General features: G+C 66.0%; 58 protein-coding genes and 1 tRNA gene (1 of these 59 running past the window's edge). 26 read left to right on the forward strand and 33 right to left on the reverse strand.

The window, feature by feature from the left end:
- Positions 1–823 precede the first annotated feature (823 nt).
- From GUI70_RS24370 to GUI70_RS14005, 3 genes are all read left to right on the forward strand, one after another.
- Entirely contained in the window at positions 824–1,459 is a 636-nt protein-coding gene (locus tag GUI70_RS24370; protein WP_272952880.1) for an FRG domain-containing protein, read from the forward strand.
- Between the two features lie 33 nt (positions 1,460–1,492).
- A complete protein-coding gene (locus GUI70_RS24375; RefSeq protein ID WP_237724921.1) occupies positions 1,493–1,684 on the forward strand; it encodes a hypothetical protein in 192 nt (63 codons plus the stop codon).
- A gap of 100 nt (positions 1,685–1,784) precedes the next feature.
- Entirely contained in the window at positions 1,785–2,966 is a 1,182-nt protein-coding gene (locus tag GUI70_RS14005) for an alpha/beta fold hydrolase (protein ID WP_161882944.1), read from the forward strand.
- A 500-nt stretch (positions 2,967–3,466) separates the two neighbouring features.
- On the opposite strand, the gene GUI70_RS14010 is transcribed toward GUI70_RS14005, so the two are convergent.
- The 3 genes from GUI70_RS14010 to truA are packed head-to-tail and all read right to left on the reverse strand — an operon-like array spanning position 3,467 to position 4,735.
- Complete coding sequence (locus tag GUI70_RS14010) at positions 3,467–3,694, reverse strand: hypothetical protein (protein ID WP_161882945.1); 228 nt, start codon at positions 3,692–3,694, stop codon at positions 3,467–3,469.
- Positions 3,695–3,747: 53 nt separating this feature from the next.
- Complete coding sequence (locus GUI70_RS25025) at positions 3,748–3,879, reverse strand: hypothetical protein (RefSeq protein ID WP_272952881.1); 132 nt, start codon at positions 3,877–3,879, stop codon at positions 3,748–3,750.
- A 19-nt stretch (positions 3,880–3,898) separates the two neighbouring features.
- On the reverse strand, positions 3,899–4,735 hold the full coding sequence (truA, locus tag GUI70_RS14015; protein ID WP_237724922.1) for a tRNA pseudouridine(38-40) synthase TruA: 837 nt from the start codon (positions 4,733–4,735) through the stop codon (positions 3,899–3,901).
- A gap of 54 nt (positions 4,736–4,789) precedes the next feature.
- Here truA and GUI70_RS14020 point away from each other — a divergent pair, with 54 nt between their 5' ends.
- The 3 genes from GUI70_RS14020 (at position 4,790) to lipA (ending at position 7,515) form a co-directional block, all read left to right on the forward strand.
- Complete coding sequence (locus GUI70_RS14020; protein WP_237724923.1) at positions 4,790–5,647, forward strand: LysM peptidoglycan-binding domain-containing M23 family metallopeptidase; 858 nt, start codon at positions 4,790–4,792, stop codon at positions 5,645–5,647.
- Positions 5,648–5,773: 126 nt separating this feature from the next.
- Positions 5,774–6,529 carry a lipoyl(octanoyl) transferase LipB gene (lipB, locus tag GUI70_RS14025; RefSeq protein WP_161882946.1) on the forward strand — a complete coding sequence of 252 codons (756 nt, stop codon included), beginning with the start codon at positions 5,774–5,776 and terminating at the stop codon, positions 6,527–6,529.
- Positions 6,526–7,515, forward strand: coding sequence for a lipoyl synthase (gene lipA / locus GUI70_RS14030; RefSeq protein ID WP_161882947.1), 990 nt, complete (start codon positions 6,526–6,528; stop codon positions 7,513–7,515). Before lipB ends, lipA begins: the two co-directional genes overlap by 4 nt.
- A gap of 64 nt (positions 7,516–7,579) precedes the next feature.
- On the opposite strand, the gene GUI70_RS14035 is transcribed toward lipA, so the two are convergent.
- Positions 7,580–7,903, reverse strand: a complete 324-nt coding sequence (locus GUI70_RS14035; RefSeq protein ID WP_161882948.1) for a hypothetical protein — start codon at positions 7,901–7,903, stop codon at positions 7,580–7,582.
- Between the two features lie 142 nt (positions 7,904–8,045).
- Positions 8,046–8,603 carry a chloramphenicol phosphotransferase CPT family protein gene (locus GUI70_RS14040; RefSeq protein ID WP_161882949.1) on the reverse strand — a complete coding sequence of 186 codons (558 nt, stop codon included), beginning with the start codon at positions 8,601–8,603 and terminating at the stop codon, positions 8,046–8,048.
- Positions 8,604–8,767: 164 nt separating this feature from the next.
- Between GUI70_RS14040 and GUI70_RS14045 the strand changes: the two genes are divergently transcribed.
- The 6 genes from GUI70_RS14045 (at position 8,768) to GUI70_RS14070 (ending at position 15,455) form a co-directional block, all read left to right on the forward strand.
- Positions 8,768–9,601, forward strand: a complete 834-nt coding sequence (locus GUI70_RS14045; RefSeq protein WP_161882950.1) for a M8 family metallopeptidase — start codon at positions 8,768–8,770, stop codon at positions 9,599–9,601.
- Between the two features lie 214 nt (positions 9,602–9,815).
- On the forward strand, positions 9,816–10,679 hold the full coding sequence (locus tag GUI70_RS14050) for a MurR/RpiR family transcriptional regulator (RefSeq protein WP_161882951.1): 864 nt from the start codon (positions 9,816–9,818) through the stop codon (positions 10,677–10,679).
- Between the two features lie 69 nt (positions 10,680–10,748).
- Positions 10,749–12,014, forward strand: a complete 1,266-nt coding sequence (locus tag GUI70_RS14055; protein ID WP_161882952.1) for an extracellular solute-binding protein — start codon at positions 10,749–10,751, stop codon at positions 12,012–12,014.
- 134 nt (positions 12,015–12,148) lie between these two features.
- Positions 12,149–13,105, forward strand: coding sequence for a carbohydrate ABC transporter permease (locus tag GUI70_RS14060; RefSeq protein WP_161882953.1), 957 nt, complete (start codon positions 12,149–12,151; stop codon positions 13,103–13,105).
- Positions 13,102–13,983: a carbohydrate ABC transporter permease gene (locus GUI70_RS14065; protein WP_161882954.1), complete on the forward strand. Its 882-nt coding sequence runs from the start codon at positions 13,102–13,104 to the stop codon at positions 13,981–13,983. The genes GUI70_RS14060 and GUI70_RS14065 overlap by 4 nt, the downstream gene beginning before the upstream one ends.
- Positions 13,980–15,455 carry a glycoside hydrolase family 3 N-terminal domain-containing protein gene (locus tag GUI70_RS14070; protein WP_161882955.1) on the forward strand — a complete coding sequence of 492 codons (1,476 nt, stop codon included), beginning with the start codon at positions 13,980–13,982 and terminating at the stop codon, positions 15,453–15,455. The genes GUI70_RS14065 and GUI70_RS14070 overlap by 4 nt, the downstream gene beginning before the upstream one ends.
- Before the next feature lie 17 nt (positions 15,456–15,472).
- Here GUI70_RS14070 and GUI70_RS14075 read toward each other — a convergent pair whose 3' ends face one another.
- The 3 genes from GUI70_RS14075 to ispF form a co-directional block, all read right to left on the reverse strand.
- Positions 15,473–17,212 carry a S8 family peptidase gene (locus tag GUI70_RS14075; RefSeq protein WP_161882956.1) on the reverse strand — a complete coding sequence of 580 codons (1,740 nt, stop codon included), beginning with the start codon at positions 17,210–17,212 and terminating at the stop codon, positions 15,473–15,475.
- A 114-nt stretch (positions 17,213–17,326) separates the two neighbouring features.
- Positions 17,327–17,818 (reverse strand): TrmH family RNA methyltransferase, encoded by a 492-nt coding sequence (locus GUI70_RS14080; protein WP_237724924.1) that lies wholly within the window; start codon positions 17,816–17,818, stop codon positions 17,327–17,329.
- Entirely contained in the window at positions 17,815–18,288 is a 474-nt protein-coding gene (gene ispF, locus GUI70_RS14085) for a 2-C-methyl-D-erythritol 2,4-cyclodiphosphate synthase (RefSeq protein WP_161882957.1), read from the reverse strand. Before ispF ends, GUI70_RS14080 begins: the two co-directional genes overlap by 4 nt.
- A gap of 238 nt (positions 18,289–18,526) precedes the next feature.
- Between ispF and GUI70_RS14090 the strand changes: the two genes are divergently transcribed.
- On the forward strand, positions 18,527–21,457 hold the full coding sequence (locus GUI70_RS14090; protein WP_161882958.1) for an EAL domain-containing protein: 2,931 nt from the start codon (positions 18,527–18,529) through the stop codon (positions 21,455–21,457).
- A 45-nt stretch (positions 21,458–21,502) separates the two neighbouring features.
- Here the strand turns inward: GUI70_RS14090 and GUI70_RS14095 are convergent, their stop codons facing one another.
- The 8 genes from GUI70_RS14095 to GUI70_RS14130 form a co-directional block, all read right to left on the reverse strand.
- Complete coding sequence (locus tag GUI70_RS14095) at positions 21,503–21,934, reverse strand: penicillin-binding protein (RefSeq protein WP_161882959.1); 432 nt, start codon at positions 21,932–21,934, stop codon at positions 21,503–21,505.
- A gap of 90 nt (positions 21,935–22,024) precedes the next feature.
- Positions 22,025–24,448, reverse strand: coding sequence for a transglycosylase domain-containing protein (locus tag GUI70_RS14100; RefSeq protein ID WP_237724925.1), 2,424 nt, complete (start codon positions 24,446–24,448; stop codon positions 22,025–22,027).
- Between the two features lie 58 nt (positions 24,449–24,506).
- Entirely contained in the window at positions 24,507–24,884 is a 378-nt protein-coding gene (locus tag GUI70_RS14105) for a response regulator (protein ID WP_161882960.1), read from the reverse strand.
- Positions 24,885–24,947: 63 nt separating this feature from the next.
- Positions 24,948–26,717 carry a long-chain-fatty-acid--CoA ligase gene (locus GUI70_RS14110; protein ID WP_161882961.1) on the reverse strand — a complete coding sequence of 590 codons (1,770 nt, stop codon included), beginning with the start codon at positions 26,715–26,717 and terminating at the stop codon, positions 24,948–24,950.
- Positions 26,718–26,928: 211 nt separating this feature from the next.
- On the reverse strand, positions 26,929–27,585 hold the full coding sequence (gene phoU / locus GUI70_RS14115) for a phosphate signaling complex protein PhoU (protein WP_161882962.1): 657 nt from the start codon (positions 27,583–27,585) through the stop codon (positions 26,929–26,931).
- 115 nt (positions 27,586–27,700) lie between these two features.
- Positions 27,701–28,660 carry a sensor histidine kinase gene (locus GUI70_RS14120; protein WP_161882963.1) on the reverse strand — a complete coding sequence of 320 codons (960 nt, stop codon included), beginning with the start codon at positions 28,658–28,660 and terminating at the stop codon, positions 27,701–27,703.
- Positions 28,648–29,331 carry a response regulator transcription factor gene (locus GUI70_RS14125; RefSeq protein WP_161882964.1) on the reverse strand — a complete coding sequence of 228 codons (684 nt, stop codon included), beginning with the start codon at positions 29,329–29,331 and terminating at the stop codon, positions 28,648–28,650. The genes GUI70_RS14120 and GUI70_RS14125 overlap by 13 nt, the downstream gene beginning before the upstream one ends.
- 58 nt (positions 29,332–29,389) lie before the next feature.
- Positions 29,390–30,055, reverse strand: a complete 666-nt coding sequence (locus GUI70_RS14130) for an MBL fold metallo-hydrolase (protein ID WP_161882965.1) — start codon at positions 30,053–30,055, stop codon at positions 29,390–29,392.
- Positions 30,056–30,267: 212 nt separating this feature from the next.
- On the opposite strand from GUI70_RS14130, the gene GUI70_RS14135 reads away from it, so the two are divergent.
- Together GUI70_RS14135 and GUI70_RS14140 are read left to right on the forward strand one after the other, a co-directional pair.
- Complete coding sequence (locus tag GUI70_RS14135; RefSeq protein WP_161882966.1) at positions 30,268–30,540, forward strand: hypothetical protein; 273 nt, start codon at positions 30,268–30,270, stop codon at positions 30,538–30,540.
- Positions 30,541–30,593: 53 nt separating this feature from the next.
- Entirely contained in the window at positions 30,594–31,799 is a 1,206-nt protein-coding gene (locus GUI70_RS14140) for an MFS transporter (protein ID WP_237724926.1), read from the forward strand.
- Between the two features lie 80 nt (positions 31,800–31,879).
- On the opposite strand, the gene GUI70_RS14145 is transcribed toward GUI70_RS14140, so the two are convergent.
- Positions 31,880–31,955 (reverse strand) — tRNA-Trp (locus GUI70_RS14145).
- A gap of 414 nt (positions 31,956–32,369) precedes the next feature.
- Here GUI70_RS14145 and GUI70_RS14150 point away from each other — a divergent pair.
- Entirely contained in the window at positions 32,370–33,812 is a 1,443-nt protein-coding gene (locus tag GUI70_RS14150; RefSeq protein ID WP_237724927.1) for a DEAD/DEAH box helicase, read from the forward strand.
- A 92-nt stretch (positions 33,813–33,904) separates the two neighbouring features.
- On the opposite strand, the gene GUI70_RS14155 is transcribed toward GUI70_RS14150, so the two are convergent.
- From GUI70_RS14155 to GUI70_RS14165, 3 genes are all read right to left on the reverse strand, one after another.
- Positions 33,905–34,156 (reverse strand): antibiotic biosynthesis monooxygenase family protein, encoded by a 252-nt coding sequence (locus tag GUI70_RS14155; RefSeq protein WP_237724928.1) that lies wholly within the window; start codon positions 34,154–34,156, stop codon positions 33,905–33,907.
- Positions 34,157–34,179: 23 nt separating this feature from the next.
- A complete protein-coding gene (locus tag GUI70_RS14160) occupies positions 34,180–34,875 on the reverse strand; it encodes a Crp/Fnr family transcriptional regulator (protein ID WP_161882967.1) in 696 nt (231 codons plus the stop codon).
- Positions 34,876–34,941: 66 nt separating this feature from the next.
- The gene (locus tag GUI70_RS14165) at positions 34,942–35,553 is read right to left on the reverse strand and encodes a DNA-3-methyladenine glycosylase family protein (RefSeq protein ID WP_161882968.1); all 612 of its coding nucleotides are present in this window, start codon (positions 35,551–35,553) and stop codon (positions 34,942–34,944) included.
- Between the two features lie 133 nt (positions 35,554–35,686).
- On the opposite strand from GUI70_RS14165, the gene GUI70_RS14170 reads away from it, so the two are divergent.
- Positions 35,687–36,187 (forward strand): YbaY family lipoprotein, encoded by a 501-nt coding sequence (locus GUI70_RS14170; protein ID WP_161882969.1) that lies wholly within the window; start codon positions 35,687–35,689, stop codon positions 36,185–36,187.
- A gap of 18 nt (positions 36,188–36,205) precedes the next feature.
- Here the strand turns inward: GUI70_RS14170 and tmpR are convergent, their stop codons facing one another.
- A complete protein-coding gene (gene tmpR, locus GUI70_RS14175; protein ID WP_161882970.1) occupies positions 36,206–36,934 on the reverse strand; it encodes a bifunctional dihydropteridine reductase/dihydrofolate reductase TmpR in 729 nt (242 codons plus the stop codon).
- The gene (locus tag GUI70_RS14180) at positions 36,931–37,359 is read right to left on the reverse strand and encodes an NUDIX domain-containing protein (RefSeq protein ID WP_161882971.1); all 429 of its coding nucleotides are present in this window, start codon (positions 37,357–37,359) and stop codon (positions 36,931–36,933) included. The genes tmpR and GUI70_RS14180 overlap by 4 nt, the downstream gene beginning before the upstream one ends.
- A gap of 139 nt (positions 37,360–37,498) precedes the next feature.
- Here GUI70_RS14180 and GUI70_RS14185 point away from each other — a divergent pair, with 139 nt between their 5' ends.
- Entirely contained in the window at positions 37,499–38,176 is a 678-nt protein-coding gene (locus GUI70_RS14185; RefSeq protein ID WP_161882972.1) for an SDR family oxidoreductase, read from the forward strand.
- Here the strand turns inward: GUI70_RS14185 and GUI70_RS14190 are convergent.
- Positions 38,145–38,996: a CDP-alcohol phosphatidyltransferase family protein gene (locus tag GUI70_RS14190; RefSeq protein ID WP_161882973.1), complete on the reverse strand. Its 852-nt coding sequence runs from the start codon at positions 38,994–38,996 to the stop codon at positions 38,145–38,147. The genes GUI70_RS14185 and GUI70_RS14190 overlap by 32 nt on opposite strands.
- A complete protein-coding gene (locus GUI70_RS14195; RefSeq protein ID WP_237724929.1) occupies positions 38,993–39,307 on the reverse strand; it encodes a hypothetical protein in 315 nt (104 codons plus the stop codon). Before GUI70_RS14195 ends, GUI70_RS14190 begins: the two co-directional genes overlap by 4 nt.
- A 105-nt stretch (positions 39,308–39,412) precedes the next feature.
- Between GUI70_RS14195 and GUI70_RS14200 the strand changes: the two genes are divergently transcribed.
- The 4 genes from GUI70_RS14200 to GUI70_RS14215 are packed head-to-tail and all read left to right on the forward strand — an operon-like array spanning position 39,413 to position 41,788.
- Complete coding sequence (locus tag GUI70_RS14200; protein ID WP_161882974.1) at positions 39,413–39,766, forward strand: hypothetical protein; 354 nt, start codon at positions 39,413–39,415, stop codon at positions 39,764–39,766.
- Positions 39,763–41,181: an MFS transporter gene (locus GUI70_RS14205; RefSeq protein ID WP_161882975.1), complete on the forward strand. Its 1,419-nt coding sequence runs from the start codon at positions 39,763–39,765 to the stop codon at positions 41,179–41,181. Before GUI70_RS14200 ends, GUI70_RS14205 begins: the two co-directional genes overlap by 4 nt.
- Complete coding sequence (locus GUI70_RS14210) at positions 41,174–41,530, forward strand: HAD family hydrolase (protein ID WP_161882976.1); 357 nt, start codon at positions 41,174–41,176, stop codon at positions 41,528–41,530. Before GUI70_RS14205 ends, GUI70_RS14210 begins: the two co-directional genes overlap by 8 nt.
- 33 nt (positions 41,531–41,563) lie before the next feature.
- On the forward strand, positions 41,564–41,788 hold the full coding sequence (locus GUI70_RS14215; RefSeq protein ID WP_161882977.1) for an HAD family hydrolase: 225 nt from the start codon (positions 41,564–41,566) through the stop codon (positions 41,786–41,788).
- 1 nt (position 41,789) lies between these two features.
- Here the strand turns inward: GUI70_RS14215 and GUI70_RS14220 are convergent, their stop codons facing one another.
- Positions 41,790–42,128 carry a hypothetical protein gene (locus GUI70_RS14220; protein ID WP_161882978.1) on the reverse strand — a complete coding sequence of 113 codons (339 nt, stop codon included), beginning with the start codon at positions 42,126–42,128 and terminating at the stop codon, positions 41,790–41,792.
- A 227-nt stretch (positions 42,129–42,355) separates the two neighbouring features.
- Between GUI70_RS14220 and GUI70_RS14225 the strand changes: the two genes are divergently transcribed.
- The 4 genes from GUI70_RS14225 to GUI70_RS14240 all read left to right on the forward strand — a co-directional run bounded on the left by GUI70_RS14225 (position 42,356) and on the right by GUI70_RS14240 (position 46,176).
- Positions 42,356–43,273 (forward strand): hypothetical protein, encoded by a 918-nt coding sequence (locus GUI70_RS14225; RefSeq protein ID WP_237724930.1) that lies wholly within the window; start codon positions 42,356–42,358, stop codon positions 43,271–43,273.
- Between the two features lie 131 nt (positions 43,274–43,404).
- The gene (locus tag GUI70_RS14230; RefSeq protein WP_161882979.1) at positions 43,405–43,656 is read left to right on the forward strand and encodes a hypothetical protein; all 252 of its coding nucleotides are present in this window, start codon (positions 43,405–43,407) and stop codon (positions 43,654–43,656) included.
- Positions 43,657–43,711: 55 nt separating this feature from the next.
- On the forward strand, positions 43,712–45,370 hold the full coding sequence (locus tag GUI70_RS14235; protein WP_161882980.1) for an FAD-binding dehydrogenase: 1,659 nt from the start codon (positions 43,712–43,714) through the stop codon (positions 45,368–45,370).
- Positions 45,371–45,744: 374 nt separating this feature from the next.
- Entirely contained in the window at positions 45,745–46,176 is a 432-nt protein-coding gene (locus GUI70_RS14240; RefSeq protein WP_161882981.1) for a hypothetical protein, read from the forward strand.
- A gap of 10 nt (positions 46,177–46,186) precedes the next feature.
- On the opposite strand, the gene GUI70_RS14245 is transcribed toward GUI70_RS14240, so the two are convergent.
- The 8 genes from GUI70_RS14245 to pulA all read right to left on the reverse strand — a co-directional run.
- Positions 46,187–46,375: a hypothetical protein gene (locus GUI70_RS14245; protein ID WP_161882982.1), complete on the reverse strand. Its 189-nt coding sequence runs from the start codon at positions 46,373–46,375 to the stop codon at positions 46,187–46,189.
- 27 nt (positions 46,376–46,402) lie between these two features.
- The gene (locus tag GUI70_RS14250) at positions 46,403–47,152 is read right to left on the reverse strand and encodes a response regulator (protein WP_161882983.1); all 750 of its coding nucleotides are present in this window, start codon (positions 47,150–47,152) and stop codon (positions 46,403–46,405) included.
- Positions 47,153–47,369: 217 nt separating this feature from the next.
- The gene (locus GUI70_RS14255; protein ID WP_237724931.1) at positions 47,370–48,506 is read right to left on the reverse strand and encodes a Gfo/Idh/MocA family protein; all 1,137 of its coding nucleotides are present in this window, start codon (positions 48,504–48,506) and stop codon (positions 47,370–47,372) included.
- A complete protein-coding gene (locus GUI70_RS14260; protein WP_161882984.1) occupies positions 48,503–49,510 on the reverse strand; it encodes a sugar phosphate isomerase/epimerase family protein in 1,008 nt (335 codons plus the stop codon). Before GUI70_RS14260 ends, GUI70_RS14255 begins: the two co-directional genes overlap by 4 nt.
- Positions 49,511–49,649: 139 nt before the next feature.
- Positions 49,650–50,600 (reverse strand): ABC transporter substrate-binding protein, encoded by a 951-nt coding sequence (locus tag GUI70_RS14265; protein ID WP_161882985.1) that lies wholly within the window; start codon positions 50,598–50,600, stop codon positions 49,650–49,652.
- A gap of 103 nt (positions 50,601–50,703) precedes the next feature.
- Complete coding sequence (locus GUI70_RS14270; RefSeq protein WP_202630485.1) at positions 50,704–51,705, reverse strand: ABC transporter permease; 1,002 nt, start codon at positions 51,703–51,705, stop codon at positions 50,704–50,706.
- Complete coding sequence (locus GUI70_RS14275; protein WP_237724932.1) at positions 51,702–53,228, reverse strand: sugar ABC transporter ATP-binding protein; 1,527 nt, start codon at positions 53,226–53,228, stop codon at positions 51,702–51,704. Before GUI70_RS14275 ends, GUI70_RS14270 begins: the two co-directional genes overlap by 4 nt.
- Before the next feature lie 235 nt (positions 53,229–53,463).
- Positions 53,464–55,283 carry the 3' portion of a pullulanase-type alpha-1,6-glucosidase gene (gene pulA, locus GUI70_RS14280; RefSeq protein WP_161882987.1) on the reverse strand. The gene runs 1,537 nt beyond the window's last position, so the window shows 1,820 of its 3,357 coding nt (coding positions 1,538–3,357); the start codon falls outside the window, past its right edge; its stop codon occupies positions 53,464–53,466.

The raw sequence follows: 55,283 nt of genomic DNA on the forward strand, positions 1-55,283 counted from the left end.
CAACACACCGCTTTTGGCTGTGCCTGTCGAGGGACAACAGGGAGATCGACGGTTTTCCCCGTCTACAACAGCCCTAAACCAAAGTTGTCCGGTACTGAGCTCTGGCAGCAGTTTTTCTACCACCTCAAAGTCAAGCGCAGCTCAGTACTTGAGATCTTGCAGTTTCGGGTCAGAGCAATTGCTTCAACTCACCGCTTTTTGCCGTCCTTGTCGAGGGACAAGAGGGAATTGGCAGTTCTCTCCGTCTAGGACAGCCTCAAACTAAAGTTGTCAGGTGCTGAGGCCTACAATCACCTATAAACGCATTTCGATGCAGAGATGTATAAAAAGCTTCGTGACCTCTATTGACTCAAGCAAATATTGCAAGAGAGAAAGCATCGGATGAATCTGGGATCAAGTTTTTTGTGGAGACTTCGGCTACAAAATACGGGGGGTGGCAAAGGCGCATTCATCTTGATACTTATCTTGGAAAGATAGCAGCCTCAACAGTGGAGACGTTTGAGTCGGTGACCAGACAGAGAAGGGCTGCTCGTTTGAGCGATCCTTAAAATGAGAATCAATTACAGCTTTCTGATGACATACCTCATCCTCTTTTCGCGGTTTAAGCGCATCCTCTAAGCTCCATGTTCCCTTTTTATACGAACCAGTGCTGGACTTACAACGCCTTCTCAACCGTCTTCTTCACTTCCTTCCCCATTCTCTGGAGAATTCAACGTTTAATCGGCAGATCTCTTCTGGAGAGGTCGTGCCTGATCGGCGCTCGGGTTGATTGCTCAGCACTTGTTGGTAGGTCATGATGCGTCACTTGAGGCCCACCACTTGGATGGCTCTTCTCGATACTTTGCAGCAAGACAGCTGGAATCCTGAACTGAGGCGCTATCGCTCGCCTTACGTCTTTCGGGGACAGGGCAGACTGGCACCCTTGACTACCTCTCTCCAGCGGCTCTCGTCGCAGCCGCGTGAGATTGAGCGCCACCTCGTACGGGCCTTTCGAAAGTACGCCATGGTCAACGTGATGCCGCAAGATCAGCACTGGTCGTGGCTCACGCTCGGCCAGCACCATGGGTTGCCGACCCGGCTGTTGGACTGGTCGTATTCCCCACTCGTCGCGTTGCATTTCGCCACCAGTAATGAGCACCAGTACGACGAGGACGGCGTCATTTGGATGCTCGATACGGCGAAGACCAACGCACGGCTTCCCGAGCAGCTCCAGATCATGCTGCGTCAGGAGGGCAGCAGCGTGTTCACGACCGACATGCTGACGACGCTTAGCCACGCACGCCCACAAGACGGTAGCCTGCCTTTCGATGCCGAGACTGGCTGGCTCGAGCAATTGGAGCAGGCACAGGGCGCACCTTTTCTTGTTTTGCTGGAACCCCCATCCATTGATCAACGGATTGTGCAGCAGTCGGCCCTGTTTGCCTTCCTGTCCAATCCTGAAACGCTGCTCGAGGAGTAGCTGCATGCTCCTCCAGCAGCAGCCCAGCGGATTGTGATCGCTCGGGAACTGAAGTGGGAGATTCGGGACCGTCTGGATCAAATCAGTATTAACGAGCGCACGCTCTTTCCCGATCTGAGCGGCCTGAGTCAATGGCTGCGGCGCTATTATCAGCAGCGCCCCGAGAACAGCGCTGAAAGTGCTGAACGGCTCACACCGGAAGAGGAGCGCAATCAGCAGCGTTAGCCGAACTGTTGTTCCTGAAGCCCAGTGGAGAGCTGTCTGCCTTCTTGGCTTACGCCTCACACGAACGGGTGCGGCTTCCCTTCGCTTCTACAATTAGTGCATGCTTCTGGTGCCCTCGACCCTGCCGCTGCTCTGGCTCACCGGCCTTTTCTCTCTTCTCCTCCTGGGCAGCGGCGCGTGGCTGGTGTGGGAGTGGTACGACAACTGGGCTATTCACCTACCCACCAATCCCCGGTACCTGATCTGGGGCATTGTGCTGCTCGTCACGGCTTTCCTAGGGAGGCCACTCATAACCCTTCTAGTCGGACGTAGATCTCGGCCCGGCGAGGCGCACATGAAACCGCTGACAGGCGGCACGGTTCACCGGGTCGTGCGACCAGACGGAACGCAACTGCACGTCGAATCGTTCGGTCCAGTGCAGGCCCCGGTTCTGCTCTTCACGCACGGCTGGGGGTTGAGCAGCGCCGAGTGGTGCTATGCATGTCAGCACTTGAGTGAGCGTTACCGACTGCTCGTCTGGGATTTGCGGGGTCTTGGCCAGTCGGCAGGGCCGCACGATCACCAGTATGGTCTTGACCGGATGGCGGGCGATCTGAACGCTGTGCTGGCGCTAGCCGATGGGCAGCCGGTTCTGTTGTGCGGACACAGCATCGGTGGAATGACCACGCTGACGTTCTGCGGCCTGTACCCGGAGGTCCTGGCTGCCCAGGTGGCGGGTTTGATCCTGACACAGACCACGTTCACCAATCCAGTTCAGACCGCGTTGGGCGCGCCTCTGAACCGTGTTTTGCAAGAACCACTGCTTCGTCCCCTGTGCCACTTGACCATCTGGCTCTCACCCCTGGTCCGGGTGATGAGCGCCCTGAGCCTTCTGAACGGAAGTCTGACCTTGGCCAACCACCTTCTCCAATTCAAAGGTCAGGAAACCCGGCAGCAGCTCGGGTTCACCACCGCCCTTCTCTTGTGGGCCAACCCGGCGGTGGTGGCCCGTGGCATGCTTGGGATGCTGGAATATGAGGCCAGAGCCGTCTTGCCGGTGATCCCTGTTCCGACCCTGGTAATCGCTGCCTCGTCTGACCGGGCAACCCTCCCAGCGGCGTCAGCGTACCTTAAAGCGCACATCCCAGGCGCTGAACAGGTCATGCTCAGCCCGGCAGGCCACATGGGGCTGATTGAACACCATGAAGTCTGGGCGAGCGCTGTTGACGATTTTGCCATGCGGTGCTTTGGGTCGGTAGCCTCCCAAAACGCTGCTGGAGGTCAACGCTTCTCGAAACGCTGACCTGTCAGATCAGCTGAAGAAACAGAGTCGTGGGCTGGTCCGAAAAATACGTCTGCATCTTGTTGTCCTCGGAAAAGCTCAGATGTGCGGCTTCTGGAACGCGTCCAAGTTTCATCTCAGAGCGCATCCCGGACGGGTGGTGGCCCGGTGGGGAGAGGAACGAGGCGTCTCATACGCTTTGCGTCCGATCCGTTCTACACATGGAACCCCAACATGTTTAGAACTCATGCTCCAGAAACCGTTTTCTCCTTCTCCCGTTTCTTGCGCACAGGGGCACCCTCGGCGTGAACGCCTGCCCGGATGGATGCCACTCCTACTGTATGGGACCTGCCCGCTAATCGGGTCAACAGGTTATTGCAACGCTGATTGACCGAAATCCATATCACACCCTGGCCGACACGCCGGAAAGCAGCCCAAGCCATCTGCGGAACGCGCTGCGGCCCGGTCACGGCTTGGCCTGAGAGACCTATGGGATCATGTCCATCACCTGGACTTACCCCTTACCCGGCTAAAGACGGCCTCCAACTGACCTGGACGGCGTTCAGGTAGGTGGTCTCCACCCAGCTCACGCGTCCGCGAGGCGTTTGAAGAGTGCCCCGCAGCGCTGCCTCGAAGGCCGCATCGGAAAGTGGATAGGCAGCCTCGACAGCCTGCATGTCCAGCAGCTCGCAGGCATTCTCCGGCCACACGATCTGGCCCTGTTCGTTGATGCAGATCGGCAGTTTCATAGCTTCATCCTCCCGTACGCAGTAGCGGCAGGAACACGTACACACCGTGTAGTTCACGCCCTGGCCCCTGGCGGCTCCGCGCACCCGCTCGTGGATGTGGCGCGTTCCCTGGCCCGGTCCATCAGCACGGTGTCCATCCCCACCAGGCCCACCAGCGTGCGCTTCAGGCGCTTTTCCTTCTGCACCATGTTGAGGTTGCCTTTTCTATCCCCCGCTTCTGTGCTGGCGGCGCTCGCCATACTCAGCCCCGGCAAAATACAATCCGTGCGGCGGCACGTTGGCCCCGGCCTGCGCCCGCTGACGGGATGCCAGGATCGCGGCGACCTGCGCGGGATCGAGGCGGCCCTCGCCCACTTTCAGCAAGGTGCCCACCAGCCCGCGGACCATGTGGCGCAGAAAACTCTCGCCCGCGACGTGAAACTCGGTCAGCTCGCCCATCCGGCGCACGTCAAGCCGCCGCAGATCGCGCACCGTCTGACGCTCCTCCTGGGTGGCGAAGGCGGCGAAATCGTGGAGGCCAGTCAGCAGCGCAGCGGCCCGGCGCATGGCGTTCAGATCCAGCGGCCCGCTGCGGTGTAGCGCCCGGCCTGCCCACAGCGGGCGGCGCTGCGGTTCGTTGAGCACCCGGTACACGTATGCCCGCTCTGTGCAGGAAAAGCGGGCGTGAAAACCCGGTGCGGCGGGTTCGATGGCGCTGACGGCCAGATCAGGCGGCAGCGAAGCGTTGATGGCGCGGGCGAGCTGCGCCGGGCCGGGCTTGAAACTGCCCAGGCGCACGTCGAGATGCGCGGTCATCGCCTCGGCGTGAACCCCCGCGTCGGTGCGCCCCGCCGCCACCGGGCGGGCCACTTCGGCTTCACTCCCGACCAGTGGCAAGACAGCGTCCCGCAAGGTGTCCTGAACGCTGCGCGCGCCGGGTTGCGATTGCCAGCCGACAAACGCCGCGCCGTCCCAGCTCAGGATCAGCCGCCACCTCACGTAGCCTTGCGGCGGACGATAGAAGCGCGTGGCACCTTCCGCAGCCACCCGTTCATCAAACACGCCCTGATTTTAGCCACAATAGCCAATTGTGAAAGCCCCAGCTGTGGAGATACCGTGAAGATTCAGATTCGCTTGCTCTGGCTGTGCCTGCTGCTAGCCTGCCCCGGCGCAGGCGCGGCGGGCAGCTACCGGGTGCAGCCGGGCGACAACCTGACCCTGATCGCCCGGCGCAGCGGCCTGACGATCGTCCAGCTACGCGCGGCCAATCCGCAGCTACCGGGCCGCGACACCGTGCAAGCGGGCCAACTGCTGCGCCTGCCCGACGCCCACAAGGCCGCCACCAACCACCGGGTCCGGGCCGGGGAAACGCTCAGCGGCGTCGCGGCCCGCTACCGCCTGAGCCTGGTTCAGTTGCTGCGGGCCAATGCGGGCCTGAGCGCCCTGAGACCGCTGCGGGCCGGAAAAGTCCTGTACATTCCGGGCCGCCAAATCGCCGCCTCGGTGGGCAGCGCGGCGGGCCAGCAGCGGGCCGGCACGCCGGTCATCCGGACAGCCCGGCTGCGCCCGATGGCCCGCGCGGCGGATTCGGGCAGCTGGACCTGGCCGGTGCGCGGCTGGATCAGCAGCAGCTACGGCGAGCGCAGCCTCGACGGCGACAGCGAGATGCACTATGGCCTCGACATCGTGGTGCCGCCTGGCACGGCGGTACGCGCCACCCGCGCGGGCCGGGTCGTCGAATCACGCGCCGACTTTGCGCGCGGCTGGGGCTGGACCATCATCGTGGACCACGGCGACGGCTGGCAGACCCGCTACGCCCACCTCAGCCGCAATCTGGCCCGCGTGGGCGACACGGTGGTGCGCGGCCAGAGAATCGGCCTCAGCGGCAGCAGCGGGCGCTCCACCGGGCCGCACCTGCATTTCGGCACCTACCTGAGTGGCGTGCCCAAAAATCCGCTGTCGCTACTGGACTGAATGTATGACGGCCTGTGCGGCTGCGCCGCACCGACTCCCGGCACTGACACATTCGAGTGGTCAATCCGGGGGGAAACCGTGTGCTTTCAACCTTCGGCTAGAGGCCGCCCAGCGTACACTGCGGGCATGACGGGCGCACAGCACTTCCAGGTGATCGACCTCGGGCTGATCGCCTACCAGGCCGCCTGGGATGCCCAGAAGGCGCACCATGCCCGGGTCGCAGCGGGCGGGCTGCCCACCCTGCTGCTGGCCGAACACCCCGCCGTGCTAACGCTGGGGCGCAAGGCGGTTTCGGGCGACAATATCGTCGTGACCCGCGACTACCTGGCCGCTCAGCAGATCGGGGTCTACGAGATCGAGCGCGGCGGCGACGTAACCTACCACGGCCCCGGCCAGCTGGTGATGTACGCCATTTTCCCGGTGGGGCGCAAGGTCCGCGACTTCCTGAGACTCCTCGAAACCGCCACCCTCGGGGCACTGGCGGCGCTAGAGCTGCGCGACGCCCGCCCCAATCCCGGTTACGCGGGCATTTACGTGCCGGACCGGGATGTGAACGGCCTGGCACGCCACCAGAAAATCGCCAGCATCGGCGTGGCGATCAAGCGGCACGTGGCGCTGCACGGCGTCGGGCTGAATGTCAGCACCAACCTCGACCACTTCGACCTGATCGTGCCATGCGGTTTGACCGACACCCAGATGACCAGCGTCGAGCGCGAGTACGACCTGCGAGGCCTGGGCGAAGTGCCCAGCATGGACACGGTGAAAGATGTAGTGGCTGAGGCGTTTGCCGCCACCTTCCGAGACTACGACTGGACCCTGCCCGCCCTACCCTTTTCACCCCTTCCCCCCCAACCCACGCCGAGCACCGGAGGCCCCGCATGACCCACAACACCACGCCCGAACCCAAGTTCATCAAAAACGGCATCTACCGCAAGGACAGCACCCCGGTGCGCGACCAGAAACCTGCCTGGCTCAAGGTCAGCATCCCGACGGGGGAGACCTTCAAGGAAGTGCGCTCCATCGTCAAGGAGCACCGCCTGCACACGGTGTGCGAGGAAGCCATGTGCCCCAACATCGGCGAGTGCTGGAGCCGGGGCACAGCCACCTTCATGCTGATGGGCCACATCTGCACGCGCGGCTGCCGATTCTGCGCCGTCGACACCGGCAATCCGATGGGCAAACTCGATCTCGATGAACCGGCGGGCGTGGCCGACAGCGTGCGCCTGATGGGCCTGAAGTACGTGGTGCTGACCTCGGTGGACCGCGACGATCTGCCGGACGGCGGCGCGTACCACTTCGCCAAGACGGTGACGGCCATCAAGAAAGTCAACCCCGAAACCCGCGTGGAATCGCTGACGCCCGACTTCAGCGGCAACACGGCCTGCGTGGACCTGGTGCTGGAAAGCGGCGTGGACGTCTACGCCCAGAACATCGAGACGGTGCGCCGCCTGACCCACCCGGTGCGCGACATCCGCGCCAGTTACGACCAGACCTTGAAGGTACTCAAGCACGCCAAGGCCAGTCGCCCCGACGTGATCACCAAGACCAGCGTGATGCTGGGCCTGGGCGAGACGCGTGAGGAAATCATCGAGACCATGCAGGATTTGCGGGCCGCCAACGTGGACGTGGTGACCTTTGGGCAGTACCTGCGCCCCACCATGCACCACCTGCCAGTCGAGCGCTACGTGACGCCCGCCGAGTTCGACGAGTTCCGCAAGATCGGCCTGTCGCTGGGCTTTCTGGAAGTAGTCTCGGGGCCCCTGGTACGCAGCAGCTACAAGGCCGAGCAGATCGTGATGGACCACCCACGCGGCCTGCCCGCCCACCTGACCCACCTCAGTGCCGAGGATGGCCTGAGCCTGCTCTGAGTGCCAGAAACCAAAAAATGCCCCCGCGATGTGCGGGGGTTTTCTGCTGAACTGCTCAAGCTGTTTACAGGCTGTTGCCCGCCTGCTGGAGAGCCTCGGCCAGTTCTTCGAGCTGCTTCTGAGTGTTGCCTTCCACGTGGGCAGCGGCCCGTCCGGTTTCCTCGCCCAGTTTGGTCAGCAGGTCCTTGATCTTGGCCGCGTCGGGAGCGCCGCCTTCGAGCTGGTGCTGGAGGGAGACCAGGTTGGCGTGAATGGTCTTGGCTCCGCGCCAGTCGGCACTCTCCAGGTCGCCAATCCAGCGCCCGATGAGTTCCGCGCCGCGCTGGGGAGCCAGGTCCGTGAGGTTGCCCTGAAGGGCAGTGATGGTCGGCTGAATTCGGGTGGGCATAATCGTTTCCTCCTGATCGGGTCTGAGCTACTTTTCGCTTCAGGCGTCATCTTCCGGGAGGGCGACCCGCTGCACTGCACGCGCCGACGCTTTTTTAAGCGGGCTTCAAGCCTCTCCCAAGTCCCGTTTACCTGACGGCCGGTCACTCCTGCTGCCGCCGTCCGAAGACGCCGCTTTCCGGTCTCGCTCGCCAGGCTGCCAGAATCTTCGCCGCGTTCTCTTCCGGTACGCCCAGCGACTCCACCTCGAAGTCGTAGCTGCTGAACGTATGCACCCGCTCAAAGTCGGCACGGGCGTCGCCGATGCGCCGATCTCCCCGCTCCCGCTCGCGCCGCTCCAGTTCTGGCAAGGGGCAATGCACGCCCACGAAAAACACGTCGAAGGGGGCCAGGAGCCGCATCAGCTCCCCGAGGGTTTCCGTCTCTTCCAGCACATAATCGACCACCAAATTGTTGCCCGCGGCAGCGAAGGCAGCCAGCGCGCGGTGGTAGCCATCGAACAATCTGGGGCGCTGCCGCGACCACCCGAAGGCTTCCAGGCCGGGGCGCCTGGGCACGACTTCCTTATTGAACAGCAGCAGATCGAGCGCGAAGTACAAAAAAGGCTCGGGCAATTGGGCTTGCAGGCAGCGGCAGAGGGTGGACTTTCCGGCACTCGACGCGCCATTGAGCAGAATGATCCGGCTAATCGGCGCGGGCATGACCGCAGGATAACCGTGCCGCGTGGCGGCCTCGGCCAGCTGGCTCAGCTTCCGCCGGAAACAGGCGCTAAGCTGCTGACACTTCAAGCAGTGGGACCGGAGCGGACATGGCGCACAGACAGCAGGGAAAGCGGTTTCGTTCGGTTCTCGTTCGAGCAGCGTGGGTGCTGGGCCTGGCCCTCGGCCTGTCGTCGCCGGGTTCATGTGGGCCGGGAGCCGCCTTCGCCGCGCCGAGTCCAGCGGCCAGTACCATCTTCAGTCGCCAGGGTGCGCCGTTCGTCGTCGAGTTGCGGCTGCGCGGCAAGACCCTGAACGCCGGGCAGCGGGCCACCTTGCAGGCTGCCGCCAACCGGGTCGCCGGGCTGATCGGCTCCGGGTTTCAGCCGGTGCGGCTCGATCTGCCGGCCAACGCCTGCGACAAGGGCCTGCCCGCCCTGCACGAGCGCTTTACCCACTTCGTCGCCTTCGTGGCGGTCAAGGATCTGGGCGACGACGTGTACGGCGATTCCTCGCCCTGCGATCTGCACGACAAGACCTACCTGCCGATCTACGGCTCGGTGGACCTCAACTCGCGCGGCCTGAACGATCTGTCTCAGCCGGAACTGCTCGACACCATCATTCATGAACTGCTGCACGCGCTGGGTATCGGCACCCTCTGGACAGCCGACGAGCGGGTGTCTCTGGACGGCGGCGGCGACGAGAAGAATCTGGCGCAAAAGGAGCGCGGGCAGTGGTACTACACCGGACCGCGCGCGCTGGCGGCTTACCGGGCGCTGGGCGGCCAGGGCACGGGCATTCTCCTCGACCCCGACGCAGGCCACTGGGCCGGTGAGGTGGTCTGCTCGGAAATTCTGTCCGGCAGCGCCGGGGATGTGACCGACCGGGTCAATCCCGTCAGCTCCATCACCCTGGGTGCGCTCGAAGACCTCGGCTACCGTGTGAACACCAAGCTGGGCGACCGTTACGCCCTGCCCAAAGGCGACTGCCCGACCGACTGAGACGCGAACAGCCGGGCATTCTGGAAGAAATTTTCAGAATCTGACTCCAACTTGACAAAAATAATTTTTAGCATCACAATACCTTCACAGTTTCCAGTGACGTTCAGCTTGCTCTTTCCGGGTTGGTGAATCCTCTCAGGCAAAGTCCAGCGCACGGCTCCCACCGGGCCGCGCCTTGCCTTCCACCGTTCTGCGCTCAGGAGGTATCCCCCGCATGACCCCGCTGCTCGCTTCCCGACCCGCCGTGCCCGGCGGCGCACTGGGCCGCATTCGGCTCCAGATGGACAACTTCTCGCCGAGCCTGCGCCGGGTGGCCGATCACGTGCTTCAGGACGCCGACAGCGTGGTGCATCAGACCATCACCGAACTTGCGGGCAACGTGGGCGTGGGTGAGGCCACCATCACCCGGCTGTGCCGCAAGCTGGATTTCGCCGGATTCCACGCCTTCAAGATCGCGCTGGCCGCCGACGTGCTGGGCCGGGAAAGTCAGCTCCCTCCCCAGGACGGTGGCCTCAAGGCACAGGCCAGCCACCTCGCCCGGCAAACCGCCCAGACGCTCGAGGACACCGCCCAGCTGCTCGACGCGGGCGTGCTCGATCAGGTGGCCGACCGCCTGGCCCGTGCGCCCCGCGTGGACCTGACCGGCCAGGGCAACAGCGGTCTGCTGGCCCTCTACTTCGCCCACCGGCTGATGCGCCTCGGCATCACGGCGCTGGTTCACCCCGACCCCCACATGGCGGCGGTGGCGATCAGCGGCGTACCCAGGGGCGGCGTGGTGATCGGGCTGAGCAGTTCCGGCAGCACCATCGATACCGTACAGCACCTCAAACTGGCCCAGTCGCAGGGGCACTACACCGTGGCCCTGACCCACCGCGCCCGAAGTCCGGTGACGCGCTACGCCAGCGCCGTGCTGTTTACCTCCACCCAGGAAGACCCGCTCAGTGACAGTGTGCTGGGCACCCTCACCTCGCAGGCGATGGTCCTGGAAATGCTCTACCGAGCCGTCCTGACCCGCCGTCCCGAGGCCCACACCATGCTGCGCGTCACCGCCGAGTCGGTGGTTGAAAAAAAGTACTGAACTGACGTGCCAGATCCCGGTTCGCTTCCCCTGCCCCGGCGGGTCTGACCCCGCCACAAGGAGTCCATCATGTCCAAGAAGATTGCTGCCCGCCTGCTGACCCTCGGCCTCTCGCTCGCTCTCGGCACTGCCGCCGCCCAGAGTCCGGTGGAAGTGCAGTTCTGGACTTGGTACCTCAGCCCCAAGTTCGACAACTACATCAAGTCCACCATCAGCGACTTCGAGAAAGCCAACCCCGGCATCAGCGTCAAATGGTTTGACAAGCAAGACAGCATGGTGCAGGACTTCATTTCGAGCGTGAACCTGGGCAGCGCCCCGGACGTGGTGAACCTCAACATTGACGAGACCGCCAAGGCCGCCCAGAACGGCTTTCTCAGGAACGTGGACAGCCTGACGCCGATGGCCAGCCTCAAGTCCACCTTCTACGCCCAGCCGCTCGCCAACTTTACGCTCGGCGGCAAGGTCTACGCCTACCCCTGGTACGGCTGGCTCAACGAGGGCGTACTGCTCTACAACCCCGACCTGATGAAAAAAGCCGGCCTCACCCGCGCGCCGCGCAGCATGACCGAGTTGCTCGGCATGGCCAAGACCATCAAGGACAAGACCGGCGCTTACGCCTGGGTTCCGGCACTCAAGGACCCCAACACCGCGTCGTTCCTGGGCTACTTCTACTCCGACGGCCTGCCGATCTACGACGCCGGCGGCAAGGCGGCCTTCAACACCGCCGCCCATGCGGCGCTGCTCCAGCAGTACGTGACCTTGTTCAAGGGCGGCTATATTCCCGAGGACGCCGTGCGCAAGGAAGCTTTCCAGGTGGCTACCGAACTCTACCCTCAGAACAAGGTGGCGATGATCGTGGGCGGGCCGCAGGCGCTGACCCGCATCAAGGATTCCAACCCCACCCTGTATGCCAAGACGGTGGTGACGGAAGCGCCGCTCGGCAAAGCGCGGGTGCAGACCGGCGGAAGCATGGGACTGGTGGTGCCCACCGCCAGCAAGCACCCGGTGGAAGCCGCCAAGCTGGCCGCTTTCTTTACCAGCAACGCCAGCCAGATCGCCTTTGCCAAGGTGGTGCCGGTGGTGCCGACCACCAGCGCCGCGCAGCGCGACCCCCTGTTCAAGCGCGCCAGCGGTGGCGACCCGATTGCCAACGCCACCAGCCTGGTCGGTGCGTCGGGCCGCTACATCAACCCCGGCTTCAAGGCCCCTGGCAACAGCGATGATCTCTACAAGAACCTCAACGACAACATCGAGGCCGCGCTCCTCGGCAAGAAAACGGCCCAGGCTGCCCTCGACGACACCGTGACCTACTGGAACGCCAACATGAAGAAGTGAGTCGGCGCGGGGGGCAGGCCGCCTGAGTCGCTGCCCGCCTCCCGCTCGCCCCCTGGTGGCCCGCCCCTGCATTTGGTCTGGGCGGGCCTTCTCGCTTTTCCCACGCTCCGCCGCTGCCCCAAAGGAGGTGCAAGATGATCCGCTCCCAGCGCCCCACGCCCGGCAAACCTCCTCTTTCTGGTAAGCCGAAGTATTCTCTGCGCGACACGCTGCTGTCCTACGGCTTTCTGGCCCCGGCCTTGATTCTGCTGGCGGTCTTCACCTTTTACCCGCTGGCCTACGGCTCGTACCTGGGCTTTACCGAGTACGGCGGCGCACGCTTCGGTCAGGGATTGCCGCCCAAGTGGACCGGGCTGGACAACTTCCGCACCCTGATGGCCGACCCGCTGTTTCTCAAATCGCTGCTCAACAGCGTCAAGTACTTGATCATCGTGCCCATCTTGCAGCTCGCCTCGCTGGCGGTGGCGGTGCTGGTCAACAAAAATCTGCCGGGCATGGCTTTTTTCCGGGCCGCCTATTACGTGCCGGTGGTCACCAGCATCTCGCTGGCCGCCGTGATGTGGGACTGGGTCTACAACAAGGACGGCACCCTCAACTGGGCGCTGGGCGCCGTGCACTTGGTGTCCAAGAATCAGATGTTCGGCTGGCTCAACAACGAGTACACCGCGTTCTGGGCCGTGATGCTGGTGACTTTCTGGCGGGGCTTCGGCTACTACATGGTGCTGTATCTGGCCGGACTCCAGGGCATTCCCGCCGAGCTGGAGGAGGCCGCCGTGCTCGACGGGGCCAGCAGCTGGAAGCGCTTCTGGAGCATCACCGTGCCGATGATGAAGCCCACCATCTTGCTGTGCAGCTTGCTCTCCACGATTGCGGCGCTGCGCGTGCTGGAAGAAGTGCTGGTACTGACCAACGGCGGCCCGCTCAACAGCACCTACACCGCGCTGATGTACGTCTATTCTAAGGCGTTTCAGGGCTTCGACTTCAATTACGGGCTGGCGAGTGCCGCTGGACTGGTGGTGGCGGCCGTGGCCCTGCTGCTGTCTGCCGTCAACTTCCGGCTGTTTCGTGACAGCTCCGGAGACGGCGCGTGAGTCTGGTCTCGCGGGCCGCCCCTGTCCAGCGCAGCTACGCCCCGCGCCGCCACCGCAAGCTGGGCCGGGTGGTGCTGCGCTACGTCATTCTCATCGCCGTGCTGATCTTCGCGGTGTTTCCCTTTCTGTGGACGCTGGCGATTGCCCTGACCGACAAGCACGGCGGCGGCAGCATCTACGATTTTCCGGCCAGCCTCTTTCCGCGCGCTGTGACGCTGCGCAACTTCGTGGAGGTCTACACCACCTTCAGCCTCGGCAAATACGTCTGGAACAGCATTTCGATTACCGGCATGACCATCCTCGGCACGCTAGTGGTCTCGGCACTGGCCGCCTACCCGCTGGCCCGCTTCCGCTTTCCGGGGCGCGATCTGATTTTCGGCGTCATCGTGGCGACGCTGGTGCTGCCCAGCGAGACCACCTTCATCGTCAACACCCTGACCCTCAAGGAACTCGGCCTGCTCGGCACCCATGTCGGCGTGGTGCTGCCCACCATCGCGGGAGCCTTCGGCATCTTCCTGATGCGCCAGGCGTTTCTGGGCATTCCGCAGGCGCTGATCGAGGCCGCGCGCATCGACGGCGCGAGTGAATTCACCATCCTGACCCGCATCATGCTGCCGCTGACCAAGCCCTCGCTGGCCGCCCTGGGTATCTTCACGCTGGTGGCGAGCTGGAACGCCTACTTCTGGCCGATGCTGGCCCTCTCGGGAGCGCCGGACAGCGTGCCGCTGAGCGTGGCGGTGCTCAAGCTCAAGGGGCAATTCAACTACGACCCCTTCAACATCGCCGCCGGAGCACTGATCATGATGATACCGGTGCTGCTGGTCTTTCTGTCGGCGCAGAAGCTGTTCATGCGCGGGATGGAGGGAGCGGTCAAGTGAGTCTGCCCGCCGCCCGCACCCTCATTATCGATTTGCCCGGCCCTGACCTGAGCGCCGAGCAGGGCCGCTTTCTGGCCCAGTACGGCTTCGGCGGGGTGTGTCTGTTCGCCCGCAATTTCTCGGCACCGGATCGCACTGCCCGTCTCGTGCGCGACATCCGCGACGCGCTGGGGCACGACGCCCTGATCGCCACTGACCAGGAGGGCGGCGCGGTGCTGCGGCGGCTGGACGTGCCAATGGCGCCGACGCCACAGGCCCTGGGCGTGATCGGCAGCGCGGACGCGGCGCGCCAGGCCGGGGCCGTCGCCGCGCGCGGGCTGATCGAGCTGGGCCTCAACTGGAATTTCGCGCCGACCCTCGACGTGAACATCAACCCGCTCAACCCGGTGATCGGCGAGCGGGCCTTCGGCACGGACCCCGGCGAGGTGGCCCGGCTGGGGGTGGCCTGGGCGCTGGGCAGCGAGGCCGCCGGGGTGATGAGTTCGGTCAAGCACTTTCCCGGTCACGGCGACACCGCCCTCGACAGCCACTTGGCGCTGCCGACGGTGGACAAGCCGCTTGCCGAGCTGGAACGAACCGAGTGGCTACCATTCCGGGCGGCGGTGCAAGCGGGCGTGGGCAGCATCATGACCGCCCACATCGTCTACCCGGCGCTCGACCCACATGAACCGGCCACGCTCTCGCACCGGGTGCTGACCGGCCTGCTGCGGGACGACTGGGGTTACGGGGGCATCATCGTCACCGACGCCACCGACATGCAGGCGATCGCGGCGGCCCACCCGCACGGCGAGGCGGCTCCGCTGGCCCTGGCCGCCGGTGCCGACGCCGTGCTGAGCTGCGGCCACGGCGACCTGACCACCCACGCCGAGCACGCGCAGGCGATTGAGCGTGCCCTCGCCTCGGGCCGCCTGGCTCCCGAGCGCCTGCACGAAGCCCAGGCCCGGCTGAGCGCGGCGGCGCTGAAGTTTCCCGGCCAGCCCCTACCCTACACCGGGCTGCAGCGCGAGGCCGACGAGGCCAGTGTGGCGACCTGGGCGCAGCAGTCGCTGGAGTGGGTGGGCACGCCGCCTCACTTTGATTCCGCCCGGCCCGTCTTGCTGTTCGCGCCGCGCACAGCAGAGGTGGGTGGCCCCTACGGCGACTTTGTCAGCGGTGAGACGGTGGCCCAGGCGCTACGGCAGGTGTTCCCGCAGCTCTGGGTCGCTCTCCACAGCGGCGGCGACGAGCCTGCGCCCGCCTTCGAATTGATGGCGCGCTTTCCGGACGCGCCGGTACTGCTGGCGACCACCGGGCGCTGGAACCTGCCGGACGTGACGCGCCGCCTGGCCGACGCCCTGCGCGGACGGGCCGCCCTGCACCTGGCGCTCTGGAACCCGGAACACGTGGCCGCGCTGGGCCTGCCCGCTGTCATTACCCACGGCTTCCGGCCCGCCAATCTGCGGGCGCTGGCAACGGCGCTGGAGCAGACTTAGCACGGGCCTGACTGGCGCTACTGGGTGGGAATGTCCCGCTGGGTGTCGCTGCCCACCGTCACCGTCACCTGGCCCTGGCTGAGCGCGCCATTGACGTTCAGGCTGGCGCTGAGGGTGTACTGGCCCGCCGGAAGAGTGTCGAGGCGGTAGGGCAGGCGCTGGGGTGCGGCCTGGAGCTTGCCGGCGCTGCTGAACTTGGCGACCACCACCGTGCCCTGAAGAGCGCTCACCGTGAGGCTGTAGGGCGTCAGGGGAGCGGGGCCGGGCGGCGGCACGATCACTGTGCCGCCCCCGAAGGCCGAGGCCGCCGTGATGGCCGCGCCCACGTCCAGCAGCTTGCCGCCCGCGACGCTCCTGGCGCTGCCGGTCAGGATGCCCTTGACCTGGGTAGCGGTCAAATCGGGCCGCAAAGCACGGATCAGCGACGCCGCACCGCTCACCTGGGGAGCCGCGAAGCTGGTACCAGCATCGAGGCGGTAGAGCGAATTGCCACTGCCCGCTGTGCCGGACCCCAGCGCGCTGGTCAGCACCAGCAGGTCCTCGGGGCTGGACTGGTAGCAGTTGGCCGTGCCGCTGCCCGCGTTGCCGCCGGGGGCCACCAGGTCGAGCGGCTTTTGCCCGCTGAGGGGCCGGGCGCTGTAGCAGGCCAGCGTGTCGCTGCGGCCCAGCGCGCCCACCGCCAGCACGTTGGGGTCACTGGCCGGATAGTACAGTCCTTCATTGGGGGTGTTCCCTGCCGCCGCAATCACCAGCACGTTGGCCGCCGCCGCGCTGGCCAGGGCTGCCGAGAGGGCCGGGTCGCCGTCTGGCCCGGTGTTGCTGCCCGTGAAACCCAGACTCAGATTGATGATGCGTGCACTCTGGGCGACGGCGTACTTCACGCCCGCCGTGAGGCTGACGGTGGTGGCCCCCGACACCGCGCCGCTGGCCCCGAAGACCTTCACCGGCAGAATATTCGGGCCACTCCAGGTGAGGCCTGCCAGCCCCTTGCCATTGTTGGTGGCCGCCCCGATCAGGCCCGCACTGGAGGTCCCATGCCCGGCCTCGCTGCCGGTGGTCAGGTCGCTGGGATCGTTGTCCTCGCCGACGCAGTTGGTGTCGCCCTGGTCGTCTGTGACGAGCGCCGCGCAGAAGTCGCGCCCCGGCAGCACCCGCCCGGCGAGGTCCTCGTGGCCCGCGTTCACGCCGGTATCCAGGACCGCCACCCGCGCGCCCAGCGGCGTTCTGCCAAGTGCCGCCAGCTTGTCCCAGGCGGCCTGGGCGTTGATGCGGGTCAGGTAGTCCTGATCGTAGGCCACCCCGCCGATCTGGACGCCTCCGTTGCCGGGAAAGCCGGGGTCGTTGGGCACGGCCAGGGCCGAGTAGCGGTAATTGGGCTGCGCCGTCAGGCCGCTGGCCGCCAGCCGCGCGGCGAAGGCGGTGTCACTCTGGCCTGCCGGGGTATACGCCAGCGTCAGGCCCGCCGAGGTAAGGCGCTGGGTACGCACACCCGAGAGCACCGTGAGCGCCTGGGCACTGAGTGGCGAGTCATTCAGGCCTGCGAGCAGCACCTGACCGCGCACGTGCGGCGCGCTCCAGTCGGCGGGTGGCGGGACGGTAAGCACCGTCAGGTCGCGTGCCTGGGTTGCTGTCGCCCCCGCCCCCGGCGCGAGGACGCTGCCACTGACGGTGTAGACTCCGCCGGGCGTGGGCGTGATCGAGCAGGCGCTCAGCAGCAGACCAGCACTCAGCAGGGCGGACCGGGGCAGTCGCTTCATAGACCCAGTGTGAGCCGTTTCGACGTCGAACGAGGCGCGCTACCGGTTCAGGAAATCTGAAAGGCCCGCTCATGTCACGTCAGGTTCGGTTGACCTACTTTGCGCCTGCCCCTATCAACCCAGTTGCCGCTGCACCTCGAAGGCCGCCGCGCCCGCCGCCACCGCCAGATTCAGGCTGCGGCCCCCGCCAGGCTGCGGCAGCTTGAGACTGGGCAGCGCCGTGCGCAACCACACCGGCAGCCCGCGCGATTCCGGCCCGAACAGCAGGTAATCGCCCCGCTGATAGTCGGCATCGGTGTAGAGCTGGTTCGCGTGGGTGGAAAAGGCCCACACCCGCGCGCCCGGTTCCAGGCTGGCTTGCAGGGCCGTCCAGGAATCGTGTTCGATCAGGGTCACGCCTTGCAGGTAATCCATGGCGGCGCGGGCGAACTCGCGGTCCTGCAAACGGAAGCCGTAGGGGCGAATCAGGTGCAGCTCGGCCCCCAGCACGGCGCAGGTGCGCGCCACGTTGCCGACATTCCCGGCCTTCTCCGGCGAGTAGAGCACCACCCGGCACAGCGCCGGAGCAGACGCCGCTGGAGCCGGTGCGGACGCATCCGTCGTCACAGCCGCTCCAAGAGCACAGTCGCGCGGGCCTGCACGTGGTCGGGGGCCAGGCCCTCGCTGGTCTTGAAGCTGACGCCCACCGCCGAGGCGTCGAGGTCCATCAAGGCGGCGATGCGCCCGGCGATCTCGGCGCGGCGTGCACCCAGCTTGGGCTGATCGAGGGTGATCACCAGCGCCAGATTGGCGGGCCGGTAGCCACGCTCGCGCGTCAGCGCCAGGCAGCGGCGCAGAATGGTCGCCGAGTCGAGATGCTTCCAGGCCACGTCGGTGTCGGGAAAATACTGGCCGATGTCGCCCAGCGCCAGGCCCGAGAGCAGGGCGTCGGCAATGGTGTGAAGGGCCGCGTCGCCGTCGCTGTGGGCCACCGCGCCGCGCGGCGCGTCCACGATGTCCAGGCCGCCCAGCACCAAGCGCAGGCCCACTTGCAGGCGGTGGGCATCTTCTCCATAACCGACGCGGTAAGGCAGCATGCCCAGAGTCTAGCGGGCGCGGCGAACCCGCTCGCCTGAACGCAGTCGACATCATGACGAACAACGGTCACGGGCGCGCTGAGCAACCGTCCAGGTCAGTGGCTTTTCTTACATCCGATCTAGACAGCAGCCTGAATTCTGACCCGAGGTTTTTTCTCTCCCTGAGAAGCCGGTATGATGGATCTCCGAGAGGGGCCTCCCTTCAGTCCTGATTTCCTCGGCGGGTCGCGGGGCATACATGGAGAGCATTCAAAAAATCGATCAACCCTTCGAACAGTACCGGGAGGCGCTGGACGCCCTGTCTGCGCCGCTGCTGGTGCTTGACGGCGGCGGGCAGGTCGTGGCCCACAACCGGGCCTGGACTGAGGCGAGCACCGAGCATGCCGTCTCGTTTCCGCCGGACGTAATCGGCAGCCGCTATCTGGAACTCTGCGGCAGCGACCCGAATCTCGGCGCGCAGGCGGCGCTGGGGGTCGGGCAGGTGCTGGCCGGGCAGCTCAGGGAATTCCGGCAGATCTACGCCTGCCACACCCCCCAGCACGAGCAGTGGTTTCAGATGCGGGTCACGCCGTTTGCCAACGCACCGTACCTGCTGGTGGTTCACGAGAACATCACGCCGCTCAAGCAGGCCGAGGAAGACGTGCGCCAGCAGTACGAGTTCGCCCAGAGCCTGGTGGACAGCAGCCCCAACTGCATCGAGCTGCTGAGCCTGAATCACGAACTGCTGTGGATGAACCGGGGCGGTCAGGCGCTGCAGGAACTCGGTGATCTGGGCGCGCTGCGCGGCGCGGACTGGCTGGGCTTCTGGTCGCCGGAAGATCAGGTACTGGCCCTGAAAGCGCTCGACGCCGCCGGAGCCGGGGGACGCGGACACTTTCAGGGTGAGCGCGCCACCGCCAGCGGCCAGCGCAAGTTCTGGGACCTGGCGGTCATGCCGGTGCGCGACGCCTCGGGGCAGCCGATTCAGCTGTTGGTCAGTTCGCGCGACCTCACCACCCTGCGGGCGGCCCAGAAGCAGGCCAACGAGATGAACGCCGAGATCGTCCGGGTGCTCGACAGTATTCAGGACGCTTTCGTCTCACTCGACGACCAGTGGCGCTTTGTCTACATCAACCGCCAGGCCGAGCGGATGCTGGGCCGCCGGGCCTCGGAGCTGCTGAACCAGAAGATCTGGGACCTCTTTCCCGAAGCGGCAGGCACGCACACCGCCGCCGAGATGCAGCGGGCCATGCGAGAGCAGCACAGCAACAAGCTGGAATACTTCTCGGGGCTGATGTCGCGCTGGCTGGAAGTGCGGCTCTTTCCCTTCGCCGGTGGGCTGGCCGTGTATTTCCAGGATATCGGCCCGCAAAAACGCGAGGAGCAGGTTCAGCATGACCGGAGTACCGTTTTGGAAATGACGGTGCAGGGTCAGGCACTGCCGCAAGTCCTCCACCAGGTGGCGGTCATGACCGAGCGCCAGTGGCCCAACTACGTCTGCACCATCCTGCTCAACGACGGCGGGCGGCTCTATACCAGTGCGGCTCCCAGCCTGCCGCCCTCGTTTCAGCAAGCCGTGGACGGCCTGGAGATACGTGAGGGCGCGGGCGTGTGCGGCACGGCGGCCAGCCGTCAGGAACTGGTGGTGGTCGAGGACGTGACCAAAGACCCTTACTCCCTGGACTATCTCAATCTGCTGATGACCAACGAGTTGTGGGCCTGCGCCTCGCACCCGATCATCGACGGCTCGGGGGTGGTGCTGGGCACCCTGGCGATCTACGCCCGGCACATCGGCCCGTTCCCGGGCGAACTGCTGACCGATCTGAAAAAGGCCGGTCATCTGGCCGCCGTCGCCATTGAGCACCATCAGTTGACCCAGCGCCTGGTTGTGCAGGCGACCCACGATTCGCTCACGGGCCTGGCCAACCGGGCGCTGTTTACCCGGCAGCTGCAAACGGCGCTGGACACTTCCCGAACCGACGACCTGCCGGTGGCGCTGCTGTTTATCGATCTCGACGATTTCAAGGGCCTCAACGACTCGCTGGGGCACTCGGTGGGCGACCAGATGCTGCGCGAGTTCGCGGCGCGGCTGCAACACTGCGTGCGCCAGGGCGATCTGCTGGCGCGCATCAGCGGCGACGAGTTCACAGTGATCTTGCCGCGCACCGGCAGCGAACACGCCGTGCAGATCGCCCAGCGCTGCTTGAAAGCGCTCGACGCGCCGTTCGTCGCCGAGGAACAGGAGCGCGAGGTGTACCTGACGGCCTCAATCGGCATCAGCGTGACGCCGGAGGGGGGCCACGACGCCGAGACCCTGCGGCGCAGCGCCGACCTGGCGATGTACCACGCCAAGAGCCGCAAGGCGGGCTGGGCGGTGTTCGAGCCTTCACTCAACCGCCACTCCTACGAGCGCTTTCAGCTGGCCGCCTACCTGCGCCGCGCCGCCGAGAAGAACGAACTGGAAGTGCATTACCAGCCGCAGGTGCGGCTCGAGGATCAGGTGGTGGTGGGCCTCGAAGCGCTGCTGCGCTGGAAGCACCCGCACCTGGGACTGGTGCCGCCCGCCCAGTTCATTCCGGTGGCCGAGGAAACGGGCCTGATCGTCTCGATCGGGGCCTGGGTCATGCACGAGGTGTGCCGCCAGGGCGCGCAGTGGCTCAGTGAGGGCCGCACGCCGATTCGCCTGGCAGTCAACGTCTCGGCCCTTCAGTTCGAGCGTGAGGACTTCGTGGGGCAGGTGGAAGAATGCCTGCGCGACACCGGCTTTCCCGGCCAGTTTCTCGAACTCGAACTCACTGAGCGACTGGTGATGCGCGACGTCGAGGCCTCGGTGCACCGGATGCAGCAGCTCGGCACGCTGGGCATCTCGATTTCCATCGACGACTTCGGCACCGGGTTTTCGAGCCTGAGTTACCTGCCCCGGCTACCGATCAGCATCCTCAAGATCGACCGCTCGTTCGTGTTCGGACTGCGGACCCACTCGGTCAACTACCCGGTGGTCAAGGCGATTCTGGGCCTCTCTGAGAGCCTGCAACTCGTCACCATCGCCGAGGGCATCGAGACGGTGGAAGAACTCAATGTTCTCAAGGCGCTCGGCTGCGGACTGGGCCAGGGCTACCTGTTCGCCCGGCCCCGCCCGGCAGACGAGCACTTCTGGGCCAGCATCGGCCCGGACATTATCCAGCTCTGAGCGCCACAGTCCTGAGCGGCCCGGTTCCGTCGCCCCCGCGGCGACTCACAGCTTGCCGCTAAAGGTGCCTTCCCAGGCGTTGAGCACCCGCTCACCGCGAACGAGCAGCACGGTGGGATAAGCGCTGACCTTGAGGGCGCGGGCGAAAGCGGTGGCGCTTTCGCCGTGCCAGACGCTCACTCCCGCCGGGGCAGGCGAGGCCACGTCCTCGGCGTTGACCGCCCGGATAGGCAGCCCGGAGCTCAGCAGCGCACTCCACAACTCGCCCAGATCGCCGCAGTCGTGCGAGTAGAGCACCACGATCTCGCGCTCGTCGTCCGTCTGACTGCTGGCCCAGGGGTGTGCAGGCAGCGGGTCGCCCAGCCGCACCAGGGCACGCGCCGGGGTCAGGTCGCCTGCGCCGAGGATCAGCAGCAAGGTGAGCAGCGGCGCGGCCGTTCGGTGGGCTGCGCTGCGGTAGGCAAGGGGGCGGTTCATGCCCCGATCTTGCCGCCTGCGCGTGGCAAGTGGATGAAAACGCCCCGGCGCGAGGCGACCGGGGCGGGGGAAATAATCTGGCTTGGCGAATCAGCCGCCCGTGTTGGGGGCCGTGCTGGAAGCTGGACGGGTTGACGCTGGCTTGCCCGGCACTGGCTTGGGGCTGGGCGGCGCTGTGTCGGGCAGGCTGCCGCCGGGCTGGTTGAACGCCTTGAGGGCAGCGGGATCGGCGGACTCGTCGGGTAGCGGGGTCACGCTGCTGCCCGGAGCGTAGCTGCCGAGCTGCGAGGTGTAGACGCGGCGCGGCGCGATGTCGTCCGGACTGGTGAACTCGGTGGCCAGCCGCCCGGTGTTCTTGTCCACGTAAATAACGGTGGTAGAAGGATCGGGGCCGCCTACCGAGGCTTCACTGTACTGGGGCCGGGCGGGCAACTGATCGGTGACGGTGTTGGCCGCGTCCTTGTAGCTGGGATCGAGCAGGGCGACCTGTACGGTTTGCAGCGGGCCAACCGGCGGCAGCGGCACGGCGGTGATGCCCGGCGGCGGCGGTCCGAAGCTGCGAACCGCCTTGCCAGCCAGGGCGCTCACCATCATGTCGTGCCACACTGGCGGTGCCCAGACCCCCGAGTAGATGTTGGTGGCCATGTCGCCGCCCTGCTGAATCCCGATCCAGACGGCTCCCACGTAATACGGATTGACGCCGACGAACCACAGGTCCTTGGGGCCGTTGCTGGTGCCGGTCTTGCCGCCCACCGGCCAGCCCTCGATGCGCGCCGGTTGTGAGAAGCCGCCCTGGTTGGTGTCAAGGTCGTTGACCACGCCCTGAATCATGTCCAGGCCCAGGTAGGCGACCTGCGGCGACCAGACCCGGTGCGGGCGCTCCACGTTGTTGGCCACGTCGTAGAGCACCTCGCCACGCGCGGTGGTGACGCGGGTGATATAGCGCGGCGGATGGTACAGACCCCCATTGGCAAACGGCGCGTAGGCCGCCGCCATCTTGACCGGGGTGGTTTCGACTGCGCCCAGTGCCGCCGCCAGCCCGGTGCCGTCGTTGGGCGGCAGATCGAGTTCGCGCAACTTGCCGAAGAAGGTCGGCAGTCCCACCTCGTCAGCGATGCGCACGGTGGGCAGGTTCAGCGAGCGGTCGAGCGCTTCGCGCAGGGTCATGGAGCGGTACGTCATTTCGCCCTCGAAGTCCTTGGGCGCATAGACGCCGTCCTTGCAACTGGTGCAGGGAAAGCTGATCGGTTTGTCGTCGCGCTCGGTGAGCTGGTTGAATTTGCCGGTCGAGAGGGCCGTCGTGTAGAGCAGCGGCTTGATGGTCGAGCCGATCTGGCGCTGGCCCTGCGCGGCGTTGTTCCACTCGGGCGGAGTCACGCCGGGGCGCAGTTTCTGGCCCACCATGCCCAGCACGTCGCCGTTGAAGGGGTCACTGATCACGGCGGCCAGGGTGGTGCGGGGTGGAATGCGGGCGTTCAAGCTGGCCTTCTCGATGCCCAGCTGAATTTTAGGGTCGAGCGTGGTGTAGACCCGCAGTCCACCGGAGCCGTAGACCTTGTCGCGGCCCAGTCGGCGCACCAGTTCCTGCTCGACTTGCTGCACGAAGTCGGGAAAACGCACGGTGTTGACGGCCTTCTGGTACACCGCCGTCTTGTCGACGAGCTTGGCGCTCGTCAGTTTGCCCGTACCGTCGTAGGCCACCTGCCAGCCGCGCGGGACCAGTTTTTCCTTCCAGGCGGCGTTGGCCTGCTCCTGCGTGACCCAGCCGTCCTCCACCATGCGGGTCAGCAGTGAGCGCATATAGCCGCGCTGGGCCATGTAGTCGTTGTAGCGCCCACGTGGACTCGGCACCAGGGTGGTGAGGTACACGCTCTGGGCCAGATCGAGGTCGCGCGGAGCCTTGCCGAAGTACGCCTGCGAGGCCGCATAGATGCCGTAGAGTTCCACCGGACCGCCGTCCCCCCAGTAGATGACATTGAGGTAATCTTGCAAGATCTCCTCTTTGGTAAAGGCGCGCTCGACCTGCACGCTGAGCATCCACTCCTTGATCTTGCGGTCGGGCGTGCGGGCCAGGTTGTATTCCTTGAGCAGCAGAGTGTTGCGAACCAGTTGGTTGGTCAGTGTGCTGCCGCCCTGCACGTCTTCTTTTTGGGATAAGCGGCGAAACTGCCGGGCAATGCCGTAGGGATCGAGGCCGTAGTGCTGAAAGAAACGCCGGTCCTCGTTGGTGATCAGGGCCGCCGTCATGAACGGACTGATCTCGTCGAGCTTGACCAGGGTGCGGCTGACCTTCTGGTCGCCGACGCGCGTGACCAGCGTGCCCAGTGGGGTGTTGTCGCGGGCGTAAACGCGGGTGATGGCCCCCAGGTTGAGGGTGTCGAGCTGGCGAAAGTCGGGCAGATCGCGTGCCCAGCTGGTGCCGTAGGTGGCCGCGACCCCCACTCCCACGAACAGGGCAGCAATGATTAGCCCACCGATGAATTTCAGAAACTGCAAGAGCAACTTCACGAACATGTCTTTCTTCTCCCGGCCCCAACGAAGTGGCCCGCTCGCGCCGCTCAGGGCGGGCTGTTTAAGGCTGGCGGGCGTTGATCAGGTGCGTGATGCGCCCGCGCAGGTTCTTGCCTGACAGCGGCTTGGACACGATGTCGTCCGCGCCGACGAGCTTGGCATGGTCGCGGGTGTGGTCGTCATCGAGGGCGGTCAGCAAGACCACCGGGGTGTTGCGCAGCCGCTTGATGCGCTTGACCCGTGAGCAGATTTCAAAGCCGTCCATATACGGCATGTTGATGTCGAGAAGCATCACGTCGGGGGTGTGGGTCTGGAGGTACTCCAGCGCGGTCTTGCCGTCAGCAACCGCCACGATTTCGTGCCCATCGGCCGACAAGATGACTTCCAGCATGGTGCGGATGGCCGGTTCATCGTCTGCGATGAGGATGGTGTGCGACATATTGACCCATCATAGTGCAGGCCCATGACCGCAACTGCGAGGTCAGGTGAGAATGCAAGCGAACTAGACCGGCCTCGGGGCCGCAGCCTCCCCTTGCGCCTTCGCGGCCTGCTCGTCGGCCACGCGCGCGGCTTTTTCCTCATCGGCCAGCACCCGGCGCAGCACCTTGCCCGCCGCCGAGAGCGGTAGCGCCGGGCGAAATTCCACCTGGCGCGGCGCTTTGTAGGCGCTGAGCTGGCTGCGGCAAAAGGCGATGATCCCGGCCTCGGTCTCTGCGGCCCAGGTTGGTTCGGGACCGGTGGCAGGCTGCGGCGGCCTGAGCACCACGAACGCCTTGACGCTCTCGCCCCGGTAACCGTCGGGCACGCCGATGACGGCGGCTTCCAGCACGGCGGGGTGCTGGTAGAGGACTTCCTCGACTTCGCGCGGGTAGACGTTGTGGCCGCCCACCAGAATCAGTTCCTTCTTGCGGTCCACGATCTTGAAGTAGCCGCCTTCATCCATCGTCGCCAGATCGCCGGTCAGCAGCCAGCGCTGACCCTCCTCCTCGCGGATCGTCTGGGCCGTGGCCTCGGGGCGTTGCCAGTACCCGGCCATGATGTTGGGACCGGCCACCCACAGTTCACCGATCTCGCCGGGCGCGACCGGCTGCCCCTGGTCGTCCCGGATACTGGCGTCAATGCCCGGTAGCGGCAGCCCGATGCCGAGACGCTGCTCGCCGCCCACCGGGTTGGTGTGGGTAATCGGGCTGGCCTCGGTCAAACCGTAGCCCTCCACCAGAGTGGCTCCGCCGGTGATCTCATGAAACTTCCGGGCCGTCTCGGCGGGCAGCGGCGCGCTACCGGAGATGCAGGCCCGCACCGTCTTGAGGTCGTAATCGGGGGTCAGCGCTGAGTTGTTGATGGCGTTGTAAAGGGTCGGCACGCCGGGAAAGAGGGTCACGCCGCTCTTCTCGATGGCGCTCAGCAGGGTCTTGAGGTCGCGCGGGTTAGGAATCAGGACGATGCTGGCCCCGATCAGCAGGCTCAGGTTCATGGCCACCGTCATGCCGTAGACGTGGAAAAAAGGAATGGCCCCCAGCGTTACCTCCTGGCCGGGCCGCAGACCCGGCATCCAACTGACGGCCTGTTGGGCGTTGGCGACCAGATTGCGGTGGGTCAGCATCGCGCCCTTGGGCACGCCGGTGGTACCGCCGGTGTATTGAAGCAGCGCCACATCGCCGGGCTGAAGCTTGACCGGCGTGGGAGCCCACAAGGAGCGCTCGAAGAGCGGCCCGAAGCCCACCACCTTGCGGCTCTCCCTGACGTCCACCCAGGTGCCCTTGCGTTTTTCGAGCAGCGGGTAGAGCCGGTTCTTGGGAAACGGCAGGGCGTCCTGGATGCCGGTCACGATGACCCGGCGCACCTGAATGGCCGGATCATGCTCGATTTCCTCGAAGCGCGGGTAAAAGCTGTCGAGCATCACCAGCACGCCCGCGCCGCAGTCGCTGAGCTGCTGCTGAAGTTCCTGGGCCGTCGAGAGCGGCGAAACGTTGACCACCACCGCACCCGAGAGCGCCGCGCCGAAAAAGGCCACCACGAATTGCGGGGTGTTGGGGAGCATCACGGCCACGCGCTCGCCCTTCTGCACGCCGAGGTGTTGCAAGGCCGCTGCGAAGTGCTGCACGTTGGCCCACAACTGGCGGTAGGTCTGGCGGTGGCCCAGAAATTCCAGCGCGGGCCGGGCGGCGAACGTCTGCGCGGCGTGCTCCAGCAGTTGCGGCAGCGTCAGCGCCTCGCCCGTGAATTCGCGGGGCACGCCTTGTTCGTAGTGCTCGAGCCAGGGCCTTTGCATGGGTGAAACTCCTTTGGCCTGCGCTGGAGGAGGGTGCGGCGGCCGGTGGTGTGGCGGGTGTGGGAAGATTTTGAACTCAGTCTAGCAAATGTTTGGACCGGGTACAAAGTCAGGCGGCGGCGACAGCTGGGCGTGGCCTTCACACGGCAGCATCAAGCGCCGCTCAGAACGGGGGCGGCGCTTGGTGGCAGACCTGGGTTGTGCCGGAAACTCAGTGCCGGATCTGGCCCTCGCGCTGGCCGGTCAGCCAGTAGGGGAGACGCTCGGCCACGTTCTCCATGTGGTCGCCGATGCGCTCCAGACTGCGGCCCACCCGCATCAGCGTCAGGCTCTTGGAGATGTTGCGGGGGTCTTCGAGCATGTAGGTGACCAGTTCGCGCTGAATCTGCTCGTAGAGGTCGTCCACCTCGTCGTCCATCTGGAGTGCCTCGCCGGCCTTGGTCAGGTCGCGCTCGGTGATGGCCGCCCGCAGATGCCCACTCATTTCCTGAAGGCGCTCCAGCATCCGGCCCAGATTGACGTAGCGCTTCAAGGGCGCGGCCTGCGCCAGTTCCGCGCCGTCGGCGGCGACATGCACGGCGTAGTCGCCCATCCGCTCGATGTCGGACAAGCTCTTGAGTACCAGCGCCACCAGCCGCAGATCGCGGGCCACCGGCTGGTGCAGGGCGATGATTCTCAGACACTCGGCCTCAATGCGGCTTTCCAGCGCATCCACCTCACGGTCCACCGCGCGGATTTCCGGCAACCGCTTGACGTTCTGGTGCAGCAGCACGTCGGCGGCCATCGGCAGCATCCGCTCCACCGTGCCGAGCATCTCCAGGGCGTCGCTCAGGACTTTTTGCAAATCTTGTTCCAGGACTTCTCGCATTCACGGCTCCTTGAAGGGGGGATTCTTCCCCGCTGGCGAACCTCAAGGTAGGCAGCGGCGGTCAAGCTCAGGTCAGGCGTGGGGTGGGCCAGATTCGGGGGAGAAGCATAGCGGCTCAGGTCAGCCCGGCGACCCCCGGCAGGGTGAAGAGAAAGACGTTGCGCCCACCCTGCCGCTCGGCCCAGGCCTGACCGCCCCAGCCCTGCACGATGCTGCGAACGATGTAGAGGCCCATGCCGCTGCCCAGCCCTGGCGCACCCTCGCCGCGCGTGTGGGCCTGAAACAGGTGCTCGGTGCCGCTGAGCGCCTCACCCTCGTCACTGACCGAAACCTCGATCCACGCGCCGCGCGCGCAGGCCCGCACCTCCACCGCCGCGCCGCGCGGACCGTATTTGAGGGCGTTCTCGATCAGGTTGAGCAGAATTTGCAGCAGCTTGTCGGGATCGGCACGCACCAGATGGTCGTCGCCGAAGTGCAGCTGAGCGGCGTGCGCGCCGAGTTCACTGGCCAGCAGCCGCTCGGCGCGGGCAAACACCTCGCTCAGCGGCACGGTGCGCGCGCGGGTGGGCCGGAATCCCACTGCCAGGTCTTCCACCAGCCGGGCCAGGCGCTCGACTTCCTGGAGGCCCTGCTTGACGAACACCTGCTGCATTTCGCTGGGCATGGCGTATTCCAGCGCCTCCAGCACGCCGCGCAGCCCAGTGACCGGCGTGCGGAACTCGTGCGACAAGATGGCGGTGGCCTCGCGCAATTCGGCCTCGCGGCGGCGGTGGTCGGTCACGTCCTCGACGATCAAGGCCCCCGGCACCGCCGAGCAGCGCAGGGTGCGGCCCGACACGTCGAGTTCGAGTTCGCCGCCGCGCTCGGCTAGGGCCTCCAGGGTATGTCGGCGCAGCACTTCCAGTAAGGGCCGCCCGGCGGCCCGCTCGCTGCTGACGCCCCACAGCCGGGCGGCGGCGGCGTTGAGGTGGGTGATGCGGCCCTCGTCAAACAGCACCACCGCCTGCGACAGGGCGTCTTGCCAGGCGTGCGGGGATTCGGGCGGCGGCAAGCGCCCGGCGCTCAGGGCGTCCATGTCCGCATCCGGTAGCCTTTGCCGCGCACCGTTTCCAGAAACTGCGGGCTGGAAGGATCGTCGCCGAGGTGGGCGCGCAGCTGGGTGACGTGCTGATCGACAGTGCGCTCGCCGCCCAGAAAGTCCGCGCCCCAGACCTTGTCGAGCAGTTCGGTGCGCGAGTAGACCCGCCCGGCGTTGAGTGCTAGAAAGGTCAGCAGATCGAATTCGCGGCGGGTCAGGTTGAGGCTCAGATTGTCCTTGCGGGCCTCGGCAGCGGGCACGTCGATGCTCAGCGGCCCCAGCGTGACGATTTGCGGAGTACTCGCCTGGGTGCGCCTGAGGAGTGCCCGCACCCGCGCCACCAGTTCGGCGGCGGAAAACGGCTTGGTGAGGTAGTCGTCCGCCCCCGATTCCAGGCCCTCGACCCGCTCGGCCTCGGCAGCGCGGGCGGTGAGCATCAGCACCGGTAGTTTGCGCAGTTCGGGGTCAGCACGCAGCCGCCGCAGGAAACTCAGCCCGCTCTCGCCCGGCAGCATCCAGTCGAGCACCAAAGCGTCGGCGCGGCCCAGGCCCGGCAGGGCGTCCTCCACCGCACCGTAAGCCGACACCTGCATTCCGGCACGCTCCAGGTGAAATTTCAGCACGCTCTGCACCGTGCCCTCGTCTTCGATGACCACCACATGGCTCACACTGCTTATTCTGGCAGTTCAGGTCAGGGGGATGTCAGCTGCGCCGGGACGCCAAGCGCTAGAGCAAGAACGGATTGCCGACCCGCTCGGCCCCGATGCTGCTGCTGCCGCCGTGGCCGGGATAGATGGCCGTGTGGGGTGGCAAGCTCAGCAGCTCGGCGGTAATGCCCTGCATCAACTGGGGGTGGTTACCGCCCGGCAGATCGGTGCGCCCGATGCCGCCCTGAAACAACGTGTCGCCCACCACCGCCAGCCCCTCACCCACGAACACCACATGCCCCGGTGCGTGCCCCGGCAGTTCGCGGGCGGTCAGCCTGAGCTGGCCCGCCGTGAATAACTGATCCTGGACAATGAAATGTTCGGGATCTTTGGGCTGCATGAACGGCAGGTTCCAGCGCTCGGCACTCTGCTGCCCGGCGCGGTAGAGCGGCAGATCGCGCTCGTGGAGCCAGACCGGCACGTTGAGGGCTTCCCGCAGCGGCTGCACCGCGCCGATGTGGTCGAAGTGGGCGTGGGTGAGCAAGATGGCCCGCACCTTGACGCCCAGCGTCATGATCCAGCTCAGGACGCGCCCGGCCTCGTCGCCGGGATCAATCAAAAAGCCCTCGGCGCTGGCGGCGTCCCAGACCAGCACGGCATTTTCCTGCAAGGGGCCGGTGGCGAGGCTGGCGACCCGCAGGGGGCCGTGTTCGGCGGCGGTCGGACGGGGGCTGCCTGAAGTCATGGCAACAGTCTAGAGCGTTCGTGCATCCCCTTACCCGGGAAACACGCCCAGCCGCTCTGGCACGGAAGTTCACCGGCTCTACTTCGCAGCGGATAGGCCCTGTAGAGGTGCCGCGTTGTCCAGAACAGCTTGGCAAGTCCGCTCGGACGTCGAAGAGAGGAATCTTTGCCGTCGACTGTGCCAAACCCCGCCGGACGCGGCAGACTGAGCGAATGGAAGACCGCGAACTCAATTTCGCCCGCGAACTGCTTCAGGGCCGCTCCGCCGCCGAGGTCAACGACGCCGAGGTGCTGAGCGGGGCCGAGCGCCTGCTCTCGGGTTGGATGGCCGGGACTTTGAAGATGGAGCGCCCCAAGCTCTACGACCACTACGCCCTGCCGCTGGCCGCGCTGCTGCGCCGGGTCATCGCCCTGGAAGCGCGGGTGGCCGAACTGGAAGGCCAGCAGGAAAGCGAGCACGCTACCGGGGCGGCGGGCCAGGACTAAGCTGCGCCAGCAAGTCGCCACACCCCCGGCGCTGGAGTGGCAGACTGCCAGCCGTGTCTGCCTACTCTGTTTCGCCCCGGCTCAAGTTGCCAGGCGGCCTGATCGCCCTGATGGTCAACAACTTCCTGATGTGGAGCGGGTTTTTCATGGTGATTCCGCTCATCACGGTGCATTTCGGCTCGAATCTGGGCTGGAGCGCTTTGAGCGTCGGCGCGGTGCTGGGGACCCGTCAGCTGACCCAGCAGGGCCTGACTGTGTTCGGCGGCGCCCTCTCCGACCGCACCGGACCGCGCCCGCTGATTGCCCTGGGCCTGCTGACCCGGGCGCTGGGCTTTGCCGCAATGGGCCTGAGCACCAGCTTTCCGGCGCTGCTGGCCTCGGGCGTGCTGGCCGGGGTGGGCGGCGGCCTGTTCGACGCGCCCAAGAACGCGGCGGTGACCGCGCTGAGCACGCCGGGCACCCGGGTGCGGGTCTTTTCGCTGATGAGCATGGCCGGGAACCTCGGCATGGTCACCGGCCCGCTGATCGGTGCCCTGCTCTCGGGTCTGGAATTCCGCACGGTGGCGCTGGCCTCGGCATGCGCGTATCTGGTGGCGCTGGTCATCTTGCTGCTGGCGGTGCCGAGAATTCCCGGAACCCAGAAGTCCGGCAGCGGGCTGGGCGGCCTCGTCACAGTGGTGCGCGACCGGCGCTTCGTGTTCTTTACCCTGACGCTGAGCGGGTACTTCGTTCTGTCGACCCAGCTCAACGTGGCGGTCACACTACGCGCCGTGGAGCTGGCCGGGCCGACGGCCACCGGGCCGCTCTACGCCATGCAAGCGGGACTGGCGGTCTTGCTCCAGTACCCGGTGGTGCTGCTGGCCGGACGCCACTTCACCAGTCGCCAGATTCTGATGGGCGGCGTGACGCTGGCCGCCCTCGGCCTGGGCAGCATGGCCCTGGCCCACTCGTTCGCGGCCTTGCTGGCCTGCACCGCCTTGCTGAGTCTCGGCGGCATGGTGGTCTTTCCCACCCAGCAGACCATCACCGCCCGGATGGCCCCGCCGCACCTGATCGGCAGTTACTTCGGCCTCGGCGCGCTCTCGCTGGGGCTGGGCGGCGCGTTGGGCAGCGTGCTCGGCGGCGTGCTGGTCGATCTGGGCAAATCGCTCACCTGGCCTGCGCTGACCTGGCTGACGCTGCTCGCGGTGGGCCTGCTGACCGTCTGGGGTCTGGGCCGCAGCTTGACCAGGGAGAGCTTGTCCAGCACGGAGCAGTAAGTCCGGAGCGGTCAGGACCACGCCTCACAGCGCTGCGGGCAGGCCAAAAAGAAAAACCCCGTCTGAGACGAGGTTTATTCTGGCGGGCCCTGCAGGACTTGAACCTACGACCCTCGGTTTTGGAGACCGATGCTCTACCAACTGAGCTAAGAACCCTTGCCCAAATCGTGCTCCGCTTTGAGCGGGCCGGTTCGGAAGCTTCAGCAGTGTAGCACCGCTGTTGTGGGCGTGCAAGCCGGGCCACACCTGCTGCCCAGGCTCCTGCGGCGCGGCGGCAGGAGATTCAGGCAGGGCGCTCAGGGTGTTCCCCTGGCGGTGTCACTCCGCACGCGCCGTCAGGGTCGCGGCGGGTCCATCTGGAGCTGTTCATGCGCTAGACTGGCCTCAAGCGGGCCGCTGCCCTGATCTTCCCCGAGCTGGACCCACACAACACTGCGGCCAGATGAACTTCAGACCTTCATCGTGTTGACCACCTGGCACACTCCCCTTCGCCGCAGGGCTGGCGAATTTCTGCCGCTTTCATAAAAAGACCGGACCTTGCCGAGTGGCACAAGTCCGTGAGGTTGTTTGATGACTGTACTCGACGCACCCCGCCCCACCCCCACCGACAGCCCTACCAGCTTCACCTTTCAGGAAATGCAGCTTCCGGCTCCGCTGCGCACCGCCATCGACGCCCTGAACTACACCACCCCCACCGAGATTCAGGGGCTGGCGCTGCCGCCCGCCCGCCAGGGTAAGGACGTGCTGGGCACCGCCGCCACCGGCTCCGGCAAGACCGTGGCCTTTTTGCTGCCGGTCATCGAGCGGCTGCTGACCCAGCGCGCCCGCGGCACCCGCGCTCTGGTGCTGGCCCCCACCCGCGAACTGGCCGCCCAGATCGAGGAAGTGGCCCAGGCGCTCATCGCCAAGACCCACCTCAAGGTCGTCAGCATTTTCGGCGGCGTCTCGCAGGGACCGCAGCAAAAAGCCCTGCGCGCCGGAATCGACATCGTGATCGCCACGCCGGGACGGCTCCTCGACCACATCGGCCAGGGCAACATCAACTTCTCGGCGCTGGAAGTGCTGGTGCTCGACGAGGCAGACAGGATGCTCGATCTGGGCTTCCTGCCCGACATCCGCCGGGTGCTGCGGGCCATTCCGGCCCAGCGCCAGACACTCTTGTTCTCGGCCACCATGCCCGATAGCATCCTCAAGCTGGCCGGGGAGTTTCAGCAAAATCCAGTGCGGGTAGGCGTCAAGCACGGCGGGCGCACCAACGACAAGATCGCCGAGGCGCTGTTCCCGGTTCACGGCGAACTCAAGGCCAAGCTCCTGATCGGGCTGCTGGCCGACGCCGAGGTCAACATGGACAGCGTGCTGGTGTTTACCCGCACCAAGCACCGCGCCAACCGCCTTACCGAGCAACTGGTCAACGCGGGCATCAGCGCCGAGCGCATTCACGGCAACCGTTCGCAGAATGCCCGCACCGAGGCGCTCGCGGGCTTCAAGAGCGGCAAGTACCGGGTGCTGGTCGCCACCGACATCGCCGCACGCGGCATCGACATCGACTCGCTGGGCCACGTCGTCAACTTCGACGTGCCGGTGGCCGCCGAGGACTATGTTCACCGCGCCGGACGCACCGCCCGCGCGGGCAAGAGCGGCACCGCCTTTACCCTGGTCAGCCCCCAGGAAGAAGACGAGATTCGCAGCATCGAGCGCTTCACCAAGCGCACGCTAAGCCGCCGCACCCTGGAGGGCTTCGACTACCACGCCAAGGTGGAGGGCAAGCTCGAGCAGCCCCGCCCCGCTCAGGGCGGACGCGGCGGCGGACGCAGCCAGCAGGGTGGGCGCGGCGGGCAATCGGGTGGCCAGTCGAGCAGCGGCCAGAGCCAGGCCCGCGCCAGCCAGCCGAGAAGCAGCGGGCAAGCGGGCGGTGGACAGAGCGGCAGCCAGGGCCAGCGCCCCAGCCGCCCCGCCGGAAACGACATCGGCGGTGGGCGCGTCGGCCCGCAACCGGCCCGTCGTCGCCGCTGAGCCGAGAACGCTAGAGAAACCAGGCCGCCGAGAAGATTCTCTCGGCGGCCTGGTTCGTTGCCTTTTTTCGAGTCAGACTTTTGGCAATATGCTCAGCGGCGACCCGGCACCAGCCGCTGCACCTCGAAGCTCCAGCTCTTGCAGCCCTGCGGCACGCTGAGCGTCGGCAAGGTGTTCGCCCAGCGGCTCTCGACCAACCACAACCCTGGCTGCTCGGGCGAGGCGAGTAAGCAGGCGTCCACCAGTCCGGTCTGCTCGCTCAGGGCGTCCAGAAAGGCCGTGAGCATTTCTCCCAGGGCCTCGCCCCTGCCCTCCACATAATGAACAAAGCGGCGCTGACTCACCGGTTTCCTCCTGCACTCAGACCTTACTCGCCCGATTCGATGTAGCGCTTGAGGGCGTCCATCCGCACGATGATCGGCGTGCGAGGGCGCACGATGGCTCCCTCGTGCTTGAGCTTACTCAGGCTGTGGCTGACCGTTTCGCGGGTGGCCCCGACCATCCGGGCGATGTCTTCCTGGTTGAGCTTGAGGCTGAGTTCCACGCCCTGAGGGTGCGGGCGACCAAACTCGCGGGCCAGTCGGTAGAGTAAGCTCGCCACCCGCTCGGGGGCGCTGTAGGCGCTGACCTCGGCGCTCCAGGCCTGGGCCTCGAACAGCCGGGCGGCCATCAAACGGATCAGCTTCATGGCGAGGTCGGGCTTGGCGTTGAGGAGCTTTTGCAGTTCTCCTCTGGGCAGCACGATCAGGGTGGTGCGCTCCAGCGCCTCGGCCTGGGTGGGGCGGCGCTCCTCGGGTTGCAGCAGCAGTTCGCCGAAGGTGTCGTGCTGGCCCACCACGCTCAGGATGGCTTCCTTGCCGTTGGGAAAGAGCTTACTGATCTTCACCAGACCCGAGCGAACGAAATACAGGGCGTCCGAGGGATCGTCCATACGGTAAATGACTTCACCCGCCTGGTAGGAGCGGTAGGGTGTCGAGGCGGCCACGCGCTCCAGCTCGGTCAGTTCGAGATCGGCGAACAGCTCCGTGCGTTTGAGGTGCCAGACCAGACTGGGATAATTCATGATTGCGCCCAGGATAACCCACCCAGCCCGCAAACGACCAGAACGGTGGCCGTCGCCGCGCCGCGCTCAGTCTGCCGGAGTGATGACTGGCGTGATGTGAAAGCTGCGCCACAGCAGCCGGGCGGCGAAGCTGCGGTGCGGCTGCCAGCCCAGCACGAGGCTGGCGTGGTCCTGGCCGGGGTAATACAGATCGAGCGCCTTACGAAGGGCCAGGTCGCCGAAACTGAACACGTCGGGGCGGCCCAGCCCGAACATCAAAAACATCTCCGCCGTCCAGCGCCCGATGCCCGGCAGCGGCAGCAGCGCTTCGATGACCGCCTCGTCGCTGAGGGCAGCCAGCTCGGTAAACTTGATCTGCTCCGTGCTCGCGGCGACAGCGATGGCCTGCACGGTGCGGACCTTGGCCCACGACAAGCCCAGGTCGCGCAGGCTCTGCGGCGAGGCGGTGAGAAGCGCCTCCACACCGAACGCCCCGGTGGCCGCCGACAGCCGCTCGTTGATGGCTGCCGCCGCCTTCACCGAGAGCTGCTGGCCCGTCACGCTGCGAATCAGCGAGGCGAAGGGGTCGGGAGCAGGCCGCAGTTCGGGCAGCGGACCCGCCGCCAGCAGCAAGCGCAGCACCGGGTCGCGGGCCAGGTCGCGGTGGGCGGTGTCTGCCAGGTCGGCGGGCCAGGTCATAACCGCAGTATGGCAGGCCAGGACCGGGCCGCTGCTTGGGTCACCGACCCAGCCAACCTGACCCCTGACCATTTTCTGACGGCATTGAAACGTGGTGGACCTTTGTTTCCCTCGCGCTTGTTACCCTGTGAGCATGAAGAAGTTCGCCTTTTTTGCTATGCTGCTCGCCAGCCTACCCGCTGCCCAGGCCCAGACCGTCATCAACGGCGTGACCATCACCAAACCGGGGCAAGCCCAGACCCCGCCGAATGCGCCGCGCCGCGTAGTTCCGGCCTTCGTGGACAGCGACGTGCCCGCCGACTGGATCGACATCCGGGGCCGCATCAGCGCGGGCGGGGCGGGGCGCACCACGCTGCCTGCCGGAAGCCGGGTCACCGTCAGCTTGCAAGACGCCAGCCGCATGAACGTGGCGGCCACCACCCTGGTCGATACGACCTTTCCCAGCGCCTCGCTGCCGGTCAGCTACCAGCTCGTCTCCAGCCCGCGCCGATTTACCAGCACTGGCACCTACTTGGTGCGGGTCAGCATCAAGAACGCTTCCGGCAAGCTGATCTACACCTCCACCGCCCAGCAGCGCATCAACCCGGCAGCCAAACGCATCCTGGCCGACGTGCGGGTGACGGCAACCCCGTGAGAGAGATCAGCCAGACGGCTACAGGTTCCAGCCGCCCGCCACTTCCAGCACCTGCCCAGTGAGGTAGGCGCTGCCCTCCACGAACACCATCACCGCGCTGGCGACCTCGGCCACCGTGCCCAGCCGCCCCGCCGGAATCTCGGTGAGCGGCTGGCTGACGGAGGTCTCGATCACGCCGGGCGACACCACGTTGGCGCTGATGCCGGATTTGGCCTCGGTGCGGGCGATGGCCTTGGTCAGCGCGATGACGCCCGCCTTGGACACCGCGTAGGGCACCACGCCGGGGCGGGAGAGCAGAGACTGCGCGCCCGCGTAACCAAAGTTGACGATGCGCCCGAAGCCAGGATGGCCGCCCTCGCCGCGCATCAGCGGCACGGCGGCTCGGCAGGTATAGAAGGCGGCGTTGAGGTTGCTGTCAAACATGTCGTGCCACTCTGCGAGCGTGGTTTCGTCCCAGCGGCGGTGCACGTAGTTGCCGACCACGTTGACCAGCACGCCCAGCGGCAGATCGAAGCGGGTGTGTGCCCACGCCACCAGCGCGGCGGCCTCGTCTGCCGAGGTCAGGTCGGCTTGGAAGGCGTCGGCTTCCACCCCCGCCTCAAGGCACAACCGCACCGTTTCGGCAGCGTCATCGGCACTGGAGCGGTAATGGACCGCCACGCTGTAGCCCGCCTCTGCCAGCGCCAGCGCCACGCCGCGCCCGATGCCGCGCGCGCTGCCGGTGACGAGGGCGGCGTGGGGTTTCACTCTTCACCTCTGGTCTGTGCCAGTTCAATCAGCGTGCGGGTAAAGCTGTTGAGCGGATAGGTCAGCGCGTCTTCCAGGCTGACCCAAGCCCACTGCACGATCTCCTCGTTGGGGGTCACCTCCTGCCCCTCGGTCTCGGCCAGATAATCGAACAGCAGCATGTGCGAGTCCTTGTAAAATTCGGGCGAGCGCACCGCTTCCTGGGTCTGCACCCAGCGGCTTCCCCGGATGTCCAGGCCGGTTTCCTCCAGAAATTCGCGGTGCAGGGCGTCGGTGAGCGTCTCGCCATACTCGACCTTACCGCCCGGCACCCCCCAGGCCCCGCGCCATTTGGTGGTCTGGACGATCAGGTATCCGGCAGGGCCGCGCAACAGTGCGCCCACGCAGACCAGGGGACGCTGGATAGGGGAGGGAAGGTCAGTCATGCTCCGGAGCTTAGCGGCAAACTGGCCGGGCGGCTGTGTGATTGACTGGGTGTGGTCTGCGGGGTGATTGGCGGCGCTCGATCTGTTTTCTGAACGCGGCCGCACCCTCTACCGACGGGTTTGAGGGTAGGCTATACACATGGCTAAGCTCAGCGGCACCACAGTGATGCTCACCGGCGCGGGCGGCGCACTCGCCACCGCTGTGGCCCAGGAACTGATCGACGCGGGCGCGGAACTCATTCTGGTGGGGCGCGGCGAGGCCCTCACCCGCGCCGAGGACCGTTTTCCGGCCAAGAAGGTTCTCGACCTCGATCTGACTGACCCCGACTGCGTGGACATCCTCAAAAAGCAGCGCGCCGACGTCCTGATTCACACGGCGGGCCGCTTCAGCACCCAGGACGCCCAGAAGGCCAGCGAGAAGGACTATCAGGCGCTGTTCGGGGCCAACATGCAGACCCTCTTTCACGCGGTGCAGGGCGTCTTGCCGCATATGCTCAAGCAAAAGGAAGGCATGATCCTGGGCGTCTCAGCGGGGCAGGCGGCCCACATGAGTGGCCCCAAAGCGGCCCTGTATACCGCCAGCAAGGCTGCCGTGGCCGCTTACCTGCTCAGCCTGCACGCTGAACTCCAGGTCAAGGGTGTGACCACCATGACCCTCTATCCGATGGGGGCCATCGACACGCCTGCCAACCGCGAGGCGGGCCTGACCTGGGAAGCCACCATCGACCCGCGGGCCCTGGCCCAGACGCTGGCGCACGCCATCACCCGCCCGGCCAGGGCGCACCTCACCGAGCTGAAGGTGTACCCGGAGCTGTGATTGCCGCGCTGGCGTCGTCTCTCTGCCCGGCCCGCACCCGCTCCTCACGCCAGAGCTGAGCCGCCGCCAGCGCGGCGGCTTGCAGCAGCAGTGACGGCCCGTACCACTGCGGACGCCTGAGCAGCAGCAGCGCCCCGAAGAGGCTGAGCTGGCTGCTCAGGCCCAGGTTGGCGCTGAGCGTCAGCGCGGGCAGGGGCGTGTAGCGCTGGTGGTCGAGCGCCGTGGGGTCGCTGGCCACCGCCTGCCGCAGCCGCGCCCCGAAGATTCGACTGAGCAGACGCTCCTGCGGCACGAAATAGCCCTGGTAAACCGCTTCCAGCGCGGCCAGCAGCCGGGGATCGTCGCCGCCCTGGGCGGCCGGAGCGCGGAATGTCTCGCCTCTGGCCGCCCGGTAATCGCGCTCCCACAGGTAATCGGTACTCAGAATCAGGCTCAGCAGCAGATTGAGGCCTGTGCCTGCCAGCGGCCCGTGAACGGAAACGAGCAGCGCCAGGTTGCCCAACACGTCCAGCTCGCTGTCGAGGTAGCGCCCGGTCAGGGTGGTCTGATCGGTGGCGCGGGCCAGCTGACCGTCGAGGTTGTCGAGCACGGTCTTGAGTTGCAGCAGCACGGCGGGCATCAGCCACTGACCGCGCCGCACTTGCCAGGCCGAGAGCAGCACCAGCCCAGTGTGAACCAGCACGATCTGGGTGGGTTTGAGCCTGAGCCGTGCTGCCGGGGCGACCAGCAGCTGCGCCAGGGGCCGGAAGACCCGCTCGGCGGCCCACTCGTCGGCGGGCCGGGCCTTGCGGGTCTGGGCCAGGGAGGTCGGTCGGCTCATCGGGGCGTCGGCGTGGCCCGCGCCGCTGGACGCGCCGCCAGAAAGACCGCCAGGGCCGAGAGCAGCGCTTCGGTCAGGCCGCGTGGATAAGCGCCCGGTACGCCCGCCCCGGCAACATCCGCGCCGCCGAACAGGCGACCCTCCAGCACACCCTCCAGCGCACCGAGGGTCCGCATCCAGGTGGGCGCAGCCGGATTGAGGCTGGCGAAGGCCCCCAGGGCCAGGGCGGCCAGCACGGCGGCCAGCAACCACAGTAAGGTCCGCACCAGGACGCTAAGCACCCGCCAGCCGGTGGACTTCTCGGCAATCATGGCGGGCATTCTAGCGGGGCCGGTGCGCCGCGCAGTGAAATCCGCTCACGGGCACTTGGGAGCTGCCTTACCGTGCCGAGCCGTCCCTGGCCTAGACTCGGAAGCATGTCTGCTTCCCGTGCGCCCACCCTACCCGCCCGCGTGCGCGTCTCGCGCCTGCCGCTGCCGCCTGCCCCAGCAGTGGAGACTCGTCTCAGGGCGCTGTTCGCCGCCCAGCTCGTCAATCACCACCTCGCCGACCTGAGTGCGGGCGCGGTGGCCGTGGCGGGCGGCAAGATCATCGGCGCGGCGCTGCGCTGGCCTGCCGGGAGTCTGGCCTTTCCGCAAGGAAGTGGGCCACAAGAGCAGGCGCTGGAAGCGGCGGAACTGGAAAGCGGCTGGCGCGGGCGCGGCATCGAGGAAGCGTTGCGGGCGCTGCTGGAAGCTGAACCCGCTCATCTTCAGACGGCGCAGCGTTGAGTCCTTCGCCGCCCGCCAGCGCGCCCGAGTCGCTCAGTCCCTTTTCTCCGGCGCGACGTCCGCTCAGCACCGGCTTGCTGCTGGGCGTGCTGATCATCGCCTTCGAGTCGCTGGCGGTGGCCACCGCCCTGCCGGAAGTGGCGCGCGAGCTGAACGGTCTGAAGCTCTACGGCTGGCCGCTGAGCGCTTTTTTCATGGGCTTCATGGTGGGCACGGTGGGGCTGGGCGCGCTGGCCGACCGCGACGGCCCGGCCCGGCCCGCCCTCATCGCGCTGCTTCTGTTTGCCGCCGGGCTGGTAGTGGCGGGCCTCGCGCCCAGCATGGGGGTGCTGATCGTGGGACGGGTGGTGCAGGGCCTGGGCGGTGGCGGGCTGATCGCGGCGGCTTACCTGGTCATCAACACCGCCTACCCCGACGCCATGCGCGCCCGCATGCTGGCCCTTCTCAGCAGCGCCTGGGTGCTGCCCGCGCTGCTCGGCCCGGCGCTATCGAGCTTCATCACCCAGCAGTGGTCGTGGCGCGGGGTATTTCTGGGGCTGCTGCCGCTGGTCGGTGTGGCCGGGGCACTGATGCTGCCGCAACTCGTCAAGCTGCGCGGCGCGGGCACGCCGCTGGACCGCTCACGCCTGGGCGCGGTGGTGCTGGCGGCCATCGGCACCTCGCTGGGGCTGGCGGGCCTCACAGAGCTGGGGCAGGGCGGCCTGGGTCTGGGCGGGCTAGGCCTGGTGCTGGGCGCGGGATTGGCGGTCCCGGCGCTGGGGCGGCTCTTTCCGGCGCGGGCCTGGCGGCTCGGCACGCCGCTGAGCGCCGGGTACGCCACCCGCTTTCTGCTGGCCTTCGCCTTTTTCGGCACCGAGTCGCTGCTGCCACTGGGCCTCTCCGAGTTGCGCGGGCTGGGCCTGCTGAGTGCCGGGCTGTTTCTGACCGGGGGCGCCCTCACCTGGTCGGCCACCAGTTTCGTGCAGTCACGCTTCGACGAGCGCACCGGGGGCCGTCAGCGCCCGCAGGTCGTGCGTCTCGGAGCGCTGTTCATCGGACTCGGCATGGCGGGCCTGCTCACCGCGCTGCTCGTTGCGGCGCTGCCGCTGGCGCTGGCAGCAGGCTGCTGGGGCCTGGCGGCGCTGGGCATGGGGCTGGCCTTTCCGGCCCACACCCTGGTCGTCATGCAGCACGCGCCTTCGGGGCAGCAGGGCCAGGTCAGCGGCACGTTGCAACTCTCCGACATGCTCGGCAGCGCCCTGGGCGCGGGGCTGGGCGGCGCGCTGGTGGCGGCCCTCGGTACGGCGGCAGGGGTGCCCTGGCAGATCAGCCTGACCATTTCGCTGGCCCTCCTGACCGTGCTGCTGGCTGGACGGCTACGCGGGCACGGCGCGGCAGGAATGGGCGATCTGGCGAGTGACCCCGCCCATGACTGAAGCGCCCAGAGCTGAAGTGGAGGGGCGCGCCTTGCTGCTGGACGTGGACGGCGTGCTGGTGACGCCGCCGGAACTGTGGAGCCGGGCTATGGGGCGACACTCTCCAGGGCAGCGTTTCAAGCTGGCACTGGGCCTTTTTTTCAGACTCCATTACCGCGCCTGCATCCTGGGTCAGCGTGATCTGAATCAGGTGTTGCCGCGTTACCTGAAACTTGCTGGATATTCCGGCAGCGTCCAGAGTTTCAAACAGGAAATTTTTGAGCTGGAGAACCATCCCAACCTCCCGCTACTGGCTGCCGTACGCGAACTGCGGGCACTGGGCTGGCCCGCCTTCCTCGCCACCAACTAGGAACGCTGGCGCGTCCAGTCCCTGCTGTAAGACATGCAGCTGGGTGAAGTGGTAAACGGCGAATTCTCCAGCGCCAGCATCGGCGCACGCAAACCCGATGCTGCTTATTTTGCCGAGGTGACGCGCCGTCTCAAAGTCTTGCCAGAACAGAGCATCTTCTGGGACGACGCTGCCGAAGTGGGCTGGCAGGCGCACCTGTTCACGGATACGGCGCCGTTCCGGGCTGTGATGGCGTTGCGTCAGGCAGTCCTGACCTGATTCAACCCTCGTCGATGTCCGCCAGCTTCTCGATGCGCCCAGCCAGCTCCGGCAACTCCAGCGCCCGCAGCGCCCGCAGCGCCCGCAGGGTTCCGGCCTCGTCGATGCGGTTCTGATTCCAGCCCGCGATCAGCATGGCGCAGCCCTGGAGGGCTTCCGACACCTGCTCCTTGTGAAACATGGCGGCCAGGTTGCCGGCCTGCACCGGGCGGCTTTGCTGAACCTGCGCCTGGGTGTCGAGCATCACCTGCATGAACACCTGATCAAGTCGGGTGCGGTCTTCCGGGGCAATGGTTTTTCCGGCACTGCTGGCGGCCGACGTTCTGGGAGGCTGTGTCATGCCGTGCAGTCTAATACGCCCTCGTATTGAACCGTTTCCCAGAAATGGTTTCATCCGAATAACGGGAGCAAGAGCAGAACGGGTTCTAGACGTAGAGTGTGCAAATCGGTTCTTTCCCGATTTGGATACGAAACAAACCGAATCCGTCTAAAGGGTCAGTCGGAAGTCCGGGAGCGTGCTACGCTGGAAGGTAGACCCGCTTGGCCGGGCAAAGGAAAGAGGATACCATGACCGATCAGCACCAGACCGAGAGCGAGCCGCAGACCGAGCAGATGGCCGCCGAACAGCACACCGAAGCGCCGAACGAAGCGCCCCAGGGTCACGAGGCCAGCGCCGCCCCGCAGGCTCCCGAAGCCGTGAGAAGCATTCTGGGCCACCTGGAGGGCGAGGAAATCGACGAGGATGCCGAACTCGACGCCGAAGAGGGCGAGGACGACGAGGAATTTATCGACGCGGGCCAGTTGTTTGCCATGCTGGGCAAATTGCAGGACACACTCGACGAGCAGAGCAAGGAAATTCGCGGACTGCGGCGCGAGATGCGCGAATTGCGCGAGAGCCAGGGCGCAGCGCCCAGCAGGGAGCAGAGCAGTAGAGAGCAGGGCAGCCGTGACCAGGGCGAGCGCGGCAATGATCGGGGCGGCTTCCGGCCCCGCGAGGACCGGGGCGAGCGCAGCGGCGGCTATCAGGGCAACCGTGAGGGCGGCAGCTTCCGGCCCCGCGAGGACCGGGGCGCGCAGAGCAGCGGCTACCAGGGCAACCGTGAGGGCGGCAGCTTCCGGCCCCGCGAGGACCGGGGCGCGCAGAGCGGCGGCTACCAGGGCAACCGTGAGGGTGGCAACTTCCGGCCCCGCGAAGACCGGGGCGCGCAGAGCGGCGGCTACCAGGGCAACCGTGAGGGCGGCAACTTCCGGCCCCGCGAGGACCGGGGCGGCAGTGCTCCCCAGGGCGGCGGCTACCAGGGCAACCGTGAGGGCAGCAACTTCCGGCCCCGCGAGGACCGGGGCGGCAGTGCTCCCCAGGGCGGCGGCAGCTATCAGGGCGACCGCAGCGCCCGGCCAGCGGGCAACAGTGAGGGCGGCGAATTCCGCCCTCGCGCCCGCCGCGATATGGGCTGGGGTGGTTCGGGCCGCCGCGACGACAAGTAACGTCGCCGTTGGTTGAGCCTTATAAGGAGGCCGGAGCAATCCGGTCTTTTTTTGTCTGGGCACTTGCCGGACCAATACTTGCTCAAGTCCGCGCAAATCTGCGCAACGCCCGCCAGCAGTAGGCTGGAGGCATGACCGATCCCCTTGACGACAACACGCCGCTCATCGGCATCACCGAGGACGACTCGCGCCCGGCCCCCACCGACCAGGGCACCCTGCTGGGCCGCCTGATTGATCCCCAGCCGGTTGACGACGCCGCCACCCGGCGCGGCGAGGTGCCGGGAATCGTCACCGGTTTCGTCGCCAAGCTGTCGGGCCAGTCGGCTGAAGGCGAACACAACCCCGACGCCGACGACGGCACCACCGACAGCTCGCAGGCTTGACAGCGCAGCCACCTGCTCCAGGGTGGCCGAAAGCCGGATCGTCTAGACTCGGTGCATGAATTCACCGCACGCCGACGTGATCGTGGTGGGGGCTGGACTGGCCGGACTGGTGGCCGCTGCCGAGGTGGCTGATGCGGGCAAGCGGGTGCTGCTGCTCGATCAGGAAGGTGGGCAGAACCTGGGGGCTCAGGCGTTCTGGTCGCTGGGCGGCCTGTTTCTGATTGACTCGCCGGAGCAGCGCCGACTGGGCATCCGCGACTCGCTTGAGCTGGCCCACCGCGACTGGATGACGACGGCAGGTTTTGACCGGCCAGAGGACCACTGGCCGCGTCAGTGGGCACAGGCTTACCTAGACTTCGCGGCGGGCGAGAAGCGCCGCTGGCTGGCCGAGCAGGGTGTGCGGTTCTTTCCGGCGGTGGGTTGGGCCGAGCGCGGTGGGCAGGGCGCGCTCGGCCCCGGCAACAGCGTGCCGAGATTTCACATTGTCTGGGGCAGCGGACCGGGCATCGTCGAGCCGTTCGAGCGCCGGGTGCGCGGACACGTCCAGGCCGGGCGCATTCAGTTCGCCTTTCGCCACCGGGTGCGCGGCCTGAGTGCCGTGGCTGGGCACATCGGTGGCGTTCACGGCGAGGTCCTGGAGCCGTCGCCGGTGGCGCGTGGCGAGCGCAGCTCACGGGTGGTCACGGGCGAGTTCGAGTTCGGCGCAGGCGCGGTGATTCTCACGTCCGGCGGCATCGGCGGCAACCACGACCTGGTGCGGCAGTACTGGCCCGCCGAGCGCCTCGGACCGGCCCCCACGTTCATGCTCAGCGGCGTGCCTGCCCATGTGGACGGGCAGATGCAACTCGCCGCCCAGCGGGCCGGGGCCAGCTTGATCAACCCGGACCGGATGTGGCACTACACCGAGGGACTGCGCAACTGGAATCCCATCTGGGCCAACCACGGTATCCGGGTGCTGCCGGGACCAAGCAGTCTGTGGCTCGACCCTAGCGGGCGGCGGCTGCCGTTTCCGCACTACCCCGGCTTCGACACGCTCGGCACGCTCAGCCACATCACCCGTCACGGCTACCCGTACACTTGGTTCGTGCTCAACCGCGCCATCATCAAGAAGGAATTCGCGCTGTCGGGCAGCGAGCAAAATCCCGACCTCACGAACCGCGACCTGCGCCTGACGCTGGAGCGGGTGGGCCGCGCCGTGCAGCCCCCGGTGCAGGCGTTCATGGATCACGGAGCCGACTTCGTGGTCCGCGACAACCTCACCGATCTGGTGCGCGGTATGAACGAACTGATCGGCAACGATGCTGTGGACGAGTCGACGCTGCGCCGAGAGATCGAGGCCCGCGATGCCCAAGTCGTCAACGAGGTCGGCAAGGACACCCAACTGGCGCTGATTCGCTCGGCCCGCGCCTTGATCAGCGAGCGCCTGACGCGGGTGGCGAAACCCGCCCCGATTCTTGCTTCGGCAGACGGTCCCCTGATCGCCGTCAGGATGAATATCCTGACCCGCAAGTCGCTTGGCGGCCTGGAAACCGATCTGAGCGCGCGCGTCCTCGTACCCGGCGGCACGGTGATGCCGGGCCTGTACGCGGCAGGCGAGGTGGCGGGCTTCGGCGGCGGCGGCGTCCACGGCTACAGGTCGCTGGAAGGCACCTTTCTGGGCGGCTGCCTCTTCAGCGGGCGGGTGGCTGGACAGGCGGCGGCCCACGACGTTTGAAAACGCTCGATTGTCTGAAGAATTGACGGCTGTCAGAACGTAAGAGGATTGTGACCAGCGAGTCACCCGACTCCCACTGAGAGAGCGTCGTTCTTTTGGCTTTTTTCGAGCAGACAGCCCCTTACAGGAATTTTGCTTGACTCATCTAGCACATTTCTAAGGTCTCCCGTTGACCCGGTCAATCCACTCGTATGAATGCTCCATCAACAAACCGTCGTGGACTTCCTCCTCAGTTCCCGAATCGTTCGTTTCCTGATCGTAAGGAACCCACCGTCTTGCAGTGGGCCTGCGGCGTTCTTTTACGTGGGGTCCCCACTGATGTTGACTTATAGTTTTTTTAAACCCATACTCGCTGACAGGAGGAACAACACAACATGGCTTACCGAAAACTAAGTGAACAGGTGCAGATGCTTACCAACCCTCAGCGCAGCGATACTTTCGTCAGGGATTTTAAGGCGGCGGTGAGAGAGGGACAATTCGAAGCGGCTTACATGAACACCGAGCGTTTTCAGCTTCCCAAAGCATTTAGCCGCCGAAATAGCGATGAAACATACAACAAGAGCATGCGCGAGATGATTTTTGAGACCACTCCCGAATTTGAAGAGTGGTTCGAGCGCACCAACCGCGAACTGGCAGCCACCCGGCGCGGCGGCAACATCAAACCCAGCATCGAGGCGATTGAAGCGGGTCTGGTCGATTTCAAGACGCTGGCCGCCGAAACCCGTCAGAAGATGCAGGCCAGCTACGACAAGGGCCACTCGCTCGGCAAATCGCGGGCACGCGGCAAACGCAAGACCGGCAAATAAAACTGTCGACTTAGGCTGAATCGCGCTTCGGCATGTGGTTCGGCAGGTCATCAATTGGCAGTTGCAGCTTCCGGCTTTCGGCGCCTCTTTGCAGCAGATGTTCAAATAGCAGAGCCAGAACTTTGAAATTCAGCCCCGCACCTTTTCTTCCGGGGCGGGGCTGAATTCTGAACATCACAGCAGTGGTCGTGAAACGCAAGCGCTTGTGTAAACCCTGCGCCGGGCATCAAACCAACCGTTCGACCGGGTTGGACGAACGCAGCCAGTACTTCATCAAGCTGGCACTGGCACTCTCGCGCAGCAAGCAGGCGACGATGCCACCGGGGTGCTCGAACAGCAGCAGGCAGCGCTCGCCGTACTCCACCTGAATGACTCCCAGCGGCCGGGTCGCCAGTCCCGCACCACGCAGCGTCGGCAGAGCATCTTGCGGCGTGCTGCTCTGGCTCTGGGCCAGCCAGTGGGCATCCGAGAGCGACGTTCTGGCGCGGCGGCCCAGACCCTCGGGAAGCCGGATACCCGCGCTGTGAAGCAGCAAGCCCTGGGCGTCGTAGAAGGTGACCGCCAGTACGCCGGGACGCTCCAGCAGCTTCTCGACATAAAGCTGACCCGCCGTCGGCGCGGCCTGGGATTGGGTACCCAGCAGCGAGTGAATCAAGGTCGAGAGTTCGAAGGCTTCCAGCGGCAGTTGCAGGGTGCCTGCTGCGCCCGCCGCACGGGCATCGTTGCCGTCGATCTCGCCGAGCAGCACCACGGGCAGCGCAGCCTGGCGCAACTTGCGGCACAGCTCCACGCCGCTCTGGTCCGGCAGGCTCAGCCCGGCGATCACCAGGTCGGGCCGCCAGTCGCGGCTTTCACGCTCGGCCTGCGCGCCGCTGCCGACGCTGCGAAAGCGCAGTCCTAGCCCTTCGAGCAAGCGCTCGAGCGCCTTGCGCACACCAATCTGGGCTTCAACCACCAGTACTTCGGCCATCAGCATAATGAGGAAGAGAAAATCAGCATGGAGAAGAGGGCCATCGTGACACAGCCTAGGCTCCCTGACCTGACTCGAGTCTTACAGCAGAGCACAGTCAGAGGGCCTCTAGACCGTCAGGAACGCTGCGGCAGGCAAAATCCGGTTTGTCTTCTCTACGACCAGAACCCATTCCGCGCCGACTCTCGTTGGTCAGATAAAACCGGTTCAATCCGAGTGCCCATCAGAAGGCCGTCCAGCGACCATCGTCTGCGGCACTCTCCAACACTCTCTCCATAAATTTCACGCCCTGCACACCATCCTGAACGGTGGGATAGAGCGCCTCCAGCTGCTCGCCGCGCTGCCGCGCCGCGATGTCGTCGGCGACCCCGGTGTAGATGTTGGCGAACGCCTCGATGAACGCCTCGGGGTGTCCGGCGGGCAGGCGGGTGGCCTGCTGAGCGGCCGCGCCCAGCCCCGGCCCGCCGCGCGTCAGCAGTTGCCGGGGCGCGGCGAGCTGGTCGTAGATCAGCACGTTGGGGTTCTCCTGACACCAGCTTAGACTGCCCCGGCTGCCGAACACCGAGAGCCGCAGATCGTTCTCGCGGCCAATCTCGATCTGCGACACCGTCAGCAGGCCTTTTGCACCACCCGCGAAGCGCAGCAGCATGCTGGCATCGTCGTCGAGGGCGCGGCCTGGCACAAAGTGGGTCAGCTCGGCAGCCACCGCGCTCAGCTCCAGGCCGGTCACGAAGCTGACGAGCTGCTCGGCGTGGGTACCGATGTCGCCCAGCGCTCCAGCGGGGCCACTGCGCGAGGGGTCGGTGCGCCAGTCGGCTTGCTTGCCCTCGCTTCCGGTGGCCAGCCAGCCCTGGTGGTACTCGGCGATCACCTTGCGGACCTCGCCCAGCACGCCGCCGCGCACCATCTCGCGGGCCTGGCGGATCAGCGGGTAGCCGGAGTAGTTGTAGGTGACGGCAAAGACGGTGCCCGATTGCTGGACGGCCTGTTCGAGTTCCTGGGCCTGCGCCAGCGTATGCACCAGCGGCTTGTCGCAGATGACGTGAAACCCGGCCTGCACGGCGGCCAGCGCCACCGGAAAGTGCAGGTGGTTGGGCGTCACGATGCTGATGACTTCCGCGCCGTCCTCGCGCGCCTTCTCGCCTGCCAGCAAGTCTTGCCAGCTGCCGTAGCTGCGCTCGGGAGCCAGGCCGAGCGCTTCTCCCGACGCCCTGGAGCGCTCCGGGGTGCTGGAGAGCGCTCCGGCCACCAGCTGGTAGCGCCCATCCAGCGCCGCCGCGTGCCGGTGGACCGCGCCGATGAAGGCGTCCTTGCCGCCGCCGACCATCGCCAGCCGAAGTGGGCGCTCGTAACCGCTCACGCCTCATCCTTGGCAAAGGCCGCGTCGAACACCACGTCAGAGGCGGGAAAATCGAGCTTGCGGGTGTAGGCGGCACTCTCGGTCGCCCCGAACACCCGGTCCATCCGGGCGTCCTCCCACTCGATGCTCAGCGGCCCCGCGTACTTGATGTCGTGCAGCGCCACGATGATCGCCTCGAAATTCACATCGCCGCGCCCCACCGAGCGAAAGTCCCAGAAGCGCCGGGCGTCGCCGAAAGTCGTGTGGCCGCCGAAGACGCCCACCTCGCCGCTGCCGTGATTCCACCACACGTCCTTGATGTGGGCGTGATAAATCCGGTCCGGGAAACGCCGCAGAAAGCCGACGTAGTCCACGCCCTGATAGGCCAGGTGACTGGGGTCGTAATTGAAGCCGAATCTTTTGTGCTGGCCCACCGCTTCGAGTGCCCGCTCCGCTGTCGCCGTGTCGAAGGCGATCTCAGTAGGGTGCACTTCCAGCGCAAAATTGACGCCGACTTCCTCGAACACGTCCAGAATCGGACTGAAGCGCTCGGCGAAATCGTCGAAACCACGCTGCCAGTAGGCCTGATCGGTGGGCGGAAAGGCGTAGAGGCTGTGCCAGACGCTCGAACCGGTAAAGCCGGTGACCACGCCGACGCCCAGCTTCTTGGCGGCGCGGGCGGTGTCCATCATCTCCTGGGCGGCCCGCTGGCGCACCCCTTCCGGGTCGCCGTCGCCCCAGACGTGGGCGGGCACGATCGACTTGTGGCGCTCGTCGATGGGGTCACAGATGGCCTGACCAACGAGGTGGTTGCCGATGGCGTGGACCTTGAGGCCGTGCTGGGCGAGCAGATCGAGGACGCCGTGCACATAGCCGTCCTCGTTGAGGGCACGCTGCACGTCGAAGTGGTCGCCCCAGCAGGCCAGCTCCAGGCCGTCGAAGCCCATCTGCTTGGCCAGCGGTGCGAGTTCGGCGAGAGGAAGGTCGGCCCACTGGCCGGTAAACAGGGTGACAGGTCTGGGCATGGATGATCCTTTTTGGAAGGGATGAAACGGAAGAAGTGAACTCGGCAAAAGTCGTTGGGGCGAGCACTATCGGCCCGCCCCACAGTTTAATCAAGCGGCCAGCGCACAGGCTTGAGCGTGCTGGTCTTCAGCACTCAGCTCAGAACGGCGAATCCGGGTAGTAGAACTTGGCGGCGTTGCTTTTGGTCACCAGCGTACTGGGAATGATGGTGGACTTGGGCATGGCGGTTTTGGTCATGATCGACTTGGCGGTCAGACGCATGGCGTCGCGGATCATGGTGGGCGGGTAGGTCACATCGGCGGTGATCAGCGGATCGCCGTCCTGCACCTTCTTGATCATTTCCTTCATGCCCGCGCCGCCCAGCACGAACTTGATATCGCTGCGTCCGGCCTGCTGAATGGCCTTGAGGACCCCCACCGCGATGTCGTCGTCCTGTGCCCACACGGCGTCAATCTTGGGAAAGCGGGTCAGGTAGTCCTGCATCACCTTGAAGCCGTCGTCGCGGTTCCAGTTGGCGTACTGCTTGTCCAGAATCTTGACGTTGGGGTACTTGGCCTTGAGGACGCTCTCGAAGCCGTCGACCCGCTGGTTGTCGATCACGGTGGCGATGCCGCGCAGCACCACGACGTTGCCCTTGCCGCCCAGCGTCTTGCCCACATACTCGCCGCTGACCTTGCCCAGGCCTGGATTGTCGCCCGCGACGTAGGCGTTCTGGGCGGTGGGGTCGGTCAGGGCGCGGTCCACGACCACCGTGAAGACGCCCTTTTTCTGGAGGTTGCCTACCGGACGGGTCAGCGGGGCGCTCTCCTGCGGCAAGATCACCAGCGCGTTGATCTTGTTGACCGCCGACAGATCCTGAATCTGATTGGCCTGCTCGTTGGAATCCTTGGCGGTCTTGACGATGACGGTGAGGCCGGGGTACTGCTTTTCGAGTTCGGCCTTGGTCTGGTTGGCCCAGTAGACGATGCCCGCCGTCCAGCCGTGATCGGCGGAAGGAATCGACACGCCCATAACCTGCTTGGTCTGCGCCAGTGCGGCGGAAGCGAGCAGGGTCAGGGAGAGCAGGGCCAGATTCTTGAGCTGTTGCATGGTGACTCCTTGCGGTGAAGAGAGGGGGTGGAAAAGGGGCGAGGTGCTTGACGGTGGGCGGCCTGCTACGGCGGTTTCCTGGGCCGGGGTCTGAAGATCATCTCTATCCCACCTTCTTGCCGCGCTGCATGAACGCCACGATGATGATGACCACGCCCTGCACGGCGGCATTCAGGTACACGCTGATGATGGAGGTGAGGTTGAGGACGTTCTCGATGGTGACCAGCAAGATCGCGCCCACCACCGTGCCCCAGATGCGCCCCGAGCCGCCCTTGAGGGCCGTGCCGCCGATGATGACGGCGGCGATGGCCTCCAGCTCCCACAGCAGGCCGGTGCTGGGGCTGGCGCTTCCCAGGCGCGGCACGTACAAAAGGGTCGCCAGCGCCACGCACAGGCCCTGAATGACGTAGGTGATGATCTTGACCTGGGTGACGTTGACGGCAGCGTAGCGGGCCACCTGCTCGTTGCTGCCGGTGGCCTGCACGTAGCGCCCGTAGCGGGTGCGGTTGAGAATCAGCCCGCCCAGCAGGGCGACGGCAGCGAACACCAGAATCGGGATAGGGATGCCCAGCAACTTGCCGTAGAACACCGGGCTGTAGGCGTCGCTGAGGTCGTTGCCCAGCGAGATGCTGCCGCCCTGCGAGAGGTAGGTCAGCACCGAGCGGAAGATGCCCAGCGTGCCCAGGGTGACGATGAACGGCTCGATGCGGCCCCGCGTGATGACCGTGCCGTGCAGCAGCCCCGCCCCCGCGCCGATCAGCAGGGCGCACAGCATCCCAAGGGCGATGATGCCGAAGGTGCCGACGCCCGGACTTACCGCATTCATGATCAGGATCATCGAACCGGCGATGAGGGCAGCCATGGAGCCTACCGACAGATCGATGCCGCCCGAGATGATCACGAAAGTGGCCCCCACCGCGATGATGCCGATGAAGGCAGCGCGGGTCAGCACGTTGGATAGGTTGGAGAGGGTCAGGAAATCGGGGTTGAGCAACGTCGCCACGATCATCAGTGCGCCAAGGCCCAGCAAGGGACCCAGACTGCCGAGGCGGGCCAGGGCGGAAGGGCGGGGGGTCACTTGGGCTTCGCCGGGTTGGGTGGTCACGCGCTCTCCAGAATGGACGGTGTGGTGTGGCTGGGGGCGGCCTTGAGGCCGGTGGCGTATTGAATGACTTCCTGCTCGCTCATCTCGGCTCCCGACAGCTCACCCACGATGCGGCCCTCGCGGACCACCAGCAGGCGCTGACTCAGGCCGAGAAGTTCATTGAGCTCGCTGGAGATGACGATGACGCCCTTGCCGCTCTGGGCCAGGCGGTCAATCAGCAAATAAATCTCGCGCTTGGCCCCCACATCCACGCCGCGCGTGGGTTCGTCGAGCACGATCACCTGCGGATCGGCTTCCAGAATGCGGGCCAGGGCGAGCTTTTGCTGGTTACCGCCCGACAGCAGGCGCGCTTCCACGTCCAGGCGCCCGCTGCGAATGCCGTAGTCCTTGGCGGCCCGCTCCAGTGCCCGCTGCTCCGCGCCGATATCGAGCAGCGGGCGGGCGTAGTGCTGCAGGGTGGTCAGGGTCAGGTTGGGGCGCAACTTGAAATCGACCAGCAGGCCCTTGCCCTTGCGGTCCTCGCTAAGGTACACCAGCCCGGCGCGGGCCGCGTCGCCGGGACTGCGCAGACGCACGGCTTTTCCGGCCAGTCGCACCTGCCCCAGCGTGCGCGGGCGCAGTCCCAGCAGGCCCTCGAACAGCTCGGTGCGCCCCGAGCCGACTAGGCCCGCGAAGCCCAGCACCTCGCCCGCATGCAGGGTAAAACGGATGTCCTGCGCCCAGCCCGGCACGCTGAGTTGCTCTACGTGCAGCAGTTCCCGCTCGCCCGGCTGGCCCTTCGGCGGAAACATGTCCTCCAGTTCGCGCCCCACCATCCGGTTGGCCATCTCGTGCGGGGTCAGTTCGCTGGCCGGGCCGCTGGAAACCACCAGACCGTCGCGCAGCACCGTCACCGTATCCGCCAGCGCCTTGACCTCTTCCAGTTTGTGGCTGATGTAGAGGATGGTCACGCCCTGCGCCCTGAGGTTACGGATCAGGTCAAATAGCACCTCGGTTTCGCGCACCGTCAGGCTGGCCGTGGGTTCGTCCATGATCAGCACGCGGGCGTCGCGGGCCAGCGCCTTGGCAATCTCGACAAGCTGCTTTTGGGGCACGCTCAAATCGCGTACTTTCGAGCGCGGATCGATCGGCACGCTGAGGCGCGAGAGGGCCGCGTGCGCCTCGGCGTTCATGGCCGCGTCGTTGAGCAGCAGGCCGCCGAGTTCGCGGCCCAGAAAGACGTTTTGCGCCACGCTGAGATCGTCGGCCAGATTGAATTCCTGGTGAATCAGCACCACGCCTCTGGCCTCGGCGTCGCGGCTGCTGCGAAAGTGAACCGGCTGCCCCGACACCTGCACTTCACCGGTGGTCGGCGGTTGATAGCCGCCCAGAATTTTCATCAGGGTGCTCTTGCCCGCGCCGTTTTCACCGATCAAGGCGTGAACTTCTCCGGCAGCGATGGCCACACTGACGCCGTGCAGAACTTCCACTGGCCCGAAGGCCTTGGTGACGTTGATAAATTCGGCGGCTGGAGGTTGGCTCAAGGGTTCACCTGTCCGTGAAGGAGACGAGCAAAAGCAACTTGATTTTTGGCTGGGAGCCTGACGCCCAGGCCAGGCGCTTTGGCCGCGTTTGAAGTCCGTTGTCGATGGACTGAGGGTAACACAAAAGGACGAGGGCGAAATCGTTTTCGGCAGGTTGAGGTGGAGGCCAGAAGGCCCGGCCATCACTTGAACGAGGTGGGAGCCGTACGCCGGTCTCACTGGGCGATTGGCCGCGCTACTTGCCGACGAATACCGCCGTCGTCAGCCCCGGCACGCTCAGCGTATCGCCGCTGACTTTGCTGCTCTTCACCACCGCGTCCGAGCTGGCCTGGAGGGCCGGGTGCAGACTCAGCTTCAGCGACACGAGGCTGGCATCCTTGAGGGTGTAGGCGGTGCTGGCGGCGTTGAAGACGACCAAAACGTTCTTGTAGGGTGCCGCCCCGCCGCTGAGCTTCATCACGATGACGCCAGGTGTCTGATTGGGGCCAGCGTTGAGGAACGTCAGCTGGCTTTGCACAGCTTGGGCGCTGGGCAGCCGGAAGAGGGACGTGGAGTTGCGGATGCTCAGCAGCTCGCGCAGATGGTCCGAGGCCCGCGTCCGGTCCGCCGCCGTCACCTTGAGGGCCGCGTTGGCGAGCAAGGGGCGGTAAATATCCCACTGGTCCTTGTTCTTCTCGGCCATCGGCAACCCGCGTCCGAAGCCGTTGTCGGCCCCGGTCCAGGCCACCGCATTGAACCAGTCGCCGCTGTTGTAGCTGTCGGTGTCGAAGCTCTTGGAGCGCAGCAACTCGTCGCCCGCATGGATGAACGGCATGCCCTGACCCAGCAGCACCAAGCTGTAGGCCAGATTCTGCATCCGCACCCGCTGGGCCGTCGTCGCGCTGAGCGGGGCCTTGAGCAGCACCGCGTCCCAGAGGGTCTGGTTGTCGTGCGCCGAGACGTAGTTGATCGCCTCGCGGGGGCTGGCCGCGTAGCCGGTGGGCGCACCGTTATAGGTCACCTGAGCGCCGGTCACGGTCTTGCCAGTGCTGTCGGTGAACCTGAAGTCGCGCAGATTGCCGCTCAGCGCCACCTTGAGCTGATCGGTGAGCTTGAGCAGTTTTGCCTTGTCGGTGTTCTGCGGCTGGCCATTGGGCAGGGTAAACAGGCCGGTGGCGAAGCCCTGGTCTTGCAGGCCGCCGAAGGGATTGCCGCCGCGCACCGCGTCCCGGATGCGGTCGTTGAAGGTGCCGATGCCCTGTCCATAGAGGTTGATCTGGGTGGCGTTGACGCCGCGCGCGTTCCCTGCCACCTCGCCAAAGTCCCAGCCCTCGCCGTAGAGGTAGATCTGCTTGCCGTCCACGCCGTCTTTGGCAAGAGTCAGCGCGTCGAGTGCGGCTCGGGCAGCCTGCATGTCGCTGACGAGATGGTGACCCATCAAATCGAAGCGGAAGCCGTCCACCTTGTACTGCTTGGCCTCCAGCACCAGCGTGTCGAGCATCAGGCGGCGCATCATGGTGTGCTCGGTGGCGGTGTTGGAGCAGCAGGTCGAGTTGGCGACCACGCCGTTGACGTCGAGCCGGTGGTAGTACCCGGGAACGACCTTGTCCAGCACGCTGTTGTCGGCCTCGCCACTGGCCGCCGTGTGGTTGAAGACCACATCCTGCACGACCCGCAGGCCCGCCGCGTTGAGCGCCATGACCATCGAGCGGTACTCTTTGGTGCGCTGGTCGGGATTCACCGCGTAGGTGCCTTCCGGCGTCATGTAGTGGTAGGGATCGTAGCCCCAGTTGAAGCCGTCCTGATCCTTGACGGCGTTGACGGCGGCCTGCTGCTCCTCGCTGGCAGGTGGGAGTTTAGAGAGGTCTCCTGTGCTCTTCCAGGTCGCCTTATCTTTGGGCAGCGAGGCGATGTCGAAGGTCGGCAGCAGGTGAACGGCCTTGAGGCCCGCGTCGGCCAAAGCCCTCAGGTGCTTCATGCCGTCGCTGTTCTTCTCGGTGAAGGCCAGGTAGGTGCCGCGCTCGGCAGCCGGAACGGTGGCATCGGCCACGCTGAAGTCGCGCGGGTGCAGCTCGT

It is taken from the genome of Deinococcus alpinitundrae, from assembly GCF_009982895.1.
GTDB classification, from domain to species: Bacteria; Deinococcota; Deinococci; order Deinococcales; family Deinococcaceae; genus Deinococcus; species Deinococcus alpinitundrae.

Excerpts from the sequence above, each read along its gene's own strand:
- GUI70_RS24370 (WP_272952880.1), top strand. The coding sequence starts at position 824 with ATGGCTCTTCTCGATACTTTGCAGCAAGACAGCTGGAATCCTGAACTG.
- GUI70_RS14005 (WP_161882944.1), top strand. The coding sequence starts at position 1,785 with ATGCTTCTGGTGCCCTCGACCCTGCCGCTGCTCTGGCTCACCGGCCTT.
- GUI70_RS14010 (WP_161882945.1), bottom strand. The coding sequence starts at position 3,694 with ATGAAACTGCCGATCTGCATCAACGAACAGGGCCAGATCGTGTGGCCG.
- lipB (WP_161882946.1), top strand. The coding sequence starts at position 5,774 with ATGACGGGCGCACAGCACTTCCAGGTGATCGACCTCGGGCTGATCGCC.
- lipA (WP_161882947.1), top strand. The coding sequence starts at position 6,526 with ATGACCCACAACACCACGCCCGAACCCAAGTTCATCAAAAACGGCATC.
- GUI70_RS14035 (WP_161882948.1), bottom strand. The coding sequence starts at position 7,903 with ATGCCCACCCGAATTCAGCCGACCATCACTGCCCTTCAGGGCAACCTC.
- GUI70_RS14040 (WP_161882949.1), bottom strand. The coding sequence starts at position 8,603 with ATGCCCGCGCCGATTAGCCGGATCATTCTGCTCAATGGCGCGTCGAGT.
- GUI70_RS14050 (WP_161882951.1), top strand. The coding sequence starts at position 9,816 with ATGACCCCGCTGCTCGCTTCCCGACCCGCCGTGCCCGGCGGCGCACTG.
- GUI70_RS14055 (WP_161882952.1), top strand. The coding sequence starts at position 10,749 with ATGTCCAAGAAGATTGCTGCCCGCCTGCTGACCCTCGGCCTCTCGCTC.
- GUI70_RS14060 (WP_161882953.1), top strand. The coding sequence starts at position 12,149 with ATGATCCGCTCCCAGCGCCCCACGCCCGGCAAACCTCCTCTTTCTGGT.
- GUI70_RS14075 (WP_161882956.1), bottom strand. The coding sequence starts at position 17,212 with ATGAAGCGACTGCCCCGGTCCGCCCTGCTGAGTGCTGGTCTGCTGCTG.
- ispF (WP_161882957.1), bottom strand. The coding sequence starts at position 18,288 with ATGCTGCCTTACCGCGTCGGTTATGGAGAAGATGCCCACCGCCTGCAA.
- GUI70_RS14090 (WP_161882958.1), top strand. The coding sequence starts at position 18,527 with ATGGAGAGCATTCAAAAAATCGATCAACCCTTCGAACAGTACCGGGAG.
- GUI70_RS14095 (WP_161882959.1), bottom strand. The coding sequence starts at position 21,934 with ATGAACCGCCCCCTTGCCTACCGCAGCGCAGCCCACCGAACGGCCGCG.
- GUI70_RS14100 (WP_237724925.1), bottom strand. The coding sequence starts at position 24,448 with ATGTTCGTGAAGTTGCTCTTGCAGTTTCTGAAATTCATCGGTGGGCTA.
- GUI70_RS14105 (WP_161882960.1), bottom strand. The coding sequence starts at position 24,884 with ATGTCGCACACCATCCTCATCGCAGACGATGAACCGGCCATCCGCACC.
- GUI70_RS14110 (WP_161882961.1), bottom strand. The coding sequence starts at position 26,717 with ATGCAAAGGCCCTGGCTCGAGCACTACGAACAAGGCGTGCCCCGCGAA.
- phoU (WP_161882962.1), bottom strand. The coding sequence starts at position 27,585 with ATGCGAGAAGTCCTGGAACAAGATTTGCAAAAAGTCCTGAGCGACGCC.
- GUI70_RS14120 (WP_161882963.1), bottom strand. The coding sequence starts at position 28,660 with ATGGACGCCCTGAGCGCCGGGCGCTTGCCGCCGCCCGAATCCCCGCAC.
- GUI70_RS14130 (WP_161882965.1), bottom strand. The coding sequence starts at position 30,055 with ATGACTTCAGGCAGCCCCCGTCCGACCGCCGCCGAACACGGCCCCCTG.
- GUI70_RS14135 (WP_161882966.1), top strand. The coding sequence starts at position 30,268 with ATGGAAGACCGCGAACTCAATTTCGCCCGCGAACTGCTTCAGGGCCGC.
- GUI70_RS14150 (WP_237724927.1), top strand. The coding sequence starts at position 32,370 with ATGACTGTACTCGACGCACCCCGCCCCACCCCCACCGACAGCCCTACC.
- GUI70_RS14160 (WP_161882967.1), bottom strand. The coding sequence starts at position 34,875 with ATGAATTATCCCAGTCTGGTCTGGCACCTCAAACGCACGGAGCTGTTC.
- GUI70_RS14165 (WP_161882968.1), bottom strand. The coding sequence starts at position 35,553 with ATGACCTGGCCCGCCGACCTGGCAGACACCGCCCACCGCGACCTGGCC.
- GUI70_RS14170 (WP_161882969.1), top strand. The coding sequence starts at position 35,687 with ATGAAGAAGTTCGCCTTTTTTGCTATGCTGCTCGCCAGCCTACCCGCT.
- GUI70_RS14180 (WP_161882971.1), bottom strand. The coding sequence starts at position 37,359 with ATGACTGACCTTCCCTCCCCTATCCAGCGTCCCCTGGTCTGCGTGGGC.
- GUI70_RS14185 (WP_161882972.1), top strand. The coding sequence starts at position 37,499 with ATGGCTAAGCTCAGCGGCACCACAGTGATGCTCACCGGCGCGGGCGGC.
- GUI70_RS14190 (WP_161882973.1), bottom strand. The coding sequence starts at position 38,996 with ATGAGCCGACCGACCTCCCTGGCCCAGACCCGCAAGGCCCGGCCCGCC.
- GUI70_RS14195 (WP_237724929.1), bottom strand. The coding sequence starts at position 39,307 with ATGATTGCCGAGAAGTCCACCGGCTGGCGGGTGCTTAGCGTCCTGGTG.
- GUI70_RS14200 (WP_161882974.1), top strand. The coding sequence starts at position 39,413 with ATGTCTGCTTCCCGTGCGCCCACCCTACCCGCCCGCGTGCGCGTCTCG.
- GUI70_RS14210 (WP_161882976.1), top strand. The coding sequence starts at position 41,174 with ATGACTGAAGCGCCCAGAGCTGAAGTGGAGGGGCGCGCCTTGCTGCTG.
- GUI70_RS14215 (WP_161882977.1), top strand. The coding sequence starts at position 41,564 with ATGCAGCTGGGTGAAGTGGTAAACGGCGAATTCTCCAGCGCCAGCATC.
- GUI70_RS14220 (WP_161882978.1), bottom strand. The coding sequence starts at position 42,128 with ATGACACAGCCTCCCAGAACGTCGGCCGCCAGCAGTGCCGGAAAAACC.
- GUI70_RS14225 (WP_237724930.1), top strand. The coding sequence starts at position 42,356 with ATGACCGATCAGCACCAGACCGAGAGCGAGCCGCAGACCGAGCAGATG.
- GUI70_RS14230 (WP_161882979.1), top strand. The coding sequence starts at position 43,405 with ATGACCGATCCCCTTGACGACAACACGCCGCTCATCGGCATCACCGAG.
- GUI70_RS14235 (WP_161882980.1), top strand. The coding sequence starts at position 43,712 with ATGAATTCACCGCACGCCGACGTGATCGTGGTGGGGGCTGGACTGGCC.
- GUI70_RS14240 (WP_161882981.1), top strand. The coding sequence starts at position 45,745 with ATGGCTTACCGAAAACTAAGTGAACAGGTGCAGATGCTTACCAACCCT.
- GUI70_RS14250 (WP_161882983.1), bottom strand. The coding sequence starts at position 47,152 with ATGCTGATGGCCGAAGTACTGGTGGTTGAAGCCCAGATTGGTGTGCGC.
- GUI70_RS14260 (WP_161882984.1), bottom strand. The coding sequence starts at position 49,510 with ATGCCCAGACCTGTCACCCTGTTTACCGGCCAGTGGGCCGACCTTCCT.
- GUI70_RS14265 (WP_161882985.1), bottom strand. The coding sequence starts at position 50,600 with ATGCAACAGCTCAAGAATCTGGCCCTGCTCTCCCTGACCCTGCTCGCT.